The sequence below is a fragment of the Clostridium bowmanii genome (assembly GCF_018861315.1).
Taxonomy (GTDB): Bacteria; Bacillota; Clostridia; order Clostridiales; family Clostridiaceae; genus Clostridium_AD; species Clostridium_AD bowmanii.
In genome coordinates this window covers 1-40,811 of record NZ_JAHLDL010000038.1, presented here as the reverse complement: position 1 = coordinate 40,811, position 40,811 = coordinate 1, and the positions used below count along the sequence as shown (strand labels likewise).

Genomic DNA, 40,811 nt, shown 5'->3' with positions numbered 1-40,811 from the left:
ATAAAACTAAAAATTCCTTTTTGTAAATAATTGTAAATAAATATCTTTTAAGTAAATAATTAGTTTCTAAATTCATTCAGCGGAATATAAGCTGTATAAACTTGGCAGTCAATTACAACAAACGTCTTTTCCTCAAGGACCGTGCTAAGATTAATAAAGGCTACTTTAGATGCATTATCCATAGTTGAAAACATTGATTCTCCAAAAAAACATTTTCCCATACTTACACCATATAATCCACCAACTAATTTATCTTCATACCAAGTTTCTACAGAATGAGCGAACCCAAGCTTATGTAGTTTACAGTAAGCTTCAATCATTTCATTTGTGATCCAGGTGCCTTCTTCTTTTCTCAAATTGGAACAGTTCGATATAACATCTCTAAAGCAAGTATCAAAGGAAACTCTATACTTATTCTTTTTAAGTAGTTTTTTCATAGAGTGAGAAATTCTAACATCTTTTGGATAAATAACAAATCGTGGATCTGGGGACCACCAAAGTATTGGCTCGTCTTCAGAAAACCATGGAAATATTCCATTAGAATATGCAAGTATTAATCTCTCAGGAGATAAGTCGCCATCTAGGGCTAAAAGCCCATCCTCCTCTGCAAGTGAGGGGTCAGGGAATAATATATCATTCGATAATCTATATATAGGCATAACATACTCCTTTCAAGGGATTTATTAATATACAAAAGTTATGAAGTTTATCCTACGTGCCTTGCAAACGAACTTGAAACTAGAAATTTGATTAAGAAATTCTAATCTTTTGCTAATAGAATATTCTCTACCGTTCACATTCGGCTTCCTGCCTCAGGTTCGCTAGCCTGACGTCCTGGCAGGCTCACGAGAATTTTATATTCGCAAAAGAAGAATTTCTAAATCAATTTTCAATAGTTTTGTTGTTTCTTATTGCAAGGCATTCCGGATAAATTTAATATTCCTATAATAATTATTTCAGTTGAAGATTAGTTGACAAAATTAACAAAACCTACTAGTTGTAATAAAATTCAATTTTAAAACATAAATTTTATTAGAGGAAGGTGATCTTATGTTTTTTGATGAAACTATTTATGGAGAATACAATCATATTATTACGAAAGCTTATGAGATCCATGATGATGAAGCACTTAAAAGGTTGGATTATGTGAAAAAAAATGTTCCTACAAATATATATAATATGTTTTTATTAGAAACATTGCAATGGCAACTTTGTATTCTATCATCTAAAAGGCTTGATTTTAAAGATAGTCATTTAGAACTAATATGTAGAGTTTTGTCGGAAACTATAGGAAAACTAGAAAATGAAACTAAATCAGATTTGCATCAATACGCAGTTGGAAATCGTTAATGAGTAAAATATCATAAGTGAATTCTAAAAAACTGTTATAATTGAGAATCTCAATCATAACAGTTTTTTTTGTGGTGAATTCATTATATGAAATGAATTAAAAAATGGATTGTTGTGCATGATAAAAAAGAGGAAAATTAAAATTAGTATTGAATAGTGTTAAGATGGATTATTTAAAAATAAATTATAATTTTGAGAGGACTTTTGTATATGAAACTATCTTATAAAGAAAGAATAAATAGTATCAAACCAGTAGTTGTAGTGAGCAGATGCTTAGGATTTGAAACATGTAGGTATAATGGACAGTTGGATAGTTGCCATTTAGTAGAAAAACTAAAGGATTTTGTGGAGTTTATAACTGTGTGCCCTGAAGTTCAAATAGGATTAGAAACACCTAGAGAAGCTATAAGATTGGTTAAAGAAAATGAAGATACACCTGTAAAACTTATACAACATAATACCGAAAGAGAATTAAGTTTGGAAATGATTGAATTTGGAGAAAAATTTCTTATGAACCTTCCAAAGGTGGATGGTTTTATGCTAAAAAGTAAATCACCCTCTTGTGGAATGAAAGAGGTTAAAATTTACAAAAGCATAGAAAAAGGTTCCACCTCTGTTAAAGGTAATGGATTATTTGGAGAACTTGTATTAAATAAGTTCCCTAATCTGGCAGTTGAAGATGATGGCAGAGTTAAGAATTATAATATAAGGCAACATTTTTTAACAAAGTTATATCTTATGAAGAATTTTAGGGTAATAAGAGAAACTATGCACATAGAAGATTTAGTTGAATTCCATAGTACTAATAAACTTCTTCTTATGTCATACAATCAAAAACAACTTAAAATATTAGGTGGCATTATAGGAAGTCATGGAGAATTTAGTGTGCAGCATGTGTATACTGAATATGAAAAAAATCTTGCTTTGGCCTTAAATAAGTTACCAAGATATACATCTAATATAAATGTGCTCACAAAGTCTATGGGATATTTTTCTGATAAGCTAACCCATAGGGAAAAAGAATTTATTTTAGATACAATAGATCAATATAGACAGAGTAAAGTCCCTTTTAGTGTTCCACTTTATGTTATAAAATCAAATGCTATACGTTTTGAAGAAAAAAATCTTATTAACCAAAGCTTCTTTGAGCCTTATCCTTCCAAATTAGATGATGTAACTGATTCTGGAAAGGGTCTAGATAAATAAAATAACTCTATTTAAGTATAAAATTGTAATATTATCACTTATATATTGAATAATACCCCTTTAATTGGACATAATTTCTAGTAAGGAGGGGTAATATGAAAAATAGAAAAGGTTTATATTTACTGTTAGGAATACTTTTAATTGCTTTCTTTGGAGCCAGCTATTCTATTGCCAACTATATAAATGAAAATAATATAGTGATAGAAGCTAGTAGTAAATTGCCATATTTAAAATTTACTGTAAAAAGCACTAATAATGAAAAAAATGCTGCGCTTCAAACATCAGTAACTACAAATATGGCTTCGGTGGCTAAAGATACAAAATTTGTTTTCAATATTAAATATAAAGATAAAGAAGTAAGAAATATGGTATTAGAAAAACATTTTAATGAATCTACTGTACTCAATAATAAAACGCAAAAGGAACTTGATGAGTTTTTTAAAACCCAGGGGTATATTGTTGATAGTATAACTAATGCTCACGTAGTTTTTGTCAATTATAGTGACAGGTACAGTTATAGTGCAAATAGATATTTTTTAGGGGTATATAATGATTTGGTCACAATTTATAAAACAGATGAAAACGGAGATATAACTGCTCATAAAGTATTTAATTCTAATGTATACTCAGAGGATGGTAGCCAGCAGAAATATGACTTTGGAGCAAAGGAAAGTGGAGAATTACAATATATTAGAATAGATGATTTAAAAGAAAAAGATGGATTAGTAGGTGACCTAATAAAAGGCAGAAAATATATAAACGATAGTAATGGCAGTCAGGATGCGGAAGTAGATCAGGAATATGAAAAGGGAGAATTTAAAACTCCTGAAAAGGCTTTTGATTATGCTAGGGGTTTATTAAAGTCTTGATATTCTTAGCTCAAAAAAGTATGTGTTTAAACCTTAGGAAGATATTTTCCTAAGGTTTTTGCTTTGGGTGAATTGAATAAAAAGCCTTTAATATTAAGTGTCCTAGGTAATGATTTAACAATGGGTAATTATATAAAATTGCTACGACTTAAAAATTTCCATTGTAATTATTGAATTAATAGCATTTAGGTGGTAAAGTATTATATGTCGATATGAAATGGTAGGATAATGATTAATTATTGTATTCTATCCAAGACAACATCTGGGAGGAATATTATGTACGAATATATAAAAGGAACTTTCGTAGGAATTAATAAGGATTATATTGTAGTAGATAATAACGGTATGGGTTATAAAATATATACTTCAGGAAGTACTATGGCAAATATGCCTAAAACTGACGAAAGTGTGTTATTATATATAAAGCAAATTGTAAGAGAAGACTTTATTGGACTATATGGATTTCTAACAAAAGACGAAATAAAGATGTTCACTCTTGTAATGAGTACCAATGGAGTTGGTGCAAAAGCAGCCTTATCACTACTCTCTATTTGCAGTGTTTCAAATTTAAAATATGCTATTGTATCAGGAGATGAAAAAACATTACAAAGGGCACCAGGCATAGGCAAGAAAATTGCTCAAAGAATAATTCTAGAGCTTAGAGAAAAAATACATATTGAGCAGTCTGCAGTTAACAATTTATCACAGGTTTCAGGTAGTGATGCATTAGAGGATAGAAAGCTTATAGAAGTTTTAGGAGCTCTAATGTCACTTGGATATTCTGAAAAAGAAGGGGAGAAGGCATTAAGTGCTACCAATAGAACACTATCACTTGAAAATATGATTAAAGATTGTTTGAAATATTTAATGAACTAAGGTGGGAGTATACAATGGATGATAATGAGGAAAGAATTATTACTTCTTCTATCATTGAAGAAGATATGGATGCTGAATATTCCCTAAGACCGCAGAATCTTAGAGAGTATATTGGTCAACCTAAGATAAAAGAAAAACTAAATATATTTATTAAAGCAGCTCAAAATAGAGAAGAACCTCTTGATCATGTGCTGCTATATGGACCACCTGGACTTGGTAAGACGACACTTGCTAATATTATTGCAAAGGAAATGAAGGGAAGTCTGAAAGTAACATCCGGACCAGCTATTGAAAGGGCGGGCGATTTGGCAGCTATTTTAACTAGTTTGAGCGATTATGATGTGCTTTTTATTGATGAAATACATAGGCTTAATAGGTCTGTAGAGGAGATATTATACCCTGCTATGGAGGATTATGCACTTGATATTGTAATTGGAAAAGGAGCTTCAGCAAAATCTATAAGGTTAGATTTGCCCAAGTTTACACTTATTGGTGCAACCACTAGAATTGGACTATTAACAGCGCCTTTGCGAGATAGATTTGGTGTATTAAGTGCCATGGAATATTATACGCAAGATGAGTTAAAAGAAATAATAATTCGTTCTGCATCTATTTTAAAAGTAGAGATAACTGAAGATGCTGCAATAGAAATCGCAAGACGTTCAAGAGGCACTCCGAGAATTGCTAACAGATTGCTTAAGAGAGTTCGCGATTATTGTGATGTTAAGGGAAATGGAATTATCGATTTAAATTTATCAAAGGCAGCAGCTGAACTCCTTGAAATAGATAGTGAAGGGTTTGATAGAATAGATAATAAAATGCTCCAAGCTATTATAGACAATTTTAATGGGGGCCCAGTTGGAATAGAGACACTCTCTTATTTTATAGGAGAAGAACTAGGAACACTAGAGGATGTTTATGAACCTTATTTAATTCAAAAGGGATTCATAATAAGAACTCCAAGGGGAAGAATAGCATCTGAAAAAGCCTATAAACATTTAAATAGACCAATAAAAAAACGAAGCAAACATAAAAATTTAAAACAATTTACAATGTTTGACGATGAAGAAAATGATGATTAAATTATTTTCATATAAAGAAAGGGTGTAATTTTTTTGAAAGTAAAGGATTTTTATTTTGATCTGCCTAAGGAGCTTATTGCACAACATCCTCTTGAAAAAAGAGATGAGTCAAGGCTTATGGTAGTTAATAAAGCAAATAAACAAATAGAGAATAAACACTTCAAAGATATAATAGATTACTTAAACCCAGGGGATTGCCTAGTGTTAAATGATACCAGAGTTTTACCTGCAAGACTTTTAGGAGCACGCGAAGGAACTGGTGGTAAAATGGAATTCTTGCTCCTAAAGAGAATAGATGTTAACCACTGGGAAACTTTAGTTAAACCTGGGAAAAAAGCGAAAATTGGAACTATGTTTATTTTTGGTGATGGACAGCTAAAGGCAGAGATTATGAGCATTTCTGAGGGTGGAAGTAGAATAGTAAGATTTGAATTTGAAGGAATATTTGAAGAGGTCTTAGATAAATTAGGTGAAATGCCACTACCACCTTATATAACTGAAAAATTAGAGGATAAAGAAAGATATCAGACTGTATTTTCAAAAGAAGTAGGCTCGGCAGCAGCGCCTACTGCTGGACTGCATTTTACAGAGGATTTACTAAAGCAAATTAAAGCTAAGGGTGTACACCTTGCCTTCGTAACACTACATATAGGTTTAGGTACTTTTAGACCTGTAAAAGCAGAAACCGTGGAAGAACATGAAATGCATTCGGAGTATTATGTACTTAGTAGTGAAACAGCAGCGATAATTAATGAAGTAAAAGACAAGGGCGGCAGAGTAATTGCAGTAGGGACTACATCTAATAGAACATTAGAAAGTATAGTAGATGATAATGGTAGAGTAGAGGAAAAATCAGGATGGACAGATATATTCATTTATCCAGGATATAAATTCAAAATCGTTGATGCAATAATAACTAATTTTCATTTGCCAGAATCCACGTTAATAATGTTAGTTAGTGCTTTTGCAGGTCAAGATTTAATTATGGGTGCATACGATATAGCGGTAAAAGAAAAATATAGATTCTTCAGTTTTGGGGATGCAATGTTTTTATATTAGTAAGAGCTAACTTTTAATTATTGTAATGAAAGAAGGGCAAATATGTATAAATTACTTAAGAAAAGTGGTAAAGTAAGACGTGGTGAGTTTACAACAACTCATGGAACCATTCAAACACCTGTATTTATGAATGTGGGAACTCAAGCAGCTATTAAGGGTGCTGTTTCTAGTATGGATTTAAAAGAAATAAACTGCCAAGTTGAATTATCTAACACCTATCATTTGCACTTAAGGCCTTCGGACAAGGTTATAAGGCAAATGGGTGGACTTCACAAATTTATGAATTGGGATAGACCTATTCTTACTGATTCGGGTGGATTTCAAGTATTTTCGTTATCAGCTATGAGGAAGATTAAAGAAGAAGGCGTTTATTTTAATTCACATATTGATGGAAAGAAAATATTTATGGGGCCTGAGGAAAGCATGCAGATACAAAGCAATTTAGGATCAACCATAGCTATGGCCTTTGATGAATGTGTACCTAACCCATCTACTAGAGAATATGTAGTTGAATCAGTTGCAAGAACAACAAGATGGCTAGAGAGATGTGTGACTGAAATGGATAGATTAAATTCTCTTCCGGATACAGTAAATAACAAGCAAATGTTATTTGGCATAAATCAGGGGGGAACCTACGAGGATATTAGAATAGAACATGCTAAAACTATTAGTAAAATGAATCTAGATGGCTATGCTATAGGTGGCCTTGCAGTGGGAGAGAGTCATGAGGACATGTATAGAATAATTGATGCAGTTGTTCCACATCTGCCACAGGATAAACCAATATACCTTATGGGAGTAGGTTATCCCAGTAATATTTTAGAAGCGGTATCTAGAGGAGTAGACTTTTTTGATTGTGTATTGCCAGCAAGAAATGGAAGGCATGGACATGTGTTCACAAAAGATGGTAAAATAAATATAATGAATGCTAAATTTGAGCTAGATGCTGCTCCAATTGATGAAGGATGTCAATGTCCTACATGTAAAAATTATACAAGATCCTACATAAGGCACTTATTCAAGGCAAAAGAAATGCTCGCCATGAGACTTTGTGTGCTGCATAATTTATATTTTTACAATAAACTTATGGAGGATATACGGGCTGCCATTGATAATGATTGTTTTGAAGAATTTAAGGAAGAAAAACTAGCTCAGTGGAATGAGAAAGTATAATTATTTACTATAATATAATTAAACTGTAAAATTAAGAATAAGGGGTGCTTTTAATTCTTTATCAATTAATTTTTATAGGAGAATTATTTTATTATATTTTAGAAAAAATGTTATGGAAAGGAGGGGAACATAAATGAGTTCACAAATAGTATCTTTATTACCTATAATATTAATGCTAGTTGTATTTTATCTAGTAGTATTTATACCAGAAAACAAAAGAAAGAAAAGATATGCTGCACTTTTAAATAATTTAAAAGTAAATGATGAAGTAATGACTAAAGGCGGTATAATTGGAAAAATCATCAATATTCAAGATGACTATATTATATTGGAAAGTGGTCCAGACAGAACTAGAATTAAATTGGGCAAAAGTGGTATTGGCACAGTTATAAATACAAATAGTGCTGAAGTATTAGAGAAAAAATAGAAAATTAAGTAATAAACCCCCCCTTTTAATCATAATTAATATTATAGATTTTAAGTTATAAAAATTATTAAAATCTATAGAAAGGGGGGGTATACATGGAAAATAAAATAAAATATTCTTGCGCTGCAGAAGGAGTATTTAGGGCTGCAATTTTGACTTTAATTGTGTTGGTTATTTATTCTGTAATAACAATTTATTTACCAGCTAGCATGAAGGCAACATCTGTTTTTTATATTGTAATGACATTAATTAGTGTGCTTTATGGATCAATATTTGCTGCAAAAAAAGCAGGAGAAAAAGGTTGGCTAATGGGGATTATTGTAGCAGCTACTTACATGGTAGTATTATATCTAGTTAAAGTCGTTGGTGGTGGAAGTGCTGCAATTGGAATGAGGGAAGTAGTAAGAACATCTTTAGCACTCGGCATAGGTACTTTATCTGGAATGCTTGGAATAAATCTATAAAGATACTTTATTTATCCATGATAATATGATACAATCAATAAGTCACTTTACGATATGGAGGAATAAAAATGAAACATATAAAAACTATAAACGCAGCAACAATCAAAGAAAGTTTAAAAAAACCAGGATGTAGAGAATGTGCTAATTCTTGTCAATCAGCATGCAAAACTTCCTGCACAGTAGCAAATTTAGCTTGTGAAAATTAATATAATTAACGGGGCAGTAACTTAGGGTTACTGCTTTAAATTTAGTTAGGAGGAAAAAACTTGTCACTAATTCATAAATTTATTCAAGATAACGAACATTATGTAATTGATGTAAATTCCGGAGCACTACATTTAGTAGACGAAATAGTTTATGATCTTTTAGATGATAATAAACTTAGAGAAAAAGAAGAGTTAATAGAGGATTTAAAGGGTAAATATAAGGTGGAAGATATTGAAGAAGGGTACAGCGAAATCCAAAGTTTAATCCAGGGTAAAATGCTATACACAGGAGATTTATACAAAGAAATTGCAATGAATATTGGAGAAAAAGAGTCTTACATAAAGGCACTGTGTTTGAATATTGTACATGATTGTAATTTAAGATGTAAATACTGTTTTGCTGATGAAGGTGAGTACCATGGTTGCAGAGAAACAATGTCAGCAGAAGTTGGTATGAAAGCAATAGATTTTGTTATAGAAAAATCTGGGCCGAGAAAAAATATCGAGGTAGATTTATTTGGTGGAGAACCACTTATGGCTTTTGATGTAATAAAAGAGATAGTGGAGCATGCTAAAGTACAAGAAAAAATTTATAATAAAAATATAAGATTTACTATGACAACTAATGCTGTATTACTTAACGATGAAATCATGAAATATTTGGATAAGAATATGGGGAATATAATACTTAGTATTGATGGTAGAAAATCTGTTAATGATAAAGTCAGAGTAAGAGTAGATGGAAGTGGTTCATATGATAAAATACTTCCTAATATTAAAAAAATGGTTAATATGAGGGATAAGTCAAAATCTTATTATGTTAGGGGAACCTTCACTAGAGAAAACACTGACTTTTTTGAAGATATTAAACATATGGCAGACCTAGGATTTAAAGAAATATCTATAGAACCAGTAGTGCTACCAACTGAACATGAACTCTCACTTAGAGAGGAAGATCTACCGGTTATTTTTGAGCAATATGATAAATTATATAAGGACATGCTTCAAAGATATAAGGATGGAACTGAATTTAAATTTTACCATTTTAATATAGATCTGCAAGGGGGACCTTGTGTTTATAAGAGAATTTCAGGATGCGGAGCAGGTCATGAATATATAGCTGTTACTCCGAAGGGTGAGATATACCCATGTCATCAATTTGTTGGCAACAAAGACTTTATTATGGGCGATATATATAATGGTATGAATAATAAAAAAATGGAGCTAGAGTTTAAAGAAGCACACATTTACAACAAACCTACATGCCTCAAATGCTGGGCTAAATTTTATTGTAGTGGTGGATGCCAAGCTAATAACTTTAACTTTAATGGAGATATGCATATTCCTTATGAACTTGGATGCAAGATGCAAAAGAAAAGGATAGAATGTGCTATAGCCTTAAAAGCAAAAACCATGGGTAAGTAACTTACGTTTACCCAATATTGACTAATTTTGTTAATCATAATATACTTGTATTTGTGATTAAGCAACAGAGGGGGATAAAGATGAAAAAGAAAAAAAGCACCATACTGTTTTTGACCAGTGTTTTAGTTGTTGGGATATTGGCATATACAGGTTTTAATGGATTGAAAATAGGAGATTATAGGTTTAAACCATTTACAGAAACAATAAATAAAGGCTTAGATTTACAAGGCGGAATTTCAGTTCTTGAAGAAGTTCAAGGAGGAAAGGTTGATGTAAAGACTCTAGACAGAGCAATTGAGCTTATTTCTATGAGAGTTAACAAAATGGGAGTTAGTGAAACACTAGTTGCCAAAGAAGGTAATAATAGAATAAGAATTGAAATACCAGGTATGTTTGATTCTAAAGTAGTTCTTGATACTGTTGCAAAATCAGGAGAACTTAAATTCGTTGGACCTGATAAAGTTACAATTCTTACTGGCAAGGATGTGAAAGATGCTAATGCATCCATAGGTCAAGATAATAGACCAGTTGTAAATCTTGAACTTAATGATTCAGGAAAGAAAAAATTTGCAGTAGCAACTCAGAAATTTTTAGGACAGAAAATTACTATTTACATGGATAAAGATGTGTTAACTGATCCTACAGTTCAAGTAGCTATTACAGATGGTAAGGCTGAAATTTCTGGAAGCAAAGATTTAGCAGAAGCTACAAGACAATCTCAAATTATTAAATCAGGAGCATTGCCTGTAACACTAAAAGCTGTTTCTGTTAATACAGTTGGAGCTACTTTAGGTAAAGATGCATTACCATTAAGTATGAAAGCTGGAGCTATCGGAATACTATTTATATTGATATTTATGATGTTATATTATAGAGCACCAGGTATAATTTCAGATATATCACTGATTTTATATGTTGTTTTGGTTCTTGGAGCATTCTCAGCCATTAATGCTACTTTGACACTGGCTGGTATAGCAGGATTCCTACTTACGGTTGGTATGGCGGTAGATGCTAATGTACTGATATTCGAAAGAATAAAAGAAGAACTTAAAACTGGAAAATCAATAAAATCTTCTGTCGATGCTGGTTTTCATAGAGCCTTGTCATCAATATTAGATTCAAATATTACAACTATAATTTCTGCTTTAGTCCTTTATACTGTTGGAACAGGCGCAGTTAAAGGCTTTGCACTAACACTTATGATTGGTATAGTTATAAGTGTGTTTACAGCACTTACTAGTACTAAATTCTTATTAAAATTAGCTGTCGAAATGGGACTTTTGAATAAAACCTCTCATTTTGGCGTGAAGAGGGGGTAAGCATATGCTAAAGATAGTTGAAAAAACTAAATTATGGTTTGCTATGTCTCTATTCATTATTATAATAGGAATGGGATTCATGGTAACAAAAGGACTAAACCTTGGTATAGATTTTAAAGGTGGTACAAAACTTGATATTAAGATGAACCAGGCTTTTGTAAAAACAGATGTAGACAAAATTATAGACAAACACGCAAAAGGTGAATATTTGTCAAAAACATTAGATGAAGGCAAGAATTTGGAAATAACCGTAAAAAGTGATGCCCTTACCGCTGATCAAACAGCAACCATGGTAAAAGAAATTAAGAGCCAGTATAAATCTAGTGAGTTACTTACAGAAAATACAATTGGTGCAACTGTTGGTAGTGAATTAAAGACAAAAGCAATAACTGGCTTGATAATTGCCATGTTTTGTATGCTAGTGTATATTGGGATAAGATTTGAATTTAAGTTTGGAGTTGCAGCAATAGTTGCATTATTGCACGACATTCTAGTTATGGTCGGGGTATATGCAATATTCCAAATACCAGTAAATGCAACTTTTATAGCAGCTATTCTGACTATTGTTGGTTACTCTATTAATGATACTATAGTTGTATTTGATAGAATAAGAGAAAATCAAAAAAATATGAGAAAAGCTTCTATAGATGAGATTACAAATACAAGTATTACACAAACTATGGCAAGATCAATAAATACAGTTGCTACAACACTATTTACTATAATTGCAGTATATGTGTTTGTACCATCTATAAGAGAGCTTAGTTTTCCATTAATAATAGGTATATTAGTTGGATGCTATTCTTCAATATTTATAGCAAGCCCAGTTTGGGTGATACTTAAGAAAAGAAGTAAGAAAGCAATAGCTTAATAACTTAAATTTTCAAAATTAAAGACAAAGAAGTATGATGTATTAGGTACTTCTTTGTCTTTTTTATTTTCTTTAATAACATTTCAGCATTTTGAGGGGTTTTATGGTGGATTATCTTAAAAACATGAAAGTGAATAATAATGATTTTATAGATTATAATATGTATAATCCATTTTTATTAAAAGGAATGGAGGATGCATTATATAGAATTGTCAAAGCTATAAATGAGAGAGAAAAAATTGTCCTTTATGGATTTTACGATGTGGATAGTATTACGGCTATTTCCTTATTGATGTTAGTTCTGAAGTTTCTAAATGCTGATGTTGAGTATTTTATACCAAGTAAGCGAAGTGAAAATCGTGATTTGAATGAAAGTGATATTACCAGGCATATAAAATATTTAGGACCAGGACTTATAATAACCTTAGGCTGTGGGATAAATTCTTTCAAAGAAATAGAATTATGTAAATGCATGGGAATCGATGTTATAATAACTGATTTTCATGAACCCATTAAAAGGCATCCTGACACTATTGTTGTGGATGCAAATCAGAAGGGGTGTAATTATCCTTTTAAGGGGTTATCTACTTCAGGGATGGCATTTAAAATAGCTCAGGCTATATCATCGTACTATAAGATGAAATCAATAAATAAATATATGGATTTGGTAATGATAGGTACTATTTCAGGTATAACAAAGTTAGAGAGTGAAAATAAAATAATTGCAGAACGCGGCATGAAACAATTAGAAAATACAAATAATTATGGAATTCGTGCACTTATGAAAACTCATAGTATTGTGAGCATTAATAAAGACACAGTATCAAAATTGGCACTAACAGTGATGCCTACAGTTAATCCTGTTGGAAGAATGGATAATGCTAAAATAGTTGTTGAGTTGTTTATTACTTCAGACAGGAACAGAGCACTCCAGATATCAAAATACTTAGATAAGGAACTAAAAAATAGTCTCATACTAGGGTAAGATACTGAATAATCTTTCTGTTGCATAAATAACTTGTTATAATATATAATGAGCATTATATATTATAAAAAAAGTATGTTGAAAATAATAAAATGTTTCGTTTTGTACATAGTAATTTTATTTATTGGGGGGGAATATTCATGGATTTAAAAAACAGAATTAGAATAATAGAAGATTTTCCAAAAGAAGGTATCAGTTTTAAAGATATAACTACATTATTACAAGATAAGAATGCACTTAAGTTTACTATAGATGGTATGGTATCATATTTAAAAGGCAAAAATGTTGATGTTATAGTAGGACCAGAGGCAAGAGGATTTTTATTTGGTGTGCCAGTTGCCTATGCTCTTGGTGCAGGATTTGTACCAGTTAGAAAACCTGGGAAGTTACCTTACGACACTATAGAAATTGAGTATGATCTGGAATATGGCTTTGATAAACTTGAAATTCATAAGGATGCAATAAAACCTGGACAAAAGGTAGCTATAGTAGATGATTTACTTGCTACTGGTGGTACCGTGGCAGCGGTAACAAAACTTATAGAGCAAATGGGTGGAGAGATTGTTTCATTAAATTTTGTAATTGAATTAACTGGACTCAATGGAAAAAACAAATTACAAGATTATGATATAATGTCTCTTGTAAAGTATGATGTTTAATTAGGGTTCAAATTTAATTGACTAAATTATTAAAATAAAATTGCAAAATTCTACACAATAATATATAATATTAGTAAAAAGTATTGGCTGGTTAATAAAACCAGCCTTTGATTTTAGGAGTGTATAAGCCATGTTGGAAAAATTGTTATATAAGATTGAAAGTAATTGTAATACTGTAGATAAAGAGCTTATTACTAAAGCCTTTAATTTTTCTTATGCTGCTCATAAAGAGCAAAAGAGGGAATCAGGTGAGCCTTATATTGTGCACCCAGTAGAAGTTGCCTGTATTTTAGCAGAAATGGGACTTGATACCAGCACAATTGTTGCAGGGCTTCTTCATGATGTAATTGAAGATACAGCATATACTTTTGAAGATATAAGTAAGGAATTTAATATAGAGGTAGCAAATTTAGTTGAGGGTGTAACTAAGCTTGGTCTAATAAAATATAAGACTAAGGAAGAGGAACAAGCTGATAATGTTCGTAAAATGTTACTCGCTATGGCAAAGGATATTAGAGTTATCCTTATTAAACTTGCAGATAGACTCCATAATATGCGAACACTTAAATATATGCCAGTTGCAAAGCAAAAGCAAAAGGCAAAAGAAACTCTGGATATTTATGCACCACTAGCCCATCGTCTTGGAATGTCTAAAATTAAATGGGAACTGGAGGATTTATCTCTCCGGTATTTAAACCCAAATGAATACTATAACTTAGTAAGAAAAATAGCCGAAAAAAGAGTTGAAAGAGAAGAAAACATAAACAATATAATGTTGGAATTAAAATTCAACTTAAATATTGTTGGAATAGATGCTGACATTGATGGTAGACCAAAACATTTTTATAGTATTTACAGAAAAATGGTTGCTAAAAATAAGACAATAGATCAAGTTTTTGATTTGACTGCAGTTAGAATCTTAGTTAATGATATTGGAAATTGCTATGCGGCTCTAGGCATAGTGCATACTGTTTATAAACCAATTCCCGGAAGATTTAAAGATTATATTGCAATGCCAAAGCCCAACATGTATCAATCACTACATTCAACTGTAATTGGACCCCATGGAAAACCTTTTGAAATCCAAATTAGGACCTATGAAATGCACAAAATCGCAGAATATGGAATTGCAGCTCATTGGAAATACAAAGAGGGAAAAGAGGGCAATGATGATGAAAATGAAAAATTTGACTCTAAACTTTCTTGGCTAAAGGACATTCTTGAATGGCAAGGGGAAACCTTTGATGCAGAAGAGTTTATGGAAGGATTTAAAATTGATTTATTTTCAGATGAAGTTTTTGTGTTTTCGCCAAAAGGTGAAGTTATTAATTTGCCTCTAGATGCAACACCAATTGATTTTGCCTATAGAATTCATACTGATATAGGTCATAGGTGCATGGGTGCAAAAGTAAATGGGAGAATGGTACCATTGGAATACCACTTAAAAACCGGAGAAATTGTTGAAATTGTAACATCCTCATCACCTAAGGGTCCCAATATTGATTGGCTGAATATTACAAAGAGTAATCAAGCTAAAAGTAAGATTAAAGCATGGTTTAAAAAAGCTAAAAGAGAAGAGAGTATTGAAAAAGGCAAGGAAGTATTGGAAAAGGAATCTAAAAGGCAAGGATATAATTTTGGTGAAATCGCTAAAGGTGAAGCAATCGAGAAAATATACAAAAAATATAATTTTAAAGCTGTAGATGATTTATTTGCTTATGTTGGAGTGGGAGATATTATGCCTTCAACTGTAGTTAATAGACTGAGAGAGGTTTTTGAAAATAAAAATAAAATTGAAAATTTGACAATCGAGGACATTGAACAAAAGATAACAAAGAACACTAGCAAAGACGAAAAAAAGAAAACGGATTTTCAAGGATTAATAGTCAAGGGTGAAGGTAATGTACTTGTAAGATTTGCTAAGTGCTGTAATCCTGTTCCAGGCGATGATATAATAGGCTATATAACTAAGGGCCGTGGAGTTTCGGTTCATAGGCGCGATTGTAAAAATGTTGAAACCTTAATGAAAAATGAAATTAATAAAGTAGTTGAGGTAAGTTGGGGAGCTTCTGAGGGAAAAGGCTATATTACTGAGATTGAAATTAAAGCAGATGATAGGTATGGCTTATTGTCTGATATAATGGAGATAATTACAGTAACAAAAACGCAGTTGTATTCAATTAATGCAAAGACTTTAAAAAGTAATGTGGCTTTAATAAATATAAAACTAAAAGTGGCTGACATAGAGCATTTGAAAGAATTACAGAAGAAAATCACTAAATTGACTGGTGTAATTGAAGTTTACAGAATAAAGAATTAGAAGAGTAGTTTTATTCCATTTAGGAGAGTGAAGTTTATGAGAGCAGTAGTACAAAGAGTTAAATCATCAAAAGTTGAAATAGATGGTAAATTATGGTCCGAAATAGGCTTTGGGCTAAATATTCTCCTTGGGATCTGCCAGGAAGACACAGAGGAGGACGTAAAATACCTAGTGGATAAAATTTTAAACCTGAGGATATTTGAAGAAGATGAAAAAATGAATAAGTCCCTAATAGACGTAGGTGGAGAATTGCTTGTGGTTTCTCAATTTACACTATATGGAGATTGTAGAAAAGGCAGAAGACCGAGTTTTATGAGAGCCCTTGGTGGAGAGGAAGCCCAAATATTATATTTAGATTTTGTTAAACAGTGTAGTAAAGTATTAGGTGAAGTTAAAACTGGAGATTTTGGTGCAGATATGGAAGTATTCATACAAAATGATGGACCAGTAACTTTACTTTTAGAGAGTAAAAGAGACTTCTAGGAGGAATTAGATGGAAATCAAAAAACTTGTTACAGGAATATACGGTTCCAACTGTTATATTATAATGGATAATAATACTAAAGAAGCTATAGTGTTAGACCCAGGTGGAGATGTAGATGATATTGCTAAGGCTATAAGGGCCATGGGCGCACTAGTTAAGTATATACTTTTGACTCATGGACATATGGATCATACAACTGGAGTGGCACAGTTAAAAAACATAACAAATGCAATTGTATGTATAAATAAAAAAGATGATGATTTAATAATTCAGGGTGAATATTTGTTTGGACCTCTTATTGAAGGCGGGGCAGATAAATTAATAAGTCAGGGAGATATAATAAAAATTTCAGGTTTAGAATTTACTTGTATTGATACACCTGGACATACACCTGGTGGTATGTGCTTTTTAGTAGGAAACTGTGTTTTTACTGGAGACACTCTTTTTGCAGGTTCTATTGGAAGAACAGATTTTGCTGGAGGAGATTTTAATAGTATAATTACTAGTATTAAAACAAAGCTTTTAGGCCTTCCAGAAGGCACCATAGTGTATCCTGGCCATGGACCATGTAGCACAATAAATAATGAAAGATTAAATAATCCTTTTTTACAAAATTAAATTAGTTTTTTTAGCACTCTGTATTTTATAAATTATGTTTTATTAAGGAGTTATAATGATAAATGTAAAATTAAATAATAAGGAATTTAATTATGATGTATATCAAATCATAAATTTATTCTTTCTATTTCCTGATATTAAATTTGTAGAAGAAAATTACGATTATAATATTGAGGTAAAGGAAGATGTAATAGTTATACAAAAGGGCTCTGAAAGTTATGAGTACATAATTAATAAGTCATATAAACGTAAGGAAGAAGTTAAAAAAGCTGTTTTTTTATATTTCTCAAAACATACAACTGATGAGCTACCTTGGGGTACACTAATAGGAATTAGGCCTTCTAAAAAAGCACTTGAGTTACTACAAGCTGGACTTTCTGAGGAGGCCATTATAGCAGAATTTAAAGAGAAACATGTTACAAGAGAAGATAAGGCGCAACTTTGTATTGATGTTGCAAAGTTTGAAAAAAATATTGTTAATACAAAAAAGGACAATATAAGTGTTTATATTGGAATGCCATTTTGTCCTACACGTTGTTTATACTGTTCTTTTGCATCTAATCCAATAGAAAAGTGCAAGGACATAGTGGAACCTTACCTCCAATCATTGGCTCATGAGATTAAAGAAGTAAGCAGTTACATTCAAGAAAAGAAGCTAAAGATTGAATGCGTCTATTTTGGAGGGGGTACTCCTACTTCTGTAAATGACGAGCAATTTGAATTTATAATGAAGTGTATTTATGAAGGGTTTACTGAAAAAAATAATGTGAAAGAATTTACAGTAGAATGTGGAAGACCTGATAGCATTACTTATAAAAAATTGAGTACTATGAAAAAGTATGGAGTACATAGAATAAGCATTAATCCTCAAACTATGAATGATGATACCTTGAAATTAATTGGAAGAACACATTCCGTAGGAGATGTTACTGAAAAATTTACTATGGCGAGAGAACTCGGGTTTGACAATATAAATATGGATCTAATAGTAGGGCTTCCAGGTGAGAAAATAACACATATAATAAAAACATGTGAAAAAATATTAGAGCTTAAACCTGACAGTATTACAATTCATGGATTGTCTATAAAAAGAGCATCAAAGCTTCATGAAAAAATGCTTAATAATTATAGGTTTGAAGTTCCTGGTCAAGAAGAATTAAATAAAATGTATGAGTATACTGTTGAACTGTCTAAAAAACTTCATATGAAGCCTTATTATATGTACAGACAGAAAAATATGGTGGGTAACATGGAGAATATTGGATACACAAGACCTGGTTACGAGGGAATTTATAATATTCAAATGATTGAAGAAAAGCAGACAGTTATTGCACTGGGTGCGGATGCGGTCTGTAAAGTTGTATTTCTAGATGAAAACAGGCATGAAAGATTTGCAAATATCAAAGATGTTAGAGAATACATAAAAAGGTTAGATGAGATGATTCAAAAGAAAATAGAATTGCTAGAAACATTATATGGTAGCGATGCAAATGAGTTAAGCGATTAGTAGAGGAGGGATAAAATGGATATTCAAGCACCTAAGGGTACTAAAGATATATTGCCTGAAAATATATATAAATGGCAGTATGTAGAAAATCTATTTAGAAAATTATGTTCTGTGTATGGATGTAGAGAGATTAGAACACCTATGTTTGAACAGACTGAACTGTTTAAAAGAGGAGTAGGAGAAACTACAGACGTGGTTCAAAAGGAAATGTACACTTTTGAAGATAAGGGTGGAAGAAGTATTACACTAAAACCAGAAGGTACAGCACCTGCTGTAAGAGCATTTATAGAAAATGGTTTATTTAATGAGGTGCAACCTACAAAGTTATATTATTTTACACCTTGTTTTAGGTATGAAAAAATGCAAAAGGGAAGATTTAGGGAGCATCATCAGTTTGGAGTTGAAGTTTGTGGTTCAAAGGAAGCTTCTATTGATGCTGAGGTAATTAGTCTTGTTATGAGGGTATATAAAGAAGTTGGAATAGAGGGTGTTCAATTAAAAATTAACAGTATGGGATGCCCTAGTTGTAGAAAAAAATATAATGAAGCGCTAACAGAATTTTTAGCAGATAAATATGAGCAGCTTTGTGAAACTTGCAAGAGTAGATTTGAGAAAAATCCATTAAGAATTTTAGATTGTAAAGTTAACAGTTGTAAGGAAATAGTTAAGGGGGCTCCGATTATATCGGATTACATTTGTGAAGACTGTTCTACTCACTTTGAAAGCCTTAAAAAATACCTGAAAGTTATGGCAATAGAATTTGACGTTGATCCATTAATAGTAAGGGGACTTGATTATTACACCAAGACTGTATTTGAAGTACTTGACAAAAATGGTCTTGCACTCTGCGGTGGTGGAAGATATGATAATTTGATTAAACAAATAGGCGGACCAGATGTTCCAGCTATGGGTTTTGGTATGGGAATTGAGAGACTATTAATGTCTCTAGAAGAAAATGATATAGAAATACCTAAAGAAAAGTATATGGAGCTATATGTTGGATCTATGAACGCGGAATCTAAATATGAAGCTATTAAAATTGTAAATTCTCTTCGAGAAAAGGGGATAAAATGTGAATGCGACCATATGGGGAAAAGTGTAAAGGCTCAAATGAAATATGCTAATAAGATCGAAGCCTACTTTACAATTATTTTAGGTGAAGATGAAGTTCAAAGTAGAACTGCTAAGATAAAAAGAATGTCTGATGGACAGCAGTTTGAAATTAAATTAGATAACTTACAAGAAATTATTAATATAGTTAAGGCTTAATTTTTAGTCCTTAATTGTTAAGAGAGGAAGTAAATAAAATGGCAGAAGCATTAGATGGTTTAAAGAGAACCAATATGTGTGGGGATCTTCGTGAAACACATATATCGAACAAAGAAACAGTAATGGGTTGGGTTCAAACAAAAAGAAATTTAGGAGGACTTGTTTTTATCGATTTAAGAGATAGAACAGGTCTAATTCAATTAGTATTTGGAGAAGAAATAAACAAAGAAGCCTTTGAAAAGGCAGATTTGGTGAAACCAGAGTACTGCATTGCAGTAACTGGTGAAATAATCAAAAGACAATCTCCTAATGATAATATGCCAACTGGGCAAGTGGAACTTAAGGGAGTAAATATAAAGATATTATCTGAATCAGAAACTCCACCTATATATATAAAAGAAGATTTAGATGCATCAGAAAATGTACGTCTGAAATATAGGTACCTTGATTTAAGAAGACCGGATATGCAGAGAATACTTATGACGCGATCTAAAACAACTAAGGTAATTCGTGACTTTTTAGATGAAAATGGTTTTTTAGAAATAGAAACACCAATGCTTACAAAAAGTACTCCAGAAGGAGCTCGTGATTATTTAGTTCCAAGCAGAAACTATCCTGGCAACTTCTATGCACTTCCACAATCACCACAATTGTTTAAACAATTATTAATGGTTTCTGGATATGATAAGTACTTCCAAATAGCAAGATGTTTTAGAGATGAAGATTTAAGATCCAATAGACAACCAGAGTTTACACAAGTAGATATAGAAATGTCTTTTGTGGAACAAGATGATGTTATAGCAGTAAATGAAGCACTAATTAAAAAAGTATTTAAAGAAGTTATAAATGAAGAAGTTGTGCTTCCGCTAAAAAGAATAAAATACAAAGAAGCTATGGATAAATATGGATCAGATAAACCAGATTTAAGATTTGGAATGGAAATAGTGGATATTACGCAGGAGACACGGGACAACGAATTTGTTGTATTTAAAAATGCCATAGACAATGGTGGGTCAGTAAGAGCTATAAAAATCATCGGCTGCGCAGATATGGGTAGAAAAAAATTAGACAAATTAGGTGAGTTTGTTAAAACCTACAAAGCAAAAGGTCTTGCTTATATTGCTTATAAAGAAGAGGGGATTAAATCACCTATTTCTAAGTTCTTAAACGATGTGCAAATGAAAGCTATATTAGATAAGGTAGACGCAAAAGCTGGAGATTTAGTACTTATTGTTGCAGATAAGGATAACGTTGTGCTACAGTCTTTAGGTGCTTTAAGATTACAGGTGGCTAAAGATCTTGAGATTTTAAAAGATAATAAGGAATTTAACTTTGTATGGGTTACAGAGTTTCCATTATTTGATTACAGTGAAGAAGAGAATAGATATATTGCCGCACACCATCCCTTCACAATGCCAATGGATGAAGATTTACAGTATCTAGAGTCAGAGCCAGGTAGAGTCAGGGCAAAAGCTTACGATATGGTGTTAAACGGAGAGGAATTAGGTGGAGGAAGTATAAGAATACATGATTCTAGCCTACAAGAAACTATGTTTAAAGTTTTAGGATTTACGCAGGAGAAAGCATGGGAAAGATTTGGATTCTTACTTGAAGCATTCAAATTCGGACCACCACCACATGGCGGACTTGCTTTTGGCCTAGATAGAATAATTATGTTCTTAGCAGGAACAGAAAACATTAAAGATGTAATAGCTTTCCCTAAAAATCAAAATGCTTTCTGTCCAATGACCCAAGCACCCAATATGGTTGATGACAAGCAGCTTGAGGAACTTGGCATCGAAAAGAGGGCCATAAAGAATTAACACAATAAGAGAATATAGTTAAGTAAAAGTAGCATAATATAAAATATTATGCTACTTTTACGTCCATAATTTTTGAATATATAAAATTTCTAAATAAATCTGGTAATTTAATCGCACATCTATTGATTTGTAATAATTCTGATGATATAATTATAAACAGTACCTATACCGGGTATAATGAATGAAGATGAAATTTGTATTAAATTAAAATAGTTTCACTATATTATATATAGGAGTGATAAAATGACAAAGGAAAAAGATAAAACAATGAATGATGAGCTAGTTAGAGACATTCAAGTGAGACTAAGAAAAATTGAAGGACAGGTAAAAGGTATTGAAAAGATGGTGACTAGCGAAGTTTGCTGTAAGAACATATTGGTTCAAGTTGCTGCAGCTCGTGCCGCTATGAGTAAAGTTGGCGGGCTTGTTTTAGAGAGATATACTAAAAACTGTCTTTTACATGAAGATGACCCAATTGAAGAAGAAAAAATTCAAGAGCTAGTGTCAACTTTTCTTATGTTTTTAAAATAAAAAAAGTATATATTACGCGTATTGCAATACGATTAATGCATTCACTTCGCTAAGAACTACTAATTTTATTTTTAATTAATCTGCTAAAAAATATAAACTCGCTTCCCCTTAGTATTCCTTATGGGCACACAACAATTTTCAATTGTTGTGTCGCTCAAACATATATTTTTCTGAACGTAGATCAATTAAAAATAAAATAAGAAGTTCTAAAGCTCGCTTCAATGCATTATACGTAATATATACTTTTTTTTGCGTATAAAAATATTTGTTACAAATTTTACTTCTTCATTTTTTTGAAAATCGTACTTATGGAAGATACAAAAACTATTCCAATTGCAATAGCACCTGCACTAAATAGGGTTTCAACACCTTTGGATAGGGATGCATCAAAATTGCCCTTTACTGCCTCAAGTGTGGCATAATACATTCCACCACCTGGAACAAGTGGTATAATTGCACAAATTATAAAAATTGTCACAGGACTCTTATAAAGTCTTGCCATTATTTCTGAATAGATACTACCTATCATGGAAGCAACAAATAACGAAAAAATTAAGGATGGTTGTATTTTTGCGAAAAGAAGATAAGTAAACCAGGTAAGCCCACCTCCAAGCGATGCGATAATTAAGTTTTTACCTCTTATATTAAATAGTACTCCAAAACCTAGAGAACTTAAGAAAGCATAAAATGAATTAAGAATCATATTAAACTACCTCCAAATAACAATACCCATATTTTAAAAATTATACTTGTGCCTGCAGCTATAGCAATGGCAACAAATAGTGCTTCTATTGACCGTGATACACCAGAAACTAAATCACCAGCAATAGTATCACGTATTGCGTTTGTTATAGAAATACCAGGCACCAGTATCATTATAGATCCTATTATTATAGTGTTCATATTACCGACTAGTCCTAAAGCAGCTGCAAGAAGAGCTACAGTTGCTGCCAATGCACCACCAAGCATGTTTTTCAGAAAACCATTTACCTCCAAATCATCTAAATGTACACCTAAATAATTTATAAGAGCTCCAATTATAAAGGCTACAAAGAAATCTTTATAATTTCCACCAAAAACCAAGGTGAAAAATCCTGAAGAGACAGCAGCAAAAAATGTTGTTGTGTTTATAGAATAAGGTGGAATATTATTAATATATTTAAGTTCTTTTCTTATCTCTTCCATGGATAGTGGCTTCAAAACAATTTGTCTAGATAAATTGTTGATCATAGCAACTTTACGAAGATTAACTGTTCGACTATTTATTCTTCTAACTAATGAAATGGTCTTATTTTCACTATTAGTTATAGAAACCATAATGCCAGTGGGGGTTACAAAACTTTCAGTGTGTGGTATTCCATAGGAATTACAGATCATAGTGATTGTCTGCTCAACCCTATAAGTTTCTCCGCCATTTTCTAATATAATTTTACCAGCTTCCGTAGCTACATGGATAATATCATCAATATACATTGGGTCTCCTTTCAGTATTAAACTAATTTTAGATTTTATAGCAATTTTTAATCGTAAATATTAAATTACGTGTATTATATAATAATAAATTAGCACTATCATTATATACCATAAACCTAATAAACTATTATTATTTAGAAAATTGAATTATTTGTTATTTTTTGTAGTGAAAATATCATACATAGATATAGTAATATGCTATAAAGTATTTTAAAATTCTTATATCTGGTTTATTTCTCATATAATTCAGAACATTTTGGGAAATTTTCATCTTTAGGTTGATTAATAAGCTATTAAATTTTATAATGAATATAGAATATATATTTTTAGAAGATTAGCAGCAAGCTTGCTGATTAATTTATACTATGAGAGGAAGGCGCAACTATGATGGATTATTTAAAAAGCAGTGATTCTAAAGTTTACGATATTATTGAAGAGGAGAATGCAAGACAAGAGGATCATATTGAACTAATTGCTTCAGAAAATTTTGTTAGTAAGGCAGTAATGGAAGCAAATGGCTCTATATTAACTAATAAATATGCAGAAGGTTACCCTGGTAAAAGGTATTATGGCGGTTGTGAAGTAGTTGATAAAGTAGAAAATTTGGCACGCGATAGAATGAAAGAGCTTTTTGGTGCTGAACATGTCAATGTGCAACCTCATTCAGGTTCTCAAGCAAATATGGCTGTATACTTTTCTGTACTAAAACCAGGAGATACAGTACTAGGTATGAATTTGAGTCATGGTGGACATTTAACTCATGGAAGTAAAGTGAATTTTTCAGGAATTTTATATAATTTCATTCCTTATGGAGTTAATCTAGAAACAGAGACAATAGATTATGAAGAGGTAAGGATACTTGCTAAAGAGCATCATCCTAAAATGATAGTTATAGGTGCCAGTGCTTACCCAAGAGCAATAGATTTTGTTAAATTTAGAGAAATCTGCGATGAAGTTGGCGCATATATGTTTGTAGATATGGCTCATATAGCAGGGCTTGTAGCAACAGGAGCACATGAGTCGCCAGTTCCTTATGCTGATTTTGTTACCACTACTACTCATAAAACACTAAGAGGACCTAGAGGTGGAGCAATTATATGTAAAGAGAAATATGCAAAACAAATAGACAAGTCTATTTTCCCAGGTATGCAAGGTGGACCATTAATGCAGACTATAGCTGCTAAAGCAGTTTGCTTTGGAGAAGCTTTAAAACCAGAATTCAAAGTTTATATAGAACAAGTAGTTAAAAATGCAAAAGTACTTGGAGAGGAACTTCTAAAATATGATTTTAAATTAGTATCTGGTGGAACAGATAATCATCTTTTACTTATAGAATTAACAAATAAAAATATAACTGGAAAAGAAGCTGAAAAGTTATTGGATCTTGTTGGTATTACTGTAAATAAAAATACTGTACCAAATGAAACACTAAGTCCATTTGTTACAAGTGGTATAAGAATTGGAACACCTGCTGTAACTACAAGAGGCTTTAAAGAAGCAGAAATGAAAATAATAGCTGCACTTATGAATGAAACTATAGAAAATAGAGAAGGAAATTTAGAAAAAATTAGAGAAAAGGTAGTTAAATTATGTAGTAAATTCCCTTTATATTAAGGTAATAGTAATTCACTAGGGCATCCTTATAAAATAGACATTAAAAAATAGCATTGGCCTAGCCGATGTTATTTTTTTAAGTTAAAAATTTTTAAGTTGACTAACTGACTAAAAAAGAAATATACAATTTCAATGTGATATAATCATTATAAAAAGTAAATACTGCATTGGGGGCTTATATGAATACAAAAATTCCAAACGCAGAAAAAATATTAGAATGTCTATTAGAAAATTTGGAGGAAGGGATTCAAGTAGTAGATAGTGATGGCAAAACTATATATTATAATAGTGTCATGGGAAAAGTAGAAGGTGTACATTCTAGTGAAGTTTTAGGAAAAAAGGTTAGTGAATATCTTGAGGATGTAAAAGACGATGATTCTACACTTATGAATGTATTAAAGAGTGGTGAGAAGATTGTAGGCTTAATACAACATTATGGAAATGGATATAAGAAAAAAGTCACTACTATAAATACTACTGTGCCTGTAACCTTAGACAATAAAGTTATAGCGGTGATCGAAATAGCTAAGGACATGACTCAGTTAAAAGAACTAACTGAAAGCATTTGTAAATTGCAAAACCTAGATAAAAAGCTAAATAGACATTACACGTTTAAGGATATATATGGTGACAATCTTATTATGAAAACTGCTATTGAAAAAGCAAAAAAAGCTAGTATGTCAAGTTCCTCAGTATTAGTATATGCAGAAACTGGCTCAGGGAAAGAAGTGTTTTCTCAAAGCATTCATTATGACGGATTAAGAAAAGATAAGCCTTTCATACCCATAAATTGTGCAGCTATTCCTGCACTACTTCTAGAGGGAATGCTTTTTGGTACAGAGAAGGGTGGTTTTACAGGGGCAGAGAATAAAAAAGGATTATTTGAACAAGCAAATCATGGAACTATTTTATTGGATGAAGTTAATTCACTGGAGCCTTATCTTCAATCTAAACTTTTAAGAGTACTTCAAGAGGGGTATATAACACCTATTGGAGGTACTAAAAGTATAGATATTGATGTAAGGATAATAGCTACCTTAAATGAAGAACCAGAGAAACTTATTGAAAGTGGAAAATTACGAAAAGATTTTTATTATAGATTATGTGTGCTGAGAATAAATATACCTCCATTAAGAGAGAGAAAAGATGATATTCCTATATTTGTAGAGGAGCTAATTGAAAAATACAATAAAGTTTTTTGTAAAAATATAAGAGGTATTGATGAAGTTATGATGAGAAAACTTCAAGAATACAATTGGCCTGGTAATATAAGAGAGCTGACAAATGTTATTGAAGCTGCAATAAATATGGCAGATTATAATTCTATTTTAACAGAAGACTATTTTGATTTTAGAATAGCATATGAAAATATTAATAATGTATCAAACATTATTAAAAATAAAGAAGCCAATTTTGATTTGGAAAGTTATATGAGTGATATTGAAAAGACAATAATAGAAAAAATATTAAAAAAGAATAATAATAATGTTAGTAAAGCAGCTAGAGAACTTAGTATTTCAAGACAAAATCTTCAATATAAGATTAAGATCCATAAAATAATAGGAGAATATTAAAATAGGCAAGATATTTTGCTGTTGGTGCAAAATATCTTGCATGTATAGCAATCTAAGCAATCTGGCACATAGGCAAAAATTACCAATTATGTTTACTGTTTATTTTAAAAAAATATGCAGAATATTTTGCGAATGAGAAACACATGTATTTAAGCAGTGGCTTAGATACATGTGTTTTCTATTTGGCACAGAAATTGCTCTATATAAATAAAATACTTTCAATAATAATTTTGAATTTGGGAGGCAAAAATCATGATAAAAAAAGGCACCTGGGTTGAAATAGAAGAAATCGTTTTAGCACCAGAAGATAGAGCTACCAATATACCAGATGAAACTAAGAAAACCCCTCTTAAAAGCTGGACACGTGGAAGGTGCCTTAGTGATTGTGAACTTGGAGATCAGGTTAAAGTTGAAACTAATATAGGTAGAATTGATAGCGGCAAAATTGTGGATATAGAGCCAGGATATTATCATACCTATGGTAAATATGTTGAAGAGATAAGTAATATAGGTAAACAAGCTAGAGAAATAATAAAAAATTAAGTTATGAGGTTAGTTTTAAGAGGAGGTTGTTAATGGTGAATAAATATGAAGAACTTATGGAACGTAAGAATGAAATAATTCTTAAATCTATAGGGATAGATTATAGTAAATACGAAACTGGAAAGCTTTCATTCAATTATGAGGGATTGATGAAAGATGTTGGATATTGCTTAGACGAAGTTAAAGAAATTCAAAGTGAGGTAGGGGTAGGAAATACTCCACTACTGGAATTGAAAAACATTACAAAGCTGGCTAGAAAAACTTCTAAAACTGGACACGCAGCTAGAATATTTGTAAAGGATGAAAGCTGTAACCCCTCTGGAAGTTTTAAAGATAGAAGAGCGTCTATATCTGTATATGATGCAATGAGGAGAGGGTACAAAGGTGTAGGGGCAGCTACTTCAGGTAATTATGGAGCAGCCGTTGCTTCTCAAGCAAACATAAGGGGTCTTAAATGTATAATAGCCAACGAATGTTATGATTCAAGAAAAATAGGACAGCCTGAAATATTAGAAAAAGGAAGAAAGTGTGAGGGACTTGGAGCAGAAGTTATTAGGCTTTCAGTAGGTCCTGAATTGTTTTATACTTATCTAAAAATACTCGAAGATACGGGCTATTATAATGCATCCTTATATTCCTCTTATGGTGTAGCCGGTATTGAAACACTAGGCTATGAAATAGCTGAGCAGTGTAGAGAAAAATTCGGTAAAGATCCTGAGGCAGTGATTATAACTCATGCAGGCGGTGGAAATGTTACTGGTACTGCAAGAGGACTTATTAAGGCGGGTGCTGATAAAACAAAAATAATAGGGGCCTCAGTTGATCTTTCCGGTCTCCATATGGCTTCAGATATAGACTTCAACAAGAAATCGTTTACAACAGGACATACAGGCTTTGGCATTCCCTTTATGACGTATCCAGATAGATCAGATGTACCTAGAAGTGCAGCAAGGCCTCTAAGATATTTGGATAGGTATGTAACTACTACCCAAGGTGAAGTATTTTGGATGACTGAAATATTAGCTGCACTTGAAGGACTAGAAAGAGGCCCAGCTGGAAATACCTCCCTTGTAGCAGCATTTGCGATTGCTCAGGAGTATGAGGACGATGCCATAATAGTTGTGCAAGAGACTGAATATACGGGAGCTGGAAAACATTTAATACCTCAACTTAATTTTGCTAAAGATAATGGAATTAAGGTTTATGTTGGTAATCCAAAAGAGCAAGTTCCGGGCGAAAATATAGTAATTCCATCTCATCCATCAATAGTTGCAGTAACAGATGTGGATATGGAAGGGTTAAAAAATTCCTATATAAAAAACAGTGTTAACAAATTGATAGATAATAAATTAGAAAAGGTTGATATTAAGTTTTTATCACTAGAAACAAAACTGAGCAATGAAAAAATAGTTAAAATATTAGAGGGGCTCAAGGTTGAAATCTGTTAATTTTGGTAATATCCTAAGTTTCAAATATGGTAGGGGGAATATAATTTATGAAAAGAGAAGATGATTTTGAGAAAAGAAGAGAACATTTAAAAGGACTTACAGAGCAGCAATTATATGATAGATTTTGGAGCTTAACTCAGCAAATTGTAAAACCTATTGTTGATTTGGCTTATACCAATACATCTCCAGCTATTGAGAGGTCAGTAGTACTCAGAATGGGATTTTCAAGTTTAGAGGCAAAACCATTAATTGATTATGCTACAAAGTACAATTTACTTTCCAAAGGTGTTGGAAATGTTATTTTAACGTACGCAAAGCTAAAGGATATGGATTATATTAAAGCTGGAGAGGAATTGTCAAAAGGAATAGGCTGGGATATCATCTCAGAAAAAATGAAGGGAAGTGACAAGTAATGGTTGAAAGGTTAGAAGAAAACGTAAAGCTTAATGTAGAAGAAATATTAAAAGACTTAGATAAGTATGAACCAAAATGGAGAGGCTGGCACTGGAGAGAAGAGAACAAAGAAGGAAAAGTAGGCGAATTTACTTATCATGAAATATCAGCTCCCTTAAAGAAAAGTCAGGGACTTCCAGCAGCAAGAAGTTTTGAAGGTATAGATCCACAACCAAGACCTGTTATTACCACAGAAATAGCTTCAGGAAGATTCGAAGATGATATACGAAGAATGAGAATGGCAGCCTGGCATGGTGCGGATCATTTGATGGTTATAAGGACTATGGGACAAAGTCACTTTGATGGATTACTTGAAGGAAGCCCAGAAGGTATAGGTGGCGTTCCAATAACTAGAAAAGAGGTTAGAGCAACAAGAAAAGCTATAGATTTAATAGAAGAAGAAGTAGGAAGAAAAATTAATTTTCATTCCTATGTATCTGGTGTGGCAGGCCCCGATGTAGCAGTTATGTTCGCAGAAGAAGGTGTTAATGGAGCTCATCAAGATCCACAATACAATGTGCTTTATAGAAATATTAATATGTATAGATCCTTTGTAGATGCAGCAGTTGCAAAAGGGGTAATGTCCTGGGCAAATATACTTCAAATAGATGGTGCACATAATGCGAATGCAACAGCTATGAAGGGCTATAAGGTAATGCCAGAGCTTATGGTGCAACATGCTATAAATTCTTGTTTTTCAGAAATGGTAGGAATGAAACCAGAAAACATTGCACTATCTACTGTACCACCAACTTCAGCACCAGCTCCTTGTATGAGATATGATTTGCCATATGCAGTGGCACTTAGACATTTGTTTAAAAAGTACAAAATGAGAGCACAGATGAACACAAAATATGTAGAATCTTGTGAAAGAGAAGCTACAGTTGGTCATACATTGAATTTGTTAATTTCACAATTAACTTCAGTGGATATTCAAAGTACTATAACTCCTGATGAAGGACGTAATGTTCCATGGCATTATAATAATATTCATGCTATAAATACTGCAAAACAGTCCTTTTTAGGTATGGATGGTCTAATGGATATGATAGAACTTAAGAAGACCGGATATCTTCCTGAAAAGGCTAGGGAACTAGAAGAAAGAGCCATATTGTTCCTTGAAGAAATGATAGAAGTAGGTGGATATTTTAAATCAGTTGATGCAGGCTTCTTTATAGATTCAGGCGAGTATCCAGAAAGAAATGATGATGGTATTGCAAGAAAGATGAATGGCGGAGATTCTGTTGACACAATAGTTTTAAGAGACAGTGATTATTTCGCACCAGTTTGTGGTCATTTTGGATTTAATAATGTTCCAACTGAATATAAAAAAACTTGTGATCCTATAGAGGAATGTACCTTATGCAACCATTCAAAAATTCAATATATTGATGAATTAGATGAAAATGATAATGTATTTAAGAGAATGGAAAAAGTTAAAGAGGATGGCACTATCATTCCTGAAGTTCAATGGGCAAAAGATGGATATGTAAAAATAACTCTATTTATTCCAGAAAATGAACAGATTGCTGAAGCAGCAGCTCTTGAAATGGGTAAAAGAATGAACTTAATAAATGTTGAAGTTCTTCATAAACAAGTTTTACAAAAGGCTGAAGGCTGTCTTGTAGAAATTAAAGGTATTTGTGATTTTACTCCTGTAAAACGAGATGAATTAGTACTTCCCAAAAGAAGAAAAGTGTTATCAAATCAAGTTATGAAAGATTACGTAAAAGAGCATCCAATAAAAGTTGCCGCAGCTACTGTAGGGGAAGACGAACATTCAGTAGGACTAAGAGAGGTTATAGATATAAAACATGGTGGTATTGAAAGATTTGGTATAGAAGCACTTTATCTTGGAACTTCCTGCCCAATAGAAAAACTAGTAGATGCGGCTATAGAATCAAATGCTAAGGCAATATTATGTAGTACAATAATTTCTCATAATGATGTGCATATAAAGAACATGAGAAAGCTTAGCGATCTTTGCATTGAAAAAGGCGTAAGAGATAAAATTATACTTATTTCTGGAGGTACACAAGTAACAGATGATATAGCTAAAGCAAACGGCATGGACGTAGGCTTTGGTCGTGGGTCAAATGGTACATCTGTTGCATCTTTTATAATTAAAAGGTTAATGGGCATTCCTGATATAGAAGAAGAATAAGAAGTGCAAAAGGGAGGAAATTCACTTGAATGTAGATTATCTAGTTGCTGAAATAGGTAGCACCACTACTTTAGTTACAGCCTTTAACTCATCCTACGACACTAATGGTCAGGTTGTTGTAAATATACCGTTTCAAGGTAAAAGTTGTACTACGGTGTTAGATGGAGATGTAACTATAGGCCTAAAAAATGCAGTAAAAGATATAGAAGATCAAATTGGAGAATCACTTACTTGGAATAGGATGTTAGCAACCTCAAGTGCGGCAGGGGGGCTTCGAATAACAGTTCATGGGCTAATGCAGCAAATGACTGTTAAAGCTGCTAGGGAAGCCGCTCTGGGTGCTGGTGGCATCATAAAAATGGCTACTGCTGGCAAAATGAGAAAAAGTGATTTAAAGAGAATTCATGAAATAAACCCTAACATGATAATGATTGCTGGGGGAACAGATTATGGTGAAAGAGAAACAGCTCTTTATAATGCAGAACTTATTAGCGCTGAAAAATTTAACATCCCAATTGTATATTGTGGAAATATTGAAAATCAGGAAGAAATAAAAGATATATTTTTCGGGCAAGAGCTTTATACCATTGATAATGTTTATCCAATGGTAGATACCTTAAATGTGGAACCAGCAAGAAAAATAATACAAGAAGCCTTTGAAAAAAATATAGTAAAGGCACCAGGAATGAATAAAATAAAAGAAATGGTAAATGGGAGCATAATGCCAACTCCAGGAGCAGTTATGGAAAGTTCAAAAGTTTTATACGATATCATAGGTGATTTGGTGGTTTTTGATGTAGGCGGCGCTACCACAGATGTGCATTCTGTCACTGAGGGAAGTAGCGTAGTTTTAGATATGCTTGTAAATCCTGAACCAAAGGCTAAAAGGACTGTAGAAGGAGATCTCGGAGTTTTTATTAACAGTAAAAACGTTATTGATTTACTAGATTTAAGGGACTTAGGGGGACTTACTAAAGAGCACATAACTAAGCACATAAAACCAATTCCCAAAGAGGTAGAGGATATAAATGCAAGTAGTTTACTAACCCAAAAATCACTAGATGTTGCAATAAGTAGGCATGTAGGAGTTATAAAAAGAAAATATGATGGCGAAAGCGGTTTTGTAGCCTATGGTAAGGATTTATCTGAGGTTAAATATATAATAGGCACTGGTGGTGCACTTACAAGGCTTCCAAAAGGTGAAATTATGCTCCAAGGAATAAGATACTTAAAGGATGAGGTTACAATGCTACCTAAAAAAGGTGCTAAAGTGCTACTCGACAAAAACTATATTATGGCCTCTGCAGGAGTTTTAAGTAGAGAAAATAAAGAAGTTGCCAGGGCCTTATTAATTCAAAGTTTAGATATAACTAAGGATATGGAAATTGATGAAGTCAGCATCTGTTTAGAAAAAGGAGCCTAACCATATGAAAAAAAATTTATTGATTAATTATTTATCTAAAATATAAAAATTATTTAGGAGGAAAATATTATGAAAAACAAGATAAGAGTTGTAGTTTGGGGATTGGGCGTAATGGGTAGTGGTATTGCAACAATGGTACTTAGTAAAGCGGGATTTACTATTGTAGGTGCTATTGACATGGATCCTAGTAAAGTAGGGAAAAAGCTTTATGAAGTATTAGGTGTAAAGGCTAATGAAGATAATTCTTGCATAGTTACAAGAAATGCTGAAGATGTTATAAAGAAGGGTTATGCAGATGTTTGTCTTATGGCTACAGCCTCCTTTACAAAGGTTGTATTCCCATTAATAAAAATGGCAGCAGAGGCTGGTATGGATATCGTAACAACAGCTGAGGAAATGTCCTATCCAAGAGCACTAGACCCAGAATTATCAGATGAAATGGATAGAATCGCTAAAGAAAATAAGATTTCCATATTAGGAACTGGAGTAAATCCTGGATTCATCATGGATCTAGTTGCAATAATGCTTACAGGAGTTTCTGATACCGTTAATAGCATAAAGGCTACTAGAGTTAATGACCTTGCATGCTTTGGAAAAGCGGTTATGGTTGAGCAAGGTATAGGACTCAAAAAGGGTGAATTTATACAAGGAGTTAATGACAATACAATAGATGGACACGTTGGATTTTTACAATCCTTTGGGATGTTTGAAGAAGCCTTTAATATTAAGCTAAATAATATTAGACAAGAAAAATCACCAATTCTTACTACTATTCCACGCAGCACGGATATTGTCACCGTAAAAGCAGGAGACGTTGCTGGATGTAGGCAATTAGGATATGCAAATTTAGGGGATAAATTGTTTATAACAATGGAGCATCCTCAACAAATAAAACCTGAAATGGAGAACACTGATACTGGAGATTATATAACTATTAATGGAGTACCAAACTTAAACCTTCAAATAAAACCAGAAATACCAGGAGGAATTGCTACAATAGCTATATGTGTTAATATGATTCCACTTGTAATGAATTCAGAACCAGGCCTCAAAACAATGCTGGATTTACCAGTTCCAAGAGCTATAATCGGAGATGTTAGGGATTTAATAAAGGTCAGAAAGTAATAGTGAAAAACATAAAAGTTATCATATGGGGACTTGGTGAAATGGGAACCGGTATTGGTAAAATGATACTCACTAAAGTGGGGATTGAAATTGTAGGTGCCTTAGAAAAGGCGCCTTCAAAACTAGGTAAAGATTTAGGAGAAATCTTAAATCATGAAAATTTAGGAGTAATTGTTAGTGACGATGCAGAGACTTTAATGAAGGAAATAAAAGCAGATATAGTTATAGTTGCAATAGATTCATTTGTTAAAAGTGTATATCCAGCAATAAAGCTGGTAGTAGAGAGTGGCAAAAACTGTATTACTATTGCAGAAGAAATGGCTTATCCCTACATTGTTGAAAAAGAATTATCAGAGGAAATGAACAGACTGGCAAAGAAAAATAATGTAACAATTTTAGGTACAGGGGTTAATCCAGGATTTGTTTTAGACACATTAATTATCAGCTTGTCTGCTGCTTGTAGAAGTGTAGATTCCATTAGAGCAGAAAGGATAAGTGATCTATCTCCTTTTGGTCCCGTTGTTATGAGCACTCATGGTGTAGGTTTATCTCCAGAAGAATTTGAGGCTGGAATTGAAAAGGGATGTATAGTTGGTCACATAGGCTTTGCGCAATCTATTCCAATGATTGCAATTACCTTAGGGTTAGATTATGACGAAATAACCGAAACACACGACCCAATAATATCAAATACTTATAGAGAAACTCCCTATGTTAAGGTTGAACCAGGTATGGTAGCTGGGTGTAATCACATTGCGGTTGCTACAAGAAAGGGAAAACCAATTATAACATTGGAACATCTACAACAAATACACCCAGAATGTGAAGCAGTAGATACCGGTGATTATATAGACATAAAAGGGGATACAGATATTCATTTAGCAATAAAACCTGAAACCCCTGGTGGAATAGGAACTATAGCTATGGCTGTAAACATGATTCCTCAAGTTATTTCTAGTAGATCAGGACTTAAAACAATGATGGAACTTCCAATTCCTCATAATATAGAAAATAGTTTTGTAGAGCAAGTTAATTATTACAAATAACACCGAGATTTATGACGGTGTTTTTTTGGGGCCTTTTTGTTTCATTCTTTTTATTTCCGGATGTCTAATGAGAAATAGTATAAACCAACTTGTTAATATTAAGCCTTTTAAAATACTACTAATGCTTATGCTCCACCATACACCACTCAGTTCTAGAAAGGTTGACAAGAAAAGTGCTCCTGGAATTCTCATAGCATTTAGAATAATGCCTACTACTGAAGGCGGCATTGTCCTTCCAAGGCCGTTAAAGGCTCCAGCAGTTGTTATTTCTATGCACATAAAAAGCTGGGAAATTCCAAGAATTCGCAAATAAATTATTCCATCTTTTATTACTGATTTTTCTGAGATGAAGATAGAAAAAATAGGTCCAGGTAAGAATATTAGAAGGCAGGATGTTATTGTTCCGAAAATCATAATAATACCCAGCGATGTAAAATACCCCTTATATATTCTGTCCCACTTTTTTGCTCCGAAATTTTGACCTACAAAGGCACTTAATGCAGTTTGAAAACCTCCGGCTGTCATCCATGATATTGATTCAATTTGTGAACCTACACTTTGCACAGCAATGGGAGTTGATCCCCATCTAGTAAGTATCCTTGCTATTGTCATTGCTATAAAAGTAAATACACCACTTTGCACCGCAACAGGCAGGCCGAACTTAACAATTTTACCTATATGCTTCCAATCTGGTTTTTGCAAAAAATTAAGCCCTTGAAAATAATCTGTTTTTTTTGTGATTACAAATATAAATACGATGGTTACTACAAACTGAGCAAATATTGTTGCAACAGCTGCTCCAGGAACTCCCATTCTAGGAAATGGTCCAAGACCAAATATTAAAATAGGATCTAGTATTATATTAACCATAAGCCCAACTGTGTTTATTCTAAAAGGTGTATGGCTGTCTCCATGACCATTGAATATCGCTGTAAGTACAGGTGGTAAAAAGAAAAATACCATTCCTACAGAAATTATAGCAAGATAATTAACTGCCATACTAACAATATCATTACCTGCAATATTAAAAAAACCTATAAGTTGTCTTCTAAAGATTAACATTGTAGCACCATACAAAATGGCAAAAACTAAAATCATCTGTATGGAATGTCGTATATAAATCTCGGTCTCTTTTGCATCTTTCCTTCCTACAGATTGGGAGACTCCAACCGCCGCTCCTATTTGTGGAATTGTAATAAAAGCAAAAGCAAACCAAGTGAAAAAGCCAGCGGTACCTACTGCAGTAACAGATCTCGAACCTAATCGGCCGACCCATAGCATATCTGTAAGACTATAAGCTGTTTGTATTAGTGATGTTCCCATGATAGGCAGAGCTAGAATTATAAGCTTTTTCAAAATATTTCCTTCAGTTAAATCTATTTTCATTAAGTACTCCTCCAACTTTGTTTTCTTTTGTGTAAATACCTCTTACATACTCTTGTATTTTATAGAGGTGAACATATTTAAAAACGAGCTTAAATATGCTACTATCATAATTCTACTTCCAATCATTGTTTTCCTTCAAATTATGTGGAAAAAGATTCAGATAGCTATTTTGCCTAAAGCAATTGCATGTCTAATTGGTGGAATACTAACATTCTTTAGTTTTGTTTTCATGATAACAAAATACAGGAATGATTATATTTTTTATTTTGTATTGATTGTAACCATTATAATTATTTTATTACCTGCAATTTTTGAAATAAGAAGATATAATAGGAAAAAGAGTTCATAGTATTCATATATGACGCAACTATAAGGTGTTACATTTTTATTTTTAGGGGGGAGTAAATTTGAAAAAATCAGACATTATTAAAAAATTTAAAAAAATAAAAAAACCGAAATTAGCAGGTGCTATTATATGTATAATTGTTATTTTCAATGCTTCATGTGTTACACCACACGGGGCATTAAGAACTCACTTATTTATTAGTGGTCCTCCTATTATAGCTTTTATAACACCAATAAATGATGATGAATTACATAATAGGGTAGATAGTGAATTTCTTAAAACTGAAAATGCTCATTGTTATGAATTAGGTAGACCTCCTTATCATCAAGCCACAGGCACTTCTCAACAAAGTTATATAGTTAAGAAAAGAGGATTTTTCTATTTCGCAAAATACTATGGGGAGGCATAAGTTTTATAATTAATTTGTAATGGTCTTAAGGATTGAATGAAGTGTGGCTTAGAGTTAGTGCTACGTTGTATAATATGGCGTAAATAAATTAGCATAAGAGAGTGAAGGATATGACATTATAAAGCAAAATATATTTTCTACTTTATTCCTAACTCGTAACCTTTAATATGCTAATATAAATTTTTGGTGGGTAAAGTAAAAATGCCTAAATTAGAGAGCGGAAATATAGTTTTTATGTTAAATGATTGAATAAATGAATCGATACAATGTATAATTAAATAAGGACAACAACGGTCTAATTTTAAAAAGAAATAAATTTAATGTGAGGAGAGGTAAAATGAAAAAAATAGTATATATTTTATTATTAGTTTCACTTATGTCATTGTCATTATTAGGGTGCTCGAAAAAGGATTCTAACCTTATTACAAAGGAACAATATAAAACAGAAAACAAGTTAAACGACAGTGTAGTCACAAGAGAAATTGATATAAGCAAGAATAAAAATTTAGAGTTTAAAAAGGAAATTAATAATTTAACAAAAATAAATGGAGTATATGGTTATGATAATGAATCATATGGTTTGTTTTCCAATAATGAAAATAAAAAAATAATATTTTTTAATGGAATAGATGGATTTTATAGTGATGTTAATTTTTCTATAGAAAATAGGGTACTTACCATTAGTTATAAATATAATACAGAAAAAGGTTTGAACAAAAAATCTTTATTCGTGGTAGATGACAGTAATAAAGATAAAAGTTATGATAAGGTTGATTTATATAAGGATGGTAAGCAAGATGCTTATGTAACCATATATTAAAAAGGACTATTTCATCAAAATATTCTGTCTTGGCCACAATACTAAAATAAATTTAATCTGAAGCAGAGAAAGGAAGGAATTATATGAAAGTAGATGGTTTCAGCTTCTATAAGCGAATTTTGATAACACAGTCATTAAGTATACTTTTGGCAGTTATATCAAATTTTCATAATCGAATACTGATAAAACGAGATTGGGTGCTCGATAATCAGACACTATTTTATATGCGGATTATTCTGTTTGTAATAATTTTTTCAGTAATAATCCTGAGATATATGGATGGCAGATGGATAAATGTACTTTTAATTTCTATACCTTATATAGTTTATTGGTTAATAGTTCTTGCAATTGGCTCAAAAATATTTCCTGCTCATACCGACTCTGAGGATTATGGGGGTGCACTAATACTTGCATTTGTCAGTGTTGCTCAATGGATAAGTATTGTAATTGGAAGTATTGTTGGAACATATATAAAGAAAAGGACCCTTAGCCATAATAAATAAGTCGCAATTCTCATATAATATTCATCTATCGCAAAACTACGATTGATAAAAAATCGTATTTAATTACGAACCAATAGTTGAACAAAGTTAAATATTTTAAAGCAGATTATTTTTAGAGGGGTGATATTATGGTAAACATTCTTGCAGTTGCAGGTCCAAATTCAAAATATAAGTTACCCTATGCTCAGCCTGCTGGATTTTGGGCTGGTTTATGGCATGGATTAATAGTACCTATTACATTTTTAGTATGCATATTTAACCCTAATGTACGAATTTATGAAACTAATAACAGAGGTCGTCTATATGATTTGGGATTTATAATTGGGGCTTCGAGTTCAATTGGAGGAAGTAGTTCTAGAGCGGGGCAATAGATTTCTGTTACGGAACATTCGTATAGTAGACTAAAGTGTAGCAACATTAATATAATATGGAGGATTAGAATATGAAAAAAACATGTAATCAATGCCAGACCGAAATGATAGAGAATTACAAAGTTGAATCTTTTGGTGGAATTACAATTTCAAAAAAGGTAAGTTTTTTCTAAATACTACGTATGGTACACCCAAAGCAGCAGTTTGCCCTAATTGTGGCTGTGTAATCTTTTATATTGATAACTATAAAGACGTAGTTAAGTAACCACATAAAATGGTGGGGATTTTGGGTTGGTGTTAAATCGCAGCTTTCTAAAATTTTGAGTTAATCGTAAATCTATGATTAAGTGCCGAATCAATTAAGAAAGTAGGTGAAAACGTGAGAGCAACAAATAATGCTCCAACATTGGAAAACTATAATATCATATTGCGTCAACCAATAAAAAGGGATATTGATATTCGTATAAAGTTAGGACAAAATATGGAATGTGTTAAGATGTGTGGTGGAAACATTAGTAAACTTGGCAAATTCACTATGGAGGATGCTATTAAATGGTATGAAAGAATAATTCAACATCCTTGTAAATGGGTTATAGAGTACAAAGGTAACTGTATTGGAGTAGTTGGACTTCGACCATATAAAGACGATAATAAAGCAAAGTTCTCTATCGAGATTTATGACAATAGTGTCTATAGTTTTGGGATTGGAACAAAAGTTACTAAAATGGTCTTAAATTATGCCTTTGAAGCTTTAGAATATCACAAAATATATTTACGAGTTTTAGATTATAATGCAAGAGCAATAAAATGTTATGAAAAATGTGGATTTATTAAAGAAGGTGTAGACAGAGAAGGTGCATTAATTAACGGTACTTATTGTAGTGATGTCTATATGGGAATTATTAAGCCTGATTATATTTCTTTAGTAAAATAAATATGTTCTTAAATATTAATAATTTGTATTTTTCTTATTAAGGGAGTAGAGTGTTCTTGATTCAGGTAAACAGAATATTATAAAAACATAAAAAAGAAGAAACCCTTATGGCATAAAGGTTTCTTTTGTTGTAACAGTAGTTTCAAGCACATTATTAGTTAAAACTCACACTTATTTGATGCTATATTTTTATCATTATAATTTATTTTTAGACTACTTCCATTTTGTAAATTAACTTTAATTGCTATATTTCCTTTGGATTCATTACATTCTTGAAATCCTGTAATATATTTTTTTGATTTTTTACTTTTTAATTTTAAATAATCTTGAAATAATTTTTCATGTTTAAACATTTTTAATACCATCCTTTATCCATTTTGGAATCTGATTTTATTGAATTATTTATATCCACGGTTAATATTATAACACATATGTACAATATTATACATCGTAAGACAATTTATACAGAGCTGAAGCATGATTTATTTTAAAATCATTGATTTTATCTTAAATCACCAATTACTGGTATTATTTATAATTTATAGGATTTCTTTTTCAAATATTCTTAACAAAATATTCTAATGTGTATTATTATTTTTATCTTTTAGTAAAAAAACAAACCACAAAAAGGCCCTCAAAAGAGTGCTATAATCATT

The 40,811-nt window shown here is 32.0% G+C and carries 41 protein-coding genes; 36 read left to right on the top strand and 5 right to left on the bottom strand.

All coding sequences use genetic code 11. The annotated features are described in order from the left end of the window. Positions 1-59: 59 nt before the first annotated feature. Positions 60-659 carry a leucyl/phenylalanyl-tRNA--protein transferase gene (gene aat, locus KPL51_RS19530; protein ID WP_216165332.1) on the bottom strand — a complete coding sequence of 200 codons (600 nt, stop codon included), beginning with the start codon at positions 657-659 and terminating at the stop codon, positions 60-62. Positions 660-1,050: 391 nt separating this feature from the next. Between aat and KPL51_RS19525 the strand changes: the two genes are divergently transcribed. The 22 genes from KPL51_RS19525 (at position 1,051) to KPL51_RS19420 (ending at position 22,523) form a co-directional block, all read left to right on the top strand. Next, positions 1,051-1,350, top strand: coding sequence for a hypothetical protein (locus KPL51_RS19525; RefSeq protein ID WP_216165329.1), 300 nt, complete (start codon positions 1,051-1,053; stop codon positions 1,348-1,350). Positions 1,351-1,560: 210 nt separating this feature from the next. Further along, a complete protein-coding gene (locus tag KPL51_RS19520; protein ID WP_216165326.1) occupies positions 1,561-2,556 on the top strand; it encodes a YbgA family protein in 996 nt (331 codons plus the stop codon). Positions 2,557-2,651: 95 nt separating this feature from the next. Further along, positions 2,652-3,425, top strand: a complete 774-nt coding sequence (locus KPL51_RS19515; RefSeq protein WP_216165322.1) for a hypothetical protein — start codon at positions 2,652-2,654, stop codon at positions 3,423-3,425. 276 nt (positions 3,426-3,701) lie between these two features. Continuing rightward, entirely contained in the window at positions 3,702-4,301 is a 600-nt protein-coding gene (ruvA, locus tag KPL51_RS19510; RefSeq protein WP_216165319.1) for a Holliday junction branch migration protein RuvA, read from the top strand. A 14-nt stretch (positions 4,302-4,315) separates the two neighbouring features. Further along, positions 4,316-5,383: a Holliday junction branch migration DNA helicase RuvB gene (ruvB, locus tag KPL51_RS19505; protein ID WP_216165317.1), complete on the top strand. Its 1,068-nt coding sequence runs from the start codon at positions 4,316-4,318 to the stop codon at positions 5,381-5,383. Positions 5,384-5,416: 33 nt separating this feature from the next. Beyond that, on the top strand, positions 5,417-6,442 hold the full coding sequence (gene queA / locus KPL51_RS19500) for a tRNA preQ1(34) S-adenosylmethionine ribosyltransferase-isomerase QueA (RefSeq protein WP_216165315.1): 1,026 nt from the start codon (positions 5,417-5,419) through the stop codon (positions 6,440-6,442). A 42-nt stretch (positions 6,443-6,484) separates the two neighbouring features. Next, a complete protein-coding gene (gene tgt / locus KPL51_RS19495) occupies positions 6,485-7,615 on the top strand; it encodes a tRNA guanosine(34) transglycosylase Tgt (RefSeq protein ID WP_216165313.1) in 1,131 nt (376 codons plus the stop codon). A 133-nt stretch (positions 7,616-7,748) separates the two neighbouring features. After that, on the top strand, positions 7,749-8,042 hold the full coding sequence (gene yajC / locus KPL51_RS19490) for a preprotein translocase subunit YajC (protein WP_216165310.1): 294 nt from the start codon (positions 7,749-7,751) through the stop codon (positions 8,040-8,042). Positions 8,043-8,137: 95 nt separating this feature from the next. Next, positions 8,138-8,506: a TIGR04086 family membrane protein gene (locus KPL51_RS19485; protein ID WP_216165307.1), complete on the top strand. Its 369-nt coding sequence runs from the start codon at positions 8,138-8,140 to the stop codon at positions 8,504-8,506. A 68-nt stretch (positions 8,507-8,574) separates the two neighbouring features. Next, complete coding sequence (gene scfA / locus KPL51_RS19480; RefSeq protein WP_216165304.1) at positions 8,575-8,712, top strand: six-cysteine ranthipeptide SCIFF; 138 nt, start codon at positions 8,575-8,577, stop codon at positions 8,710-8,712. Between the two features lie 60 nt (positions 8,713-8,772). Then, complete coding sequence (scfB, locus tag KPL51_RS19475; RefSeq protein WP_216165301.1) at positions 8,773-10,137, top strand: thioether cross-link-forming SCIFF peptide maturase; 1,365 nt, start codon at positions 8,773-8,775, stop codon at positions 10,135-10,137. Positions 10,138-10,217: 80 nt separating this feature from the next. After that, on the top strand, positions 10,218-11,456 hold the full coding sequence (gene secD, locus KPL51_RS19470) for a protein translocase subunit SecD (RefSeq protein ID WP_216165299.1): 1,239 nt from the start codon (positions 10,218-10,220) through the stop codon (positions 11,454-11,456). A gap of 4 nt (positions 11,457-11,460) precedes the next feature. Beyond that, entirely contained in the window at positions 11,461-12,327 is an 867-nt protein-coding gene (secF, locus tag KPL51_RS19465; RefSeq protein WP_216165296.1) for a protein translocase subunit SecF, read from the top strand. 124 nt (positions 12,328-12,451) lie between these two features. After that, positions 12,452-13,312: a DHH family phosphoesterase gene (locus tag KPL51_RS19460; protein ID WP_376770106.1), complete on the top strand. Its 861-nt coding sequence runs from the start codon at positions 12,452-12,454 to the stop codon at positions 13,310-13,312. A gap of 140 nt (positions 13,313-13,452) precedes the next feature. Further along, complete coding sequence (locus KPL51_RS19455) at positions 13,453-13,971, top strand: adenine phosphoribosyltransferase (RefSeq protein ID WP_216165286.1); 519 nt, start codon at positions 13,453-13,455, stop codon at positions 13,969-13,971. 130 nt (positions 13,972-14,101) lie between these two features. Next, positions 14,102-16,291, top strand: a complete 2,190-nt coding sequence (locus KPL51_RS19450) for a RelA/SpoT family protein (protein WP_216165283.1) — start codon at positions 14,102-14,104, stop codon at positions 16,289-16,291. 36 nt (positions 16,292-16,327) lie between these two features. Next, positions 16,328-16,774, top strand: a complete 447-nt coding sequence (gene dtd, locus KPL51_RS19445) for a D-aminoacyl-tRNA deacylase (RefSeq protein ID WP_216165280.1) — start codon at positions 16,328-16,330, stop codon at positions 16,772-16,774. Between the two features lie 10 nt (positions 16,775-16,784). Further along, positions 16,785-17,393: an MBL fold metallo-hydrolase gene (locus KPL51_RS19440; protein WP_216165277.1), complete on the top strand. Its 609-nt coding sequence runs from the start codon at positions 16,785-16,787 to the stop codon at positions 17,391-17,393. Positions 17,394-17,445: 52 nt separating this feature from the next. Then, a complete protein-coding gene (locus KPL51_RS19435; RefSeq protein ID WP_216165341.1) occupies positions 17,446-18,900 on the top strand; it encodes a coproporphyrinogen III oxidase in 1,455 nt (484 codons plus the stop codon). Between the two features lie 15 nt (positions 18,901-18,915). Beyond that, a complete protein-coding gene (hisS, locus tag KPL51_RS19430; protein ID WP_216165274.1) occupies positions 18,916-20,169 on the top strand; it encodes a histidine--tRNA ligase in 1,254 nt (417 codons plus the stop codon). A 38-nt stretch (positions 20,170-20,207) separates the two neighbouring features. Beyond that, entirely contained in the window at positions 20,208-21,992 is a 1,785-nt protein-coding gene (gene aspS / locus KPL51_RS19425) for an aspartate--tRNA ligase (protein ID WP_216165271.1), read from the top strand. Between the two features lie 243 nt (positions 21,993-22,235). After that, entirely contained in the window at positions 22,236-22,523 is a 288-nt protein-coding gene (locus KPL51_RS19420) for a metal-sensitive transcriptional regulator (RefSeq protein WP_224854561.1), read from the top strand. A gap of 277 nt (positions 22,524-22,800) precedes the next feature. On the opposite strand, the gene KPL51_RS19415 is transcribed toward KPL51_RS19420, so the two are convergent. Both KPL51_RS19415 and KPL51_RS19410 read right to left on the bottom strand, forming a co-directional pair. After that, positions 22,801-23,226 (bottom strand): threonine/serine exporter family protein, encoded by a 426-nt coding sequence (locus tag KPL51_RS19415; RefSeq protein ID WP_216165268.1) that lies wholly within the window; start codon positions 23,224-23,226, stop codon positions 22,801-22,803. After that, positions 23,223-23,996: a threonine/serine exporter family protein gene (locus tag KPL51_RS19410; protein ID WP_216165265.1), complete on the bottom strand. Its 774-nt coding sequence runs from the start codon at positions 23,994-23,996 to the stop codon at positions 23,223-23,225. Before KPL51_RS19410 ends, KPL51_RS19415 begins: the two co-directional genes overlap by 4 nt. 387 nt (positions 23,997-24,383) lie before the next feature. On the opposite strand from KPL51_RS19410, the gene glyA reads away from it, so the two are divergent. The 9 genes from glyA (at position 24,384) to ord (KPL51_RS19365) (ending at position 35,386) form a co-directional block, all read left to right on the top strand. Continuing rightward, positions 24,384-25,610 (top strand): serine hydroxymethyltransferase, encoded by a 1,227-nt coding sequence (gene glyA, locus KPL51_RS19405; protein ID WP_216165335.1) that lies wholly within the window; start codon positions 24,384-24,386, stop codon positions 25,608-25,610. 179 nt (positions 25,611-25,789) lie between these two features. Beyond that, positions 25,790-27,184 (top strand): sigma-54 interaction domain-containing protein, encoded by a 1,395-nt coding sequence (locus tag KPL51_RS19400; protein ID WP_216165261.1) that lies wholly within the window; start codon positions 25,790-25,792, stop codon positions 27,182-27,184. Between the two features lie 252 nt (positions 27,185-27,436). Further along, positions 27,437-27,727 (top strand): 2-amino-4-oxopentanoate thiolase subunit OrtA, encoded by a 291-nt coding sequence (ortA, locus tag KPL51_RS19395; RefSeq protein ID WP_216165258.1) that lies wholly within the window; start codon positions 27,437-27,439, stop codon positions 27,725-27,727. Positions 27,728-27,759: 32 nt separating this feature from the next. Continuing rightward, positions 27,760-29,175: a 2-amino-4-oxopentanoate thiolase subunit OrtB gene (gene ortB, locus KPL51_RS19390; protein WP_216165255.1), complete on the top strand. Its 1,416-nt coding sequence runs from the start codon at positions 27,760-27,762 to the stop codon at positions 29,173-29,175. Positions 29,176-29,222: 47 nt separating this feature from the next. After that, on the top strand, positions 29,223-29,588 hold the full coding sequence (locus KPL51_RS19385; RefSeq protein WP_216165252.1) for an ornithine aminomutase subunit alpha: 366 nt from the start codon (positions 29,223-29,225) through the stop codon (positions 29,586-29,588). After that, positions 29,588-31,792, top strand: a complete 2,205-nt coding sequence (gene oraE, locus KPL51_RS19380; protein ID WP_216165249.1) for a D-ornithine 4,5-aminomutase subunit OraE — start codon at positions 29,588-29,590, stop codon at positions 31,790-31,792. Before KPL51_RS19385 ends, oraE begins: the two co-directional genes overlap by 1 nt. 25 nt (positions 31,793-31,817) lie before the next feature. Then, positions 31,818-33,215, top strand: a complete 1,398-nt coding sequence (locus KPL51_RS19375; RefSeq protein ID WP_216165246.1) for a GlmL-related ornithine degradation protein — start codon at positions 31,818-31,820, stop codon at positions 33,213-33,215. A 69-nt stretch (positions 33,216-33,284) separates the two neighbouring features. Beyond that, entirely contained in the window at positions 33,285-34,340 is a 1,056-nt protein-coding gene (gene ord, locus KPL51_RS19370) for a 2,4-diaminopentanoate dehydrogenase (protein ID WP_216165242.1), read from the top strand. 2 nt (positions 34,341-34,342) lie between these two features. Continuing rightward, positions 34,343-35,386, top strand: a complete 1,044-nt coding sequence (gene ord / locus KPL51_RS19365; protein ID WP_216165239.1) for a 2,4-diaminopentanoate dehydrogenase — start codon at positions 34,343-34,345, stop codon at positions 35,384-35,386. A 9-nt stretch (positions 35,387-35,395) separates the two neighbouring features. Here the strand turns inward: ord (KPL51_RS19365) and KPL51_RS19360 are convergent, their stop codons facing one another. Further along, complete coding sequence (locus KPL51_RS19360) at positions 35,396-36,772, bottom strand: MATE family efflux transporter (protein WP_216165235.1); 1,377 nt, start codon at positions 36,770-36,772, stop codon at positions 35,396-35,398. Positions 36,773-37,179: 407 nt separating this feature from the next. Here KPL51_RS19360 and KPL51_RS19355 point away from each other — a divergent pair, with 407 nt between their 5' ends. The 5 genes from KPL51_RS19355 to KPL51_RS19330 all read left to right on the top strand — a co-directional run bounded on the left by KPL51_RS19355 (position 37,180) and on the right by KPL51_RS19330 (position 40,155). After that, positions 37,180-37,527 (top strand): YjcN family protein, encoded by a 348-nt coding sequence (locus KPL51_RS19355; protein WP_216165232.1) that lies wholly within the window; start codon positions 37,180-37,182, stop codon positions 37,525-37,527. 337 nt (positions 37,528-37,864) lie between these two features. Further along, positions 37,865-38,347 carry a hypothetical protein gene (locus KPL51_RS19350; protein ID WP_216165229.1) on the top strand — a complete coding sequence of 161 codons (483 nt, stop codon included), beginning with the start codon at positions 37,865-37,867 and terminating at the stop codon, positions 38,345-38,347. Between the two features lie 83 nt (positions 38,348-38,430). Further along, on the top strand, positions 38,431-38,850 hold the full coding sequence (locus KPL51_RS19345) for a hypothetical protein (RefSeq protein WP_216165226.1): 420 nt from the start codon (positions 38,431-38,433) through the stop codon (positions 38,848-38,850). A 128-nt stretch (positions 38,851-38,978) separates the two neighbouring features. Continuing rightward, positions 38,979-39,221, top strand: a complete 243-nt coding sequence (locus KPL51_RS19340) for a hypothetical protein (RefSeq protein ID WP_216165223.1) — start codon at positions 38,979-38,981, stop codon at positions 39,219-39,221. A gap of 379 nt (positions 39,222-39,600) precedes the next feature. Beyond that, positions 39,601-40,155: a GNAT family N-acetyltransferase gene (locus KPL51_RS19330; protein ID WP_216165220.1), complete on the top strand. Its 555-nt coding sequence runs from the start codon at positions 39,601-39,603 to the stop codon at positions 40,153-40,155. 158 nt (positions 40,156-40,313) lie between these two features. Here the strand turns inward: KPL51_RS19330 and KPL51_RS19325 are convergent, their stop codons facing one another. After that, positions 40,314-40,508, bottom strand: coding sequence for a hypothetical protein (locus tag KPL51_RS19325; protein WP_216165217.1), 195 nt, complete (start codon positions 40,506-40,508; stop codon positions 40,314-40,316). Between the last annotated feature and the right edge of the window lie 303 nt (positions 40,509-40,811).

Bases quoted from the DNA above. Each gene is read 5' to 3' on its own strand.
- KPL51_RS19440 (WP_216165277.1), top strand. From the start codon at position 16,785: ATGGAAATCAAAAAACTTGTTACAGGAATATACGGTTCCAACTGTTAT.
- secD (WP_216165299.1), top strand. From the start codon at position 10,218: ATGAAAAAGAAAAAAAGCACCATACTGTTTTTGACCAGTGTTTTAGTT.
- KPL51_RS19515 (WP_216165322.1), top strand. From the start codon at position 2,652: ATGAAAAATAGAAAAGGTTTATATTTACTGTTAGGAATACTTTTAATT.
- glyA (WP_216165335.1), top strand. From the start codon at position 24,384: ATGGATTATTTAAAAAGCAGTGATTCTAAAGTTTACGATATTATTGAA.
- scfA (WP_216165304.1), top strand. From the start codon at position 8,575: ATGAAACATATAAAAACTATAAACGCAGCAACAATCAAAGAAAGTTTA.
- KPL51_RS19460 (WP_376770106.1), top strand. From the start codon at position 12,452: ATGAAAGTGAATAATAATGATTTTATAGATTATAATATGTATAATCCA.
- secF (WP_216165296.1), top strand. From the start codon at position 11,461: ATGCTAAAGATAGTTGAAAAAACTAAATTATGGTTTGCTATGTCTCTA.
- aspS (WP_216165271.1), top strand. From the start codon at position 20,208: ATGGCAGAAGCATTAGATGGTTTAAAGAGAACCAATATGTGTGGGGAT.
- KPL51_RS19450 (WP_216165283.1), top strand. From the start codon at position 14,102: ATGTTGGAAAAATTGTTATATAAGATTGAAAGTAATTGTAATACTGTA.
- ord (WP_216165242.1), top strand. From the start codon at position 33,285: ATGAAAAACAAGATAAGAGTTGTAGTTTGGGGATTGGGCGTAATGGGT.
- yajC (WP_216165310.1), top strand. From the start codon at position 7,749: ATGAGTTCACAAATAGTATCTTTATTACCTATAATATTAATGCTAGTT.
- ruvA (WP_216165319.1), top strand. From the start codon at position 3,702: ATGTACGAATATATAAAAGGAACTTTCGTAGGAATTAATAAGGATTAT.
- KPL51_RS19385 (WP_216165252.1), top strand. From the start codon at position 29,223: ATGAAAAGAGAAGATGATTTTGAGAAAAGAAGAGAACATTTAAAAGGA.
- tgt (WP_216165313.1), top strand. From the start codon at position 6,485: ATGTATAAATTACTTAAGAAAAGTGGTAAAGTAAGACGTGGTGAGTTT.
- ortA (WP_216165258.1), top strand. From the start codon at position 27,437: ATGATAAAAAAAGGCACCTGGGTTGAAATAGAAGAAATCGTTTTAGCA.
- KPL51_RS19340 (WP_216165223.1), top strand. From the start codon at position 38,979: ATGGTAAACATTCTTGCAGTTGCAGGTCCAAATTCAAAATATAAGTTA.
- KPL51_RS19360 (WP_216165235.1), bottom strand. From the start codon at position 36,772: ATGAAAATAGATTTAACTGAAGGAAATATTTTGAAAAAGCTTATAATT.
- KPL51_RS19400 (WP_216165261.1), top strand. From the start codon at position 25,790: ATGAATACAAAAATTCCAAACGCAGAAAAAATATTAGAATGTCTATTA.
- KPL51_RS19455 (WP_216165286.1), top strand. From the start codon at position 13,453: ATGGATTTAAAAAACAGAATTAGAATAATAGAAGATTTTCCAAAAGAA.
- aat (WP_216165332.1), bottom strand. From the start codon at position 659: ATGCCTATATATAGATTATCGAATGATATATTATTCCCTGACCCCTCA.
- KPL51_RS19525 (WP_216165329.1), top strand. From the start codon at position 1,051: ATGTTTTTTGATGAAACTATTTATGGAGAATACAATCATATTATTACG.
- KPL51_RS19420 (WP_224854561.1), top strand. From the start codon at position 22,236: ATGACAAAGGAAAAAGATAAAACAATGAATGATGAGCTAGTTAGAGAC.
- dtd (WP_216165280.1), top strand. From the start codon at position 16,328: ATGAGAGCAGTAGTACAAAGAGTTAAATCATCAAAAGTTGAAATAGAT.
- KPL51_RS19345 (WP_216165226.1), top strand. From the start codon at position 38,431: ATGAAAGTAGATGGTTTCAGCTTCTATAAGCGAATTTTGATAACACAG.
- hisS (WP_216165274.1), top strand. From the start codon at position 18,916: ATGGATATTCAAGCACCTAAGGGTACTAAAGATATATTGCCTGAAAAT.
- KPL51_RS19325 (WP_216165217.1), bottom strand. From the start codon at position 40,508: ATGTTTAAACATGAAAAATTATTTCAAGATTATTTAAAATTAAAAAGT.
- ruvB (WP_216165317.1), top strand. From the start codon at position 4,316: ATGGATGATAATGAGGAAAGAATTATTACTTCTTCTATCATTGAAGAA.
- KPL51_RS19350 (WP_216165229.1), top strand. From the start codon at position 37,865: ATGAAAAAAATAGTATATATTTTATTATTAGTTTCACTTATGTCATTG.
- KPL51_RS19415 (WP_216165268.1), bottom strand. From the start codon at position 23,226: ATGATTCTTAATTCATTTTATGCTTTCTTAAGTTCTCTAGGTTTTGGA.
- KPL51_RS19410 (WP_216165265.1), bottom strand. From the start codon at position 23,996: ATGTATATTGATGATATTATCCATGTAGCTACGGAAGCTGGTAAAATT.
- KPL51_RS19485 (WP_216165307.1), top strand. From the start codon at position 8,138: ATGGAAAATAAAATAAAATATTCTTGCGCTGCAGAAGGAGTATTTAGG.
- ortB (WP_216165255.1), top strand. From the start codon at position 27,760: ATGGTGAATAAATATGAAGAACTTATGGAACGTAAGAATGAAATAATT.
- oraE (WP_216165249.1), top strand. From the start codon at position 29,588: ATGGTTGAAAGGTTAGAAGAAAACGTAAAGCTTAATGTAGAAGAAATA.
- KPL51_RS19520 (WP_216165326.1), top strand. From the start codon at position 1,561: ATGAAACTATCTTATAAAGAAAGAATAAATAGTATCAAACCAGTAGTT.